Consider the following 55,319-nt stretch of genomic DNA (forward strand, 5'->3'; position numbering starts at 1 on the left):
CGCGTCGGCCCGCCGGGCGGTCGCGACCACCTCGCCGTCGGCGTACGCGGTGAGGACGCCGACCTCGTCGGTGACCGGCATCGGGACGTCCAGCGGCGGCGGCCGGCGCAGGGACACCTCGATCGCGGGCCACCGGTCGGCGTGGTCCGCGGGGGAGTCGGCGACGTCGAGGGCCGCCAGCGCACCGGCGGTCCAGCCCCCGTTGCCGGAGTCGGGCGGACCGCAGAAGCGGCGCGGGACGATGAGATCGGTCACCGGCGTCACTGTGCCATGGGTCGCGCGGTCGGCGGCAGTTGCCGGATGGGACAGAATGAGCCCGTGAGTGACCTCATCGACACCACCGAGATGTACCTCCGCACGATCTACGAGCTCGTGGAGGAGGGGATCGTGCCGCTGCGTGCCCGGATCGCCGAGCGGCTGCACCAGTCGGGCCCCACGGTGTCGCAGACGGTCGCCCGGATGGAGCGCGACGGACTGCTGACCGTGCAGGGCGACCGCCACCTCGAGCTGACCGACGAGGGCCTGCTGCTGGCCACCCGCGTGATGCGCAAGCACCGGCTCGCCGAGCGGCTGCTCACCGACGTCATCGGCCTCGACTGGGAGCTCGTCCACGCCGAGGCGTGCCGCTGGGAGCACGTCATCTCCGAGACCGTGGAGCGGCGGCTGCTCGAGCTGCTCGACCACCCCACGGAGTCGCCCTACGGCAACCCGATCCCGGGCCTCGACGAGCTGGGCGACGAGGTGTCGGAGGCGTTCATGGCCGACGTCGAGCCGCTCTCGGCCGCCGCCCGCCCCGACGAGGCGATGGTGCACGTGCGCCGGATCTCGGAGGAGATGCAGAAGGACGAGGAGCTGATGGGCCTGCTGCGCCGCGTCGGCGCCCTGCCCGGGCGGTCGGTCACCATCGCCCGTACCGACGAGGGGATCCTCATCGGCTCAGGCGGCGAGAGCGCCGAGCTGGTGCCCGACGCGGCCGAGCACATCTTCGTGAGCCGCTGAGGGGCCTCTCTCAGCGATCCCCGGCTGACCGGGGATCGCTGAACATGTCGGCCCGTGCACGGCCTGACAACTTCAGCGAACGCCTGACAAGTCGCCCGAGGAACTCGCTGCACCCGACCTCGAGCTTGTACGTCGCCAGCGGGTCGCCGCGGGTGAGCCCGCGGTTGACGATGACGACCGGTGTGCCCCCGGCCGCCGCCCGCTTCACGAACCGCAGCCCGCTCATCACCGTCAGCGACGACCCGGCGACCAGCATCGCGCCGGAGGTGCCGAGCGCCTCGACGGCGGCGTAGCAGCGGGCGACCCGGTCGGGCGGGACGTTCTCGCCGAAGAAGACCACGTGCGGCTTGAGCGACCCGCCGCAGGTGCACCGCGGCACCACGAAGTCACGGGTGTCGTCGAGGTCGACGTCGCCGTCGGGGCGCGACTCCACCCAGCCGTGCCGCTCGAGCCAGCCGGGGTTGAGGGCGTCGAGCTCGCGCTCGAGGTCGGCGCGCGAGGACGTGGCGCGGCACGCGAGGCAGGTGACCTCCGAGACCCGGCCGTGCAGGGCGACGAGGCGGCGCGAACCGGCGGCCTCGTGCAGGCCGTCGACGTTCTGCGTGATCAGCAGGTCGGGGTCGAGCGCCGCGAGCGCGCGGTGGCCGTCGTTGGGCAGCGCGCGTCCCATCCGCTGCCAGCCGAGGTGGCTGCGCGCCCAGTAGCGCTGCTGCGCCTCGGGCGTCGCCACGAACTCCTGGTAGGTCATCGGCGCACGCGTCGGCGCGCCGGGGCCGCGGTAGTCGGGGATGCCCGAGTCGGTCGAGAGGCCGGCGCCGGTCAGCACGACCAGCGGCCGGTCGGCCAGCAGGTCGAGGGCCTCGTCCTCCAGTGCGGCCAGGGTCACGCGCCGTACCGCACCCGCGCGCGGGCGCGCGCCTTCTCGGCCTCGACCTCGCGGTTCTTGGGCGGCGCCGTCGTGACGAGGTCGTCGAGCAGGTGCTGGGTGATGTGGGCGATCTCCCGCACCGCGGCGTGGAACGCCTCCTCGTTGGCCTGCGAGGGCTTGGTCGTGCCGGCGACCTTGCGGACGTACTGCAGCGCGGCGGCGGTGACCTCGTCGCGCGTGGCCGGCGGCTCGAAGTTGTTGAGCGGGCGGATGTTGCGGCACATACGTCGAGCCTACGTCGGGCGAGGCGGAGGTTTCGAGGCTCGCTGCGCTCGCACCTCAACCACCGAGGGGTGCGCTCGCACCTCAACCACCGAGGTCCTCGGCCAGCGACCCCTCTCGGTGGTCGAGGTGCGAGGAGCGCCAGCGACGAGCCTCGAGACCTCAGAGGTCGAAGGAGGTCACGTCCTCGCCGGTCACCACCGCGACCTCGCCCGAGGCGAGCGGCACGAGGCGTACGTCGGCCACGTCGGTGCCGTGCTCGACCTCGACCATCCGGTTGGACATCGACCCGTCGTCGAGCGACAGCACCGAGACCCAGCCGGTGGTGCCGGTCCACCCGCGCGACACGACGGTGAGGACCATTCGCCGGTCGGGGAGCCAGGTGAACTGGCGCGGGTCCGTGCCGGCGCCGGCCACGGTCCGCGGGCCGTAGCGCACGATGTCGAGCTGGCGCGGGCGGGTCAGGTCGGTGACGTCGAAGAGCGCGGCCTGGGCGCCCCTCAGCACCCCGCGCGCGGACGCGTCCTGGCCCATCCCGACGAGGCGGTGCGCGCCGAGCGGGTGGAGGTAGTCGGAGAAGCCCGGCACCTTGAGCACGCCGAGCAGGAGCGGGTCGGAGGGCTCGGTGAGGTCGACGGCGTAGAGCGGGTCGACCTGGCGGAACGTGACCACGATGGCGAGGTCGTCGAACCAGCGCACCGACTGGATCTGCTCGCCCACGCCGAGGTCGTCGACCCGACCGTCCTCGACGAGCGTGGCGCCCTCCTCGCGGAAGGTGACGACCGCGTTCCAGTCGCCGGTCTCGCTGCTCGGCCCCACCGCGACCCGCAGCGAGCCGTCGACGGCGTCCATCGACCAGCGGTCGGCGATCGTGCCCTCCACCTCGCCGGAGGCGACGTAGGTCGTCTGCGCGCCGTCGAGGGCGAACGCGAAGATCGGCGTCGTGCCGTCCGGAGCGCGCGTCGGGAACCCGCAGTCGAGGCACTCGCTCCAGCCCCACCACGGTGGCGGGCTCGCCGCGAGGTAGAACCGGTCGGCGGAGAAGTACGACACCTGGGTGTCGGTGGCGACGGCCGTGGCCGTCCAGTCCGTCGGCGCTGCGGGGTCGAGCGCGACGACGGTCGTGGTGCCGAGGGTGAGCTCGTCGTCCTGCGGCACGGCGACGTCGGCGCAGTCGACCACCGGCTCGCCGTCGACGGTGGGCAGCCAGTCGGCGAGGGTCGTGTCACGCACCAGCGCGCGGTTGCGCAGCCGCGCCGTCACCTCGCCCAGCGTCCCGTCGGGCTGGACGAAGTCGAGCTGCGGCAGTCCGTCCTGCAGCACCACCCGGACGACGTCGCCGTGCACCCGGACCGCCGAGGCGCGGCCGCGGACGGTCGTCGCGTCGACGACCGACGGGGAGGTCGGGTCGGACAGGTTGACGGTCGTGAGGGTCGTCTCGAGGCCGTCGTCGGAGGTCCCGACGACCACGGCCCGGCCGCCCACCAGGACCAGCTCGCCGCCGGGGTCGTCGGGCCCCCCGTTGCCGCGGGCATCGGCGATCGGGGTCGAGGAGATCTCGGTCGGCGCGTCGCCCGACACGTCGTAGGCGACGAGCACGCCATCCCGCAGACGGAGCAGCAGGCTGCCCGACACCTTCACCACGTCGGACTCGTCGACCCCCGCCTCCTGGACGTTGGTGCCTGTGCCGCTCGTGGTGGACCGCGACGTGGTCGGCATCGACCGGGCCGCGCCGGTCGCGCCCGAGGCGGCGTTGCCCTCCTGCGCGGCGTACATCCGCACCGGGCCGCCTCCCCAGCCCCACGGCCCGACGAGGTCGAGGCCCCGCTCGACGTACGAGTCCAGCAGCGCGTCGCAGCTCGCGGGCGTGGTCAGGTCGGCGTTGGCGAGCACGAGCGGCGGCGACGCGTCCGGCCCTCCGCCGGGTCGCGGGTCCTGGCCGAGGACGTAGCCGATCGCGCCGGCGGCCAGCAGGCCGCCGACCGCGACGAACGTCGTCGCCGTCCTGCGCAGAGCGGTGCGAGCCATCGCGCTGTCCCCTCGTCCGGGACCGGTCCTCGCCGGTCGTGCTGTCGGGTGGGACGGGGCGGCCGGGGGCGTGGTTCCGCGTGGCACGATGGCGCGATGAGCGAGCCCCGCACCCCGGACCGCCCCTTCGACGTGGTGCTCTTCGGCGCCACCGGGTTCACCGGGGGCCTCACCGCCGACTACCTCGCCGCCCACGCGCCCGAGGGCCTGCGCTGGGCCATCGCCGGGCGCAACCCCGACAAGCTCGAGGCCGTGCGCGAGCGGCTCGGGGTCGACGTCGAGGTGCTGGTCGCGGACTCCACCGACGACGCCGCGCTGGCCGACGTCGCGCGCCGCGCCCGCGTCGTCGTGAGCACCGTCGGTCCCTACCTCCAGCACGGTGCGCCGCTGGTCGCCGCGTGCGCCGAGGCCGGCACCGACTACCTCGACCTCACCGGCGAGCCGGAGTTCGTCGACCGGATGTACCTCGAGCACCACCGCACCGCCGAGCGCACCGGCGCCCGCCTCGTGCACGCCTGCGGCTTCGACTCCGTGCCGCACGACCTCGGGGCGTACTTCACCGTCCAGCAGCTGCCGTCCGACGAGCCGATCACGCTGCGCGGCGTGGTCCGCTCCGCCGGCACGTTCTCCGGCGGCACGTTCCACTCCGCCCTCGACCAGTTCGCCCGGGCGCGTGACATGAAGCGCACCTACGCCGCCCGTCGCCGCGCCGAGGGGCGCCCGGACGACGGGCGCTCGTCGCGCTCGGTCGGCGGCCGCCCGCACCGCGACCCGGTCCTGGGCTACTGGCTGCTCCCGCTGCCGACCATCGACCCGATCGTGGTCGCCCGCAGCGGCGCCGCGCTCGAGGCGTACGGCCCGCGGTTCCGGTACTCGCACTTCGCCGGCACCAAGACCCTGCGGTACGCCGCCGGCGGGGCCGTGGGCGTCGGCGCGCTGTCGCTCGCGGCGCAGGTGGGCCCGCTGCGTGACTTCCTGAAGGGCAAGGTGCCGCAGGGGTCGGGACCCGACGCGTCCCGCCGGGAGAAGTCGTGGTTCACCGTCGACTTCGTCGGCGAGGCGGGCGACCGCACGGTCCGCACGCGGGTGGCGGGCGGCGACCCGGGCTACACCGAGACGGCCAAGATGCTCGCCGAGGCGGCGATGTGCCTCGCGCTCGACGACACCCCGCAGACCGCCGGCCAGGTGACGCCGGCGGTCGCGATGGGCGACGCGCTGCTCGCCCGCCTGCAGGCGGCGGGGATCACGTTCACCGTCGTCGACTGAGGACGGCGGCGGCCCGACCGGCTCAGGTGGCGGACGCCTCGGGCGGCAGCGGCGGGATCGTGACCTGGAAGCGCGAGCCCGCGCCCGGGGTGCTCTGCGCGGTGATGGTGCCGCCGTGGGCGGCGACGAGCTGCTTGGTGACGGCGAGGCCCATGCCCAGCCCCGGCAGGACCCGCTGGACGGCTGCCTCGGTGCGGTAGAACCGGTCGAAGACCCGGGCCAGCTCGTGCTCGGTCATCCCGATCCCGGTGTCGGTCACCGACACGGTGAAGCCGGGCCCTGCGTCGGCGTCCCCGCCGAACGGCACGGCGCACCGCGCGACGTCGACCCGCACGCCGCCGCTCTCGGTGTAGGTGAGCGCGTTGTCGATGAGGTGGTCGAGCACCTGGCGCACGGCCACGTCGTTGGCGAAGGCCGCCATGGTCGCCGGCCCGTCGAGCGTCAGGTCGAGCCCTGCGGTCCGCGCGCGCTCGGCGGCCGCGTCGACCGCGGACCGGGCGAGCGCAGCCACGTCGACGAGCCCGGTGCTGAGCGCCTCCGGCCGGGCGGTGAGGAGCAGGTCCTCGATGTGGTCGGCGAGCGCGCGCACGTTGCGGCGTACGCCGTCGAGGTAGGTGTGCGCGGCGCCGTCCGACGAGCCGAGGTCGAGCTCGTCGTGCAGGTCGAGGTAGCCGACGATGGCCGTCAGCGGCGTGCGCAGCTCGTGGGTGAGCGTGCCGAGGAACTCGTCGCGCACCCGGGCGGCGTCGAGGCTCTCGGACGCGTCCCAGGCGACGAACACCGTCCCCACGCTCCCCTCCTCGCACGTGCCCTCCAGCCGGATCCGCCGCGAGCTGCAGACCATCGCGCGCCGGGCCTCCCGCGGCCCGGTCCACTGGACCAGCCCCGAGAACTCCTCGCCGCGCTGCGCGCGCAGCACCGCCTGCGCGGCGGGCGCCGTGACCGTGACCCCGTCGGCGTCGACGACCTCGAACTGCGACGCTGTCGCCTGCTGCCGCGCCGTGGCCGGCTGGACCACCAGCCCGTGGCCCAGCCCCGCTGCGGGGGCGTTGACGAGCACGTGGTCACCGGGCAGGAAGACCGCGAGCGCCACGTCGACCGACTCGAAGATCGCGCGGGTGGTCGCGGCCTCGCGCTCGAGGCTGCGCGAGCGCTGGACCAGGTCGGACTGGGCCTGCCGCAGCACACGGCCGACGTACCAGGTCAGGAGGACCATCGCGGTGAGCCCGATGCCCGCGACCACGTCGTCCCAGCGCTGGAGGGTGTCGCGGTCGTGGCCCTGACCGGACACGTACGGCGTGGCGGCAACGGTCCAGATCCCGACGGCACCGGCCGCCGCGCCGCGGGCGCCGCGCTCGAACGCGGTCCACCCGGCCGGCATGCCGGTCAGCAGGAGCGACGAGCCGATGGCGGCGCCGTCGAAGCCGTGCACGCACGCGGCCGCCACGAGAAGGAGCACGAGGACGACCCATCCGGCCCCGTGCCGACCGGTCCGCTCGCCGTGCCCGGCCACCACGGCGGCGGCCAGCGTCGAGGCCAGGGCGGCGGCCACGGCCCACCCCGGCAGGGCGGCTGGCTGGAGCAGGACGCTGCCGACGCAGGTCAGCACGACGTAGAGCGCGCTGGGCAGCAGCCACACCCACGTCGAGATCCGCATCCCGCCCCACTCTCCGCCGTGGGTCCCGAGCCTCGGCGTCCCTCGTGTCGTCAACCTACGGGGGAACAACGCGTGACGTGGCAGAAAGGCACGGTCGAGATCCGGACCACCTGGGTGGGGGATCGCCGTGTGGTGCCCCAGGCAAGAGTCGAACTTGCGACCTTTCGCTTAGGAGGCGGCTGCTCTATCCACTGAGCTACTGGGGCGGGTGCCGTGCGCGCACGGCGGGAGCATCCTGCCACGAGGTGCGCCCGGGTCGTGCGTCAGTGCGCGGGGAGCGAGCCTGAGAGCCGGGCGTGGCGCTCGGCGCTGGCCGGGTCGAGGCCGGTGATCTCCACGTGGGCGCCGCGGCGGGCGTACTTCGTGGTGATCGCGTCGAGCGCCGCGACGGTCGAGGCGTCCCACACGTGGGCGGCGGACAGGTCGATCGCCACGCGGTCGGGGTCGTGGGCGTAGTCGAACTGCGTGTAGAGGTCGTTGCTGGAGGCGAAGAACAGCTCGCCGGTGACGCGGTAGACCGCGGTCACCGAGCCGTCCGCGTCCTCGACCAGCTCGCGCCGCACGTCGGTGACGTGGGCGACGCGGCGGGCGAAGAGGGTCATCGCGGTCAGCACGCCCACGCCGACGCCGATGGCGAGGTTGTGGGTGGCGACCGTGACCACGACCGTGACGAGCATGACGGTCGTCTCGGAGCGCGGCATCCGGCGCAGCGTCGCAGGGCGGACCGAGTGCCAGTCGAAGGTGCCGACCGACACCATCACCATCACCGCGACCAGCGCGGCCATCGGGATCAGCGCCACGACGTCGCCGAAGCCGACCACGAGCACGAGCAGGAAGGTGCCGGCGAGGAAGGTCGAGAGCCGGGTGCGGGCGCCGGACGCCTTCACGTTGATCATCGTCTGGCCGATCATCGCGCAGCCGCCCATGCCGCCGAAGAGACCGGTGACGAGGTTGGCGCCGCCCTGGCCCCACGCCTCGCGCGTCTTGTCGGACGGCGTGTCGGTGATGTCGTCGACCAGCTTGGCGGTGAGCAGCGACTCGAGCAGGCCGACGAGCGCCATCGCGACCGCGTAGGGCGCGATGATCCGCAGCGTCTCGAGCGTCCACGGCACGCCCGGCAGCCCGAGCGTCGGGAGGCTGTCGGGCAGGCGACCCTCGTCCCCGACGTCGGGGACGCCCGTCCCGGTGGCGAGGGCGTACGCCGTGAGCACGACGATCGCGACCAGGGGCGAGGGCACGGCGGTGGTGAGGCGGGGGAGGCCGACGATGACCGCGATCCCGACTGCCACCATCGGGTAGACCGCCCACGGGACGTCCACGAGGTGCGGCAGCTGGGCGAGGAAGATCAGGATCGCCAGCGCGTTGACGAAGCCGACCATCACCTGGCGCGGGACGAATCGCATCAGCCGGGCCACGCCGAGCAGGCCCAGCGCGACCTGGATCGCGCCGCCGAGCAGCACGGTGGCGACCAGGAAGTCCAGGCCGTGCTCGCGCACGACCGGTGCGACGACCAGCGCGACCGCGCCGGTCGCCGCCGAGATCATCGCCGGCCGCCCGCCGAGGAACGCGATCGCGACGGCCATCGTGAACGACGCGAACAGCCCGACCCGCGGGTCCACCCCGGCGATGATCGAGAACGAGATCGCCTCCGGGATCAGGGCGAGCGCGACCACGAGGCCGGCCAGCGCCTCGGTGCGCAGGCGGGCGGGCGAGCGGAGCGCAGCGAGCACCGACGTGTCGTCGGGCGCGGGCGTCAGGGACGATGGGGCAGCAGCAGGCACGTGGCAGAACCCTACCCTTACGTGAGGGTAGGGTTGGAATCGAGGAGCAGCGCATGACCGAGCAGGCGACGATGCACATCGGCGAGGTCGCCGCGCGCACCGATCTCTCCCTGCGCAGCCTGCGCCACTGGGAGGAGGTCGGGCTGCTCCGCCCGTCGGGCCGCACGGACGGCGGCTTCCGGCTCTACACCGAGGACGACGTCGACAAGATCCTCGTCATCCGCCGGATGAAGCCGCTCGGCTTCAGCATCGAGGAGATGAAGGCGGTGATGGCCGACATCGAGCTGCTCGACGCCGCCGAGCCGACGCCGGGGGAGCGCGAGGCTGCCCGCGAGCGGCTCGGGGCGGTCGGCGAGGACGCCGCGGCGCGGCGCGAGCGCCTGGTGTCCCAGCTCGCGATGGCCGACGAGTTCATCGGGTTGCTGGAGGCCCGCCGGGGCTGACCCGCAGCACATCCGCGCGTGATCCGCCACGCCGTGGAGGGGGTCGGAGTTGCCTTCGTGAAGTAGGTTCGGGTGCGGTCAGTCCTGTCACTCGAGCATCAAGGTGAGCCCCGTGTCCGATGAGTCGCGCCCGGAGTCGACCGACTCCGCACCCAAGCGCCGGGGCAAGGCAGCCCGCAAGCACACCGTCGGACGGGTCATCCTGATCAGCGCCGTCGTGCTCGCGCTCGTGACCGGACTCAGCACCATCTACTTCGTGCGCCACCTCAACGGCAACATCGAGAGCATCGACACCAGCGACCTCGGGGACCGCCCCGAGGAGGTCTACACCGGCAACGGCCAGCCGCTCGACATCCTCGTGATGGGCTCCGACTCCCGCGACTGCGACGGCTGCGGCATCGACTCCGAGGGTGGAGGCGGGTCCGACACCAGCATCCTGGTGCACCTCTCCGCCGACCGGTCCCGGGCGTACGCCGTCTCGATCCCGCGCGACTCCATCGTCGACCGCCCCGAGGACGGCTGCGACTCGCCCGCGGAGACCGACGTGATGTGGAACGCCGCCTACAGCATCGGCGGACCCACCTGCACGCTCCGCCAGCTCGAGGAGATGACGGGGATCCACGTCGAGCACTTCATCGTCGTCGACTTCGCCAGCTTCGGCTCGATGGTCGACGCCGTCGGTGGTGTCGACGTGTGCGTGCCCGAGGACATCGTCGACAAGCCGCACCAGATCTTCGTGCCCAAGGGGAACCCGTCGACCCTCACCGGCGACGAGGCGCTCGACTACGTCCGCGCCCGGTACGTCGGGGACCAGCTGCAGCAGAACGACATCTCCCGCATCCGCCGCCAGCAGGAGTTCATCGGGGCGCTCGTGCGCCAGGTGAAGTCCGCGGGCACCCTCACTCGGCTCGACAAGGTCGTGAAGTTCCTCGACGCCGCCACCAAGGGCCTGACCACGGACTCCGAGTTCGACTCGGTCACCCGCCTCGGCAAGGTCGCGATGCAGCTGCAGAGCATCGGGCTCGACAAGGTCCACTTCGTCACGCTGCCGACCGCCTACTTCACGCGCGACTCCGAGTTCTGGGGCAAGGTCTACTGGACGCCCGAGGCCGAGCAGATCTGGAAGCTGATCAACGAGGACAAGGAGCTTCCGGCGCGCCTGCTCAAGGGCACCTCGGTGAGCGCGGCGCCGCCGGCTGGCTCGGAGTCGCCGTCGCCGTCCGCGGGCGGCTCCGAGTCACCGAGCCAGACTCCCTCCGAGACCCCGAGCGAGACCCCGAGCGAGACCCCCTCGGAGACCCCCAGCGAGACCACGTCGGAGACCCCGACGCCCACGACGCCCACCGAGACCACGGCGCCGGAGGACCAGATCTTCGGGGTGTGTGCGTGACCCCTCCCGCTGAGGACGACCGGTCCGCTCCCGACGCGGAGCGACCGGCGCCCGAGCCGGAGTGGAAGCGTCGGCGCCGCCTCGCGGCCGTCTTCGGCGAGAGCCTGCCTGAGCAGACCAGCGACGACCGCGGGCCGTCGGGGTCGTCGGGCTCTGGCAAGGGCGACGACTGGTACCGCGACCAGGTCCCCCCGCACCACGGCTGACGGCCCGCCCCATCTTCGGGGCATCTGAGGACGTGGTGCAGCGCTGCAGGGTCCCCGGGGCTGCAGGGCGTCCTCAGACAGCGGGGGCGTGCGCGAACGGCCCGCACCCCGACGGGCGCGGGCCGCTGCGTGCGTACGTCGTGTGGCCGGGTCAGGCGGTGGGGGTGGTGCCGCCCTGCGCCTTGAGCAGGTCGCGGATCTCCTCGAGCAGCGCGACGTCGGCGGGGGTGCCGGCGGGCTCGGCGGGGAAGAAGCGGTCCTTGGCCTTGGTGTAGGGCACGACCACGAAGAAGTAGACGACCGCGGCCAGGATGAGGAACGCGACCAGCGCGGTGAGGAACGGGCCGACGAGGACGCCGCCTGGCTTGAGGGTGTCGAAGTTGACCTCGGAGCCGTTCGTCACACGCCCGATGGCGGACAGCAGCATCTCGGTGAAGGCCGTGACGACCGCGGCGAACGACGTGCCGATGATGACCGCGACGGCCAGCTCGACCAGGTTGCCGCGGAGGATGAAGTTCTTGAAGCCGGTCATGCGGTGTCTCCCTCTCGTGTCAGCGCACCGGGGCCCGAGGCGAGCCCGACGCGCTCACGCTAGCGGCTCCACGACACCGTCAGGAACTGTGCCAGCGACGCGGACGTCACGCTGACGGCCTCGGCCGCGGACAGCCCGACCACCACGAGCGCGCCGCCCTGGCCGGTCGGCGCCTCGGGGACGTCCGCGGTGCCGGTCAGGACGCGGACGTCGCGGGCGACCACGCGCGACTCCCCGGTGCCGGGATCGGTGGCGACCAGGTCGACCTCGTCGCCGGGGCGCAGCAGTGCGGCCATGCCGGGGTCGGGCAGCCGCACCGGCAGCACCGTCTCGCCGGGCTGGGCCTCGGCGAGGCCGGGGCCGACCACCCGCGCGTCCGTGAGCACCTCGCCCGACGACAGGGGAGCGGCGAGCACCCGCCCGGCGCCCGCGCGCACAGCGCCCGACGGGACGAGCGCCTCCGGGAACTCGCGCGCCACCAGGTCGTCGGTCGCGAGCGTCGTCCCTGCGGGCAGGTCGCGCGCGGCGACGAGCACCGCGACGCTGGGGGACGGGGGCGGTGCGAGCGCATGGAGGCCCGAGGCGACGGCCGTGGCGGCCAGGGCAGCGGCGATCAGCCGTCGGCGCCGACGGAGCTGGTGGCGTACGGCGCGCAGCCGGCGGCGGGCCGGCGGGAGTCCCGGGAGCATCCGGCGACGGTAGGCCGGATCGCCCGTGGCGCGCGGGCGCTCTCCACAGGGGTCAGCTGGAGGCCGCCGAGGACGAGGACGAGGAGGACGACGTGCTCGACGACGAGGAGCTCGACGAGGACGAGGACGACGAGCTCGACGAGGAGGAGCTGTCCGACGACCCGCTCGACGAGGCCGGGGTCGAGGACGAGGAGGCGGAGCGGCTGTCGGTGCGGTAGAAGCCCGAGCCCTTGAAGACCACGCCGACCGCGTTGAACAGCTTGCGGAGCTTGCCGTCGCACTCCGGGCAGACGGTGAGCGCGTCCTCGCTGAAGCTCTGGAACTGCTCGAAGGAGTGGCCGCACTCGGTGCAGGCGTACTGGTAGGTCGGCATCGTGGTCCTCAGGTCAGTCCGGCGGGAGGCCCGCCGTGGGTGCTTCGGCGATCGGGCAGGGCCGGCGCGACGCGCTGGCACTCTGGCCCTTCGACTGCCAATGGTACGGCACAATGGGTCGGACGATGAGCGAGCAGGCACCCACCCCCGCCCCCGACCCGACTCCCGCCGCCGACGACCCGGGCCGGCGGTCGCGGTGGCAGGCGTTCCGTCGCGCGCCGCGGGCGGTGCGCTGGACCGCGTGGACCGCCCTCGGGCTCGCCGTCGTGCTGCTGGCCCTCGCCGCCACCGCGCTCGTGGTGGTCCGTCGCCCGCTGCCGCAGGCCAGCGGCGAGGCCGAGCTGCCGGGCCTCGGTGCCCAGGTCGAGGTGCTCCGCGACGCCAACGGCATCCCGCAGGTCTACGCCGACACCGACGCGGACCTCATGCGCGCCCAGGGCTACGTCCACGCCCAGGAGCGGTTCTTCGAGATGGACTTCCGGCGCCACGTCACCGCCGGCCGACTCTCCGAGCTGTTCGGCGAGGACACCCTCGAGACCGACCGGTTCATCCGCACGATGGGCTGGCGCCGCGTCGCCGAGCGGGAGTGGGCGCTGCTCGCCCCGGCGACCCGCGACGCGCTCACCGCCTACGCCGAGGGCGTCAACGCCTACCTCGCCGAGCGCAGCCCCTCCGAGCTGTCCGCGGAGTACGCCGTCCTCGGCCTCACCGGCCTCGACTACACGCCCGAGGAGTGGCAGCCGGTCGACTCGCTGGCCTGGCTCAAGGCGATGGCGTGGGACCTGCGCGGCAACATGGACGCCGAGGTCGACCGGGTGCTGCTCTCCCTCGACCACACCCAGGCCGAGATCGACTCGCTCTGGCCCTCCTACCCGTTCGACGAGCACCCGCCGATCGTGTCCGGCGGTGGTGTGGTCGACGGCGTCTTCGAGCAGAACGCCAGCGGCAACGCGACCCGCAACCCCCGCCGTCCGGCGTACCCGCCGCGCGTCGTGGAGGCGCTCGAGCGCGTGCAGGAGCGCGTCGACGCGATGCCGGCCCTGCTCGGCTCCGGGCGCGGCATCGGCAGCAACTCCTGGGTCGTCGACGGCGACCACAGCGCCACCGGGATGCCGCTGCTCGCCAACGACCCGCACCTCGGCATCAGCCAGCCGGGCATCTGGATGCAGATGGGGCTGCACTGCCGCGAGCGCAGCGCGGACTGCACCCTCGACACCTCCGGCTTCACCTTCTCCGGCGTCCCCGGCGTGATCATCGGCCACAACGCCGACATCGCCTGGGGCTTCACCAACCTCGGCCCCGACGTGACCGACCTGTTCCTCGAGCAGACCGACGGTGACGACGCCTACGTCCGCGACGGCGCGTCGGAGCCGATGCAGGTCCGCACCGAGACCATCGAGGTCCGCGGCGCCGACGACGTCGAGCTCCGGGTCCGCGAGACCGTGCACGGGCCGCTGATCAGCGACGTGTCGTCGGAGTTCGCCACGGTCGGTGCCAACGCCCCCACCGACGAGCCCGGCGACCGCGGCAGCGGCTACGCCGTCGCGCTCGCGTGGACCGCGCTCCAACCGGCGCCCACGGCCGACGCGATCCTCGAGCTCAACCGGGCGTCGGACTGGGACGAGTTCCGCGCCGCCGCCGCCGACTTCTCTGTGCCGGCGCAGAACCTGGTCTACGCCGACCGCGAGGGCCACATCGGCTACCAGGCGCCCGGTCGGGTCCCGATCCGGCCGGCCGGCAACGACGGCACGATGCCGGTCGAGGGCTGGGTCAGCGCCAACGACTGGACGGGGGAGTACGTCCCGTTCGACGGCCTGCCGAGCGTGCTCGACCCGGAGGAGGGCTTCATCGCCACCGCCAACCAGGCGGTCATCGGCGAGGACTACCCCTACCTCCTCACCGAGGACTGGGACTACGGCTACCGCTCGACCCGGATCCGCGACGAGCTGGTCGCGGAGGGCGAGCTGTCGGTGTCGGAGATGTCCGCGCTCCAGCTCGACACCGCCAACCCGATGGCCGAGACGCTCGTGCCCTACCTGCTCGACGTCGAGCTGCCCTTCGGCTACTACCGCAACGCGCAGGACCTGCTGCGCGACTGGGACCTCACCTCACCCGCCGACAGCGCGCCCGCGGCGTACTTCAACGTCGTGTGGCGCAACCTGCTCGAGCTGACGTTCCACGACGACCTGCGCCAGCGCACCTGGCCCGACGGCGGCGACCGGTGGTTCCTCGTGGTCAGCCGGATGCTCCAGGACCCGGCCGGGCCGTGGTGGGACGACACGGACACCGACGAGGTCGAGACCCGCGACGACATCCTGCGGCAGGCGATGCTCGACGCGCGCGACGAGCTCACCCGGCGCCAGTCGCGCGACGTACGGCTGTGGGAGTGGGGCCGGCTGCACCACATGGACCTGCACAACGCGACCCTCGGCGAGTCGGGCGTCGGGCTCGTCGAGCGGCTGTTCAACCGCGACGGCTGGGAGGTCGGCGGCGGGTCGTCGATCGTCGACGCCACCTCGTGGAACGCCGTCGACGGCTACGACGTCACCGCAGCCCCGTCGATGCGGATGGTCGTGTCGCTCGCCGACTTCGACGACTCGCGCTGGATCAACCTCACCGGCGTCTCCGGCCACCCCGCCTCGTCGCACTACTCCGACCAGACCGAGCTCTACGTCGCCGGCCGCACCCTGCCGTGGGCGTTCTCCCGCGACGCCGTCGACGCGGCGACCGAGGACCGGCTGGTGCTGAAGCCCGCGGCCTCGGACTGACGGGGGTGTGGTTTCGAGGCTCGCTGCGCTCGCACCTCAACCACCGAGGGTCTGAGCGGTCGGTGGCGTGGCACTCGTCGGTCGAGGTGCGAGGAGCGCCAGCGACGAGCCTCGAGACCTCGCGGGGTGTGGTTTCGAGGCTCGCTGCGCTCGCACCTCAACCACCGAGGGTGACGACCCCCGCCGACGTCAGCGCGAACCCCACCCGCACGTCGTGGTCGTCGGCGGGCACGTCGAGGCCGACCTCGTCGTCGAAGAGGACGACGGCGACGGGGGTGCCGGGCAGGACGCGGGGGAGCGCGCGGTCGTAGCAGCCGCCGCCCTGGCCGAGCCGGGCGCCGGTGGACGACACCGCGGTGCCGGGGACGAGGACCACGTCGGCGCCCGCGATCGCGTCGCGACCGAGCCGGGGGCCGGTCGGCTCGAGCAGCCCGCGCACCGCGGGCGCGAGCGAGTCGCGACCGGCGTACGCCGCCCAGTCGAGGTCGAGGCCCGGCAGCACCACCGGCAGCAGGACCCGCTTGCCGGCGGCCTCGAGCGCGTCGAGCAGCAGGCCGGTGCCGGGCTCGCTGCCCACCGAGACGTAGGCCGCGACGGTGGCCGCGCGACGGACCGGCTCCCACGCCAGCGCGCCCCGGGTGAGGGCCTCCACGTGCAGCGCTGCGGCCTCCAACGGACGACGCCGGCGCGCGGCCTGCAACTGGTCGCGCAGCGCCGTCTTCGCGATCGACCTGTCCCCGCCCGCTGACGTGCCCACCCGAGCAGCCTACGATCGAAGCATGGCAAGCAAGGGCACCGCACACGGCCTGGACCTCGCGCGCGAGAAGATGCGCCAGGCCGGGGTCGACGAGGTCGCGATCGACACGTTCGCGCACTACTACCGGCTCCTCGAGCACGGCGAGACCGGCATGATCGCCGAGGACACCATCGACCCGCTCGACATGGAGGCGCTCGCCGACGTCGAGGTGCCCGACGACGTCGCCGCGGAGGCGATCCGGCACACGGCGGTGATCAAGCTCAACGGCGGGCTCGGCACGTCGATGGGCATGGAGCGCGCCAAGTCGCTGCTGTGCGTGCGCCGCGGCCTGAGCTTCCTCGACATCATCGCCCGCCAGGTGCTCCATCTCCGCAAGGAGTACGACGCCACGTTGCCGCTGCTGTTCATGAACTCCTTCCGCACCTCCGCCGACACCATGGAGGCGCTGGCCCGCTACGACGACCTCGCCGTCGACGGCCTGCCGCTGGAGTTCCTGCAGAACAAGGAGCCCAAGCTGCTCGCCGCCGACCTGGTGCCGGCGGCGTACCCGAAGAACCCCGACCTCGAGTGGTGCCCGCCCGGGCACGGCGACATCTACACCGCGCTGCGCGGCACCGGGCTGCTCGCCCGGCTGCTCGACGCCGGCTACCGCTACGTCTTCGTCTCCAACTCCGACAACCTCGGCGCGGTGCCCGACGCCAAGGTCGCCGGCTGGTTCGCCCAGAGCGGCGCGCCGTTCGCGATCGAGGCGGTCCGCCGCACGCCGTCGGACCGCAAGGGCGGCCACTTCGCCCGCCGCAAGGCCGACGGCCGGATCGTGCTGCGCGAGTCCGCGCAGACCCTCGACGCCGACAAGGAGGCGCTGGCCGACCTCGACCGCCACGTCTTCACCTCGACCAACAACCTGTGGTTCGACGTGCAGGCGATGGTCGACGCGCTCGACGCGCGCGGCGGCATCCTCGGCCTGCCGCTGATCCGCAACGTCAAGCACCTCGACCCGAGCGACCCCTCGACCCCCGAGGTGATCCAGGTCGAGACCGCGATGGGCGCGGCGATCGAGGTCTTCGAGGGAGCCCGCACCATCGAGGTCGGCCGTGACCGGTTCGTCCCGGTGAAGACCACCGACGACCTGCTGGTGCTGCGCTCCGACGTCTACGACCTCGGCAAGGACTTCGTCCTCGACCAGGCGGCCGACGACGTGCCGTACGTCGCGCTCGACGGCGACTTCTACAAGCTGGTCGGCGACTTCGACAAGCGCTTCCCCGAGGGCGCGCCCTCGCTGCGGGAGGCCGACGCGCTGACCGTGAAGGGCGACTGGACCTTCGGCAAGGGCGTACGCGTCGTGGGCGAGGTCGCACTGAGCTCCTCCTCGGCCCGGCGGATCGAGGGCGGCACCGTCCTCGACGACCAGGACGCCGATGCCTGACCTGCTGCCGGTCGCCGACTACGTCGAGCGCATCCTCGCCACCGTCTCGCCCCTGCCCGCCTTCCCCCAGCCACTGATGGAGGCGATGGGCCTCGCGCTGGCCGAGGACGTCGTCGCGCCGATCTCCTTGCCCAGCTTCGACAACTCGTCGATGGACGGCTACGCCGTGGTCGCCGAGGACGTCGCCTCCGCCTCGCCCGAGGAGCCGGTCGTGCTGCCGGTCGTCGGCGAGATCGGCGCCGGGCAGTCCTCGATCCTGGCGCTGTCACCCGGCACGGCCGTGAAGATCATGACCGGCGCGCCGATCCCGACCGGCGCCACCACCGTCGTGCCCTACGAGTGGACGGACCGCGGCGTCGCGTCGGTGCGGATCGAGCGGGCCGCGGCGCCGGGCCAGCACATCCGGCCCACCGGCGACGACATCACCGAGGGCGACATGCTGCTCGAGGAGGGCACCGTCCTCGGCCCGCGCCACCTCGGGATGCTGGCCGCCGTCGGCCGCTCGACCGTCGTCACCCGGCCCCGTCCGCGGGTCGTGGTGATCTCCACCGGCTCCGAGCTCCGCGATCCCGGCACGCCGCTGGGCCGCGACTCGATCTACGACGGCAACTCCTACCTCCTCGCGGCGGCCGCACGCGCGGCCGGCGCGATCGCCTACCGCGTCGGCATCGTGCCCGACGAGACGCACGCCTTCACCGAGGCGCTCAGCGACCAGCTGGTCCGGGCCGACCTCGTCGTCACCAGCGGCGGCGTCAGCGAGGGCGACTTCGACGTGGTGAAGGAGTCGCTGTCGCACCACGGCTCGATGTGGTTCGGCGGGGTCGGGATGCAACCCGGCAAGCCGCAGGGCTTCGGCACGATCGGCGAGGACGACACCCCGGTGTTCACCCTCCCGGGCAACCCGGTCTCCTCCTACGTCTCGTTCGAGATGTTCGTGCTCCCCGCGATCCGCCGGATGATGGGCAAGCTGCCCTACACCCGCCCGACGGCCCGCGCCCGCCTCACCCACGGCATCTCCTCGCCCGACGGCAAGGTGCAGCTGGTGCGCGGGCTCTACGACACCGACCGCGGTGGCGCGTTCGTCTCGCCGGTCGGCGGCCACGGGTCGCACCTGATCGGTGACCTCGCCACCGCCAACTGCCTGATCGAGGTCGCGGCGGACGTGACGTCGGTGGCGGCCGGTGAGATGGTGCAGGTCCGCCGCCTCGACCAGGAGTTCTGATGACCGCCCACGTCCCGGCCGGGCCGGACCGGCTCACCCACGTCGACGAGTCCGGGGCCGCCCGGATGGTCGACGTGTCCGACAAGGCCGTCACCGCGCGTACGGCCTCCGCGTCCGGTCGCGTGCTGGTCAGCGAGGCCGTGGTCGGGCTGCTGCGCGGCGAGGGCGTGCCGAAGGGCGACGCGCTCGCGGTGGCGCGGATCGCCGGGATCATGGGCGCCAAGCAGACGCCGTCGCTGATCCCGCTGTGCCACCCGCTCGCGGTGTCCGGGGTCGAGGTCGACCTCGCGGTCACCGACACGTCCGTGGACATCACCGCCACTGTCCGCACCACCGACCGCACCGGGGTCGAGATGGAGGCGCTGACGGCCGTCACCGTGGCAGCGCTCACGGTCGTCGACATGGTCAAGGCGGTCGACAAGGCCGCGGTCATCACCGACGTACGGGTCGAGACCAAGACCGGCGGGAAGTCGGGGCCATGGAGCCGGTGAGCGAGCCGGCGAGCGAGTCGGTGAGCCTGCCCGCCGCCGTCGTCGTGGCGTCCAACCGCGCCGCGTCCGGCGTCTACGCCGACGAGACCGGCCCGCTGATCGTCGCCTGGCTGCGCGAGCGCGGCTTCGCGTGCGACGAACCGGCGGTCGTCCCCGACGGCGACCCGGTGCGCGAGGCGGTCGCCGCGGCCGTCGCCGCAGGCGCGCGGCTCGTGCTCACCACGGGTGGCACCGGACTGACCCCCACCGACCGTACGCCCGAGGCGACCCGACCGCTCCTGGACCGTGAGGTCCCCGGGATCGCCGAGGCGATCCGCGCGGCGGGTGTCGCGAAGGGCGTCCCGACCGCGATGCTGTCGCGGGGCACCGCCGGCATCGTCGGCGACTGCCTCGTGGTCAACCTGCCCGGCTCGCGCGGCGGCGTGAAGGACGGCCTCGGCGTGCTCGACCCGGTGGTGCGCCACGCGGTCGAGCAGGTCGTCGGCAGCGACCACTGACCTGCCACTCACCGACTCGAGGCGACTGAGAGCACATGACCGCACCCGGCTGGCCCGCTCGTCTGGAGTCCCACGGCGTCGTGGTGCGCGCGCTGCGCCGCGGCGACGCCCGCACGTGGCAGGAGGTCCGCACCCGCAACCACGAGTGGCTGAGCCCCTGGGACGCGACGGTGCCGCCGGGCGCCGAGCCGCGCCCGTCGTCGTACCGCGTGGTGGTGCGGTCCCTGCTCCACCAGGCCGCGCAGGGGCGCTGCCTGCCGTTCGTGATCGAGGTCGGCGGCCGCTTCGTCGGCCAGGTCACGGTCAGCAACGTCGCCCGCGGATCGGCGCAGTGGGCGTCCATCGGCTACTGGGTGAGCGCCGACGTCGCCGGGCGCGGGATCGCGCCGCGCGCGGTCGCGATGGTGATCGACCACTGCCTCGGCCCGGTCGGGCTGCACCGCGTGGAGATCTGCATCCGCCCGGAGAACACCAGCTCGCTGCGGGTGGTGGAGAAGCTCGGCCTGATGGAGGTGGGGTTCGCGCCGCTCTTCCTGCACATCGACGGAGCCTGGCGCGACCACCGGATCTTCGCGGTGACCCGCGAGGAGGCGCCGGCAGGCGTCGAGGTGCGGCTGGGGGCGCACCAGTCACACCAGTAGTCACACCAGTAGTTCTGCGACACACCACTTGACATCCGCCCCGCTCGTGCTCCGCGCTCCTAGGCTTCGTGCGTGGACCTGAGCGCGCTGATCTTCGTGGCCCTCGCCGTCGCGTGGGCCGTCTACCTGATCCCCAAGGCCCTCAAGCACCACGACGAGGTCGTCCGCAGCCGCTCGGTCGAGAAGTTCTCCCACACGATGCGCGTGCTCGCGCGCCGGGAGCCCGTCGACCGCCGCAACGCCCGCCTCGTCGTCGCGCCGATCCGGGCCGCCCTCCGTCCGCCGGTCGAGACCAAGGCCCGCGTGGCCCCCGAGCCGGTCGAGGTCGCGGCGTCGCCCGCCGCCCCCGCCGTGCGTCGTACGCCGTCGCCGCAGGCCGAGCGCGCAGCCGCGCGCCGCGCCGCGAAGCGTCGCCGCAACGTCCTCGCCGTGCTGCTGCTCGCCAACGCCGTCGTCGTCGGCCTCGCGGTCGGCGCGGTCGTCGCCTGGCCATGGACCGCGGTGCCCGCCGGGCTCCTGGTGGCCTGGCTGGTCGCCTGCCGGGTGTCGGTGCGCCGCGAGCGCGCCCACCGCGCCGCCCACCCGACCCGCTCCGCGATCGAGGTCGGCGTCCCGGCCGAGGCCGCCCCGGCCGCCCCGGTCGAGCAGGGCGCCGAGGAGACGGAGTCGACCGGCGAGCACGTGGTCGCCGTGGCCGAGGTCCCGGCCGCGGCCGTCGCCGAGGCGCCCGCCGTCACCACCGGCGAGATCCCGGTCGTCGGCGGCTGGGAGATGGTGCCCACGACCCTCCCGACCTACGTCTCCAAGCCGGCCGCCCAGCGCCGCACGGTCTCCACCATCGACCTCGACTCCACCGGCGTGTGGTCGAGCGGTCGCAGCGACGAGGACTCCGCCCTGGCCCGCTCGGCCGAGGAGTCCGCGCGCTCGGCGCGGGAGTCCGAGGAGCGCCGCCGGGCCTCCGGCGCCTGACCCACGGGTCGATTGGGCCGGCCTCGGGCGGCTCGTGTATCTTTCATCCCGCGTCCTCGGACGCGATGGGGCTGTGGCGCAGTTGGTAGCGCGTCTCGTTCGCAATGAGAAGGTCAGGGGTTCGAATCCCCTCAGCTCCACCACCCTCGAGCGCCCGTCGCCTGGATCCCAGGCGACGGGCGCTCGTGCGTCCGGCGCCGGGCCGAGCGGCTGGTCCGGCGTGCTCGGGCGAAGGGGCCGGCACACGTGTCCGACCTGTCGCCCGGCATCCACCAGCTCGGGGGCGAGAACTCGGACACGTGTACGACGCGGGCGTCGCCACCCCGGACACGTGAGGACAGGTCGACAGGAAGTCACCGGGACCACCCCGCCTAGTCCGTCCGGACTATGCCGACGCCCGGAGGTCCCATCTTTGCCCCGACCGCCTCCCTGGAGGTGTCGCAGGGCCTAGCCTCGACACCGATCTCGGGTGTCCCGTCACCGCGGGACGGGGCAGGCGTTCGACCGAGCGAGAGCAGGTGCACAGTGGCAGAGATCCTGGTGGTCGACGACGAGGACGACATCCGTGAGCTCGTGGCCATGTGCGTCCGCCGCGCCGGCCACACCGCCTGGACCTTCGACGACCCGCACGCCGCCCTGGACTTCGCCACGCGCCGCCCGGAGATCGAGCTCGCGCTGCTCGACTGGAGCATGCCGTCGATGGACGGCGGCGAGCTGTGCGTCGAGCTGCGCGCCGTGCCCCACCTCGCCGAGATCCCGATCCTCGTGGTGACCGCCTACACCGACGAGGAGACCCGCTCGCGCGCCTTCGCGTCGGGCGCCTCCGGCTTCATCGCCAAGCCGTTCAGCATCCAGGTGCTGCAGCAGTACGTCGCCACCGCGATGGCCGGTCCGGAGCAGGACCTGCACGCGCCGGACGAGCTGCCGACGACGCCCGCCTGACCCTCGCGCAGCACACACCCGTCGCCGACCGGCGACGGGTGTTGACACGGCGGCGACGCTGCTGGTTTCTTCGGCAGCGTGCGCGCTCCCGCTCGCGCGCCGCTGCGAGGAGACCGTCCGATGTCGCTGCGCCCGCGTCTGACCGGTCGCGCGGGCACGCCGCTGTGGCGGGCGGCCCCGGGGCGGCTGCTGCGCGACCCGGCCGGGCTGTCGCTGATGGTCGTGATCCTCGCTGTCGTGGGCCTGACGGCCGCCGCGGGACCCCTGCACGACGAGGCCGTGGGCGACGGTGCGCTGCGCACCGTCCTCGCGGCCGTGCCCGACAGGGCGCCGGCCAACCAGCGGGCGGTGGTGCGGCTCAACGCCGCCGTCGGCCCCGGCGTGCCGGTGTGGGACGCGGCGGTGGCAGACCTGGACGCGATCCCGGGCCTGGGGCCGCCCCGGGTGACGGCCCAGTCGATCTCCCCCGAGCTGCACCCCCGGCTGCTCTACGGCCCGGTCGGGCCCCAGCTGCGGACCGCGCGGGGGCGCGCGGCCGTACGCCTCTTCGCCGTGGCCGACCCGGCGTCCGCGGTGGTGCCGACGGGAGGTGCCGCCCCCACGGGCGACGGCCTGTGGTTGCCCGCGCCGGTGGCGGCCGAGCTCGGGGTCGCCGCCGGGGACGAGGTCCGGGTGCGCGTGGCCGGCATCGACGACGCTCCGAAGGCAGTCGCGGTGCCCGTGGCCGGGACCTACGAGGTCGCCGGGGACGGACGTACGCCCGTCTCGCCGGCCGGCTCCCGGCTCTGGCGGGAGCTGGCCGACGAGGGGTTCCCCACCGACAGCGACCTCGAGACGCTGCGGGCCCACCTCGCCGTGGCCGACCTCGACACGGTCGGCGCGCTGGCGACCGCCATCGGCGACGACCTGCTCTGGTCGGCCCAGCTCGCGCCGGTCGCCGACCGTCCGCGCCTCGCCCCCATGAGAACCACCGCGCAGGAGGTGCGTGACGTCCGCCAGGTGCTGGCCGGTCGCCGTGACCTCGACGACCTCCCGGCCTCCGTCCGGCCGGGGCTGGCGTCCGGGATCGAGCAGGTCGTGGGCGACGCCGACGAGCTGGCCGCGGCCACGCGCAGGGGCACGGCCGTCACGACGCGCGCCGGGCTCGCCCTCGCCCTCGTGCTGGTGCTGGCGGCGACCGGCCTCGCGCTGGCGCGGCGGCGGCGGGAGGTGGCGCTCGCGGCCGGGACCGGCCGGCACCCCGCCTCGACCGGCCTGCTCCACGCCGTCGAGCTGCTGCCGGCCGCGGTCGTCGGTGGGCTCGCCGGGTGGTGGCTCGCCCGGCGCCTCGTGGGGCTGGCGGTGCCGGGGATCGTCCCGTCCGCCGCGGCGATCCGGGAATCCGCCGTGTGGGCCGTCGGCGCCGTCGCGGCGGGACTGGTGGTCGCGGCGGGAGGGGCCGCCGTCGTCGCGTGGAGCGGCGCGCGGCGCCTGTCCGGCCACCCGCCCGCCCGGGCCCCGTGGCGGGTCGTGCTGGTGGTGGCCGCAGCAGCCGCCACCACCGGCCTGCTGACCCGACCGGCCGCGACGTCCGACCCGCTCGGGCCGCTCGACCTGCTGGTCCCGTCGCTCGTCGTCGCGGCGGTCGTCGCCGTCGGCACACGCGTCGCGTACGCCCTGCTCCGCACCCGTGCGGGCCGAGGACGCCGGCCGGGCAGAACCGGCCTGGCGCCGTGGCTGGCCCGGCGTCGGCTGGGCGCTCCGGACGCCGCCCGGGAGCTGACGACGACCGTGGCCGCCACCGGGCTCGGGCTGCTCGTCTTCTCGGTGGCCGCGCTCGCCTCGCTCGACGACACCCTGGCCGACCGGGCGGCGGTGGCCGTCGGAGCCGACACGGTGCACCGGGTCCCCGCGTCCTGGGTCCTCGACCCCGACGCCCCGGTGCAGGCCGAGCCGGGCGAGCTCGGTCGGCCCCCGGATCCCGACGACGTCCCCGACGCACGCGTCCCACCGCTGCCCGACGGGCTCAGCACGGTCTGGCGCACCCGCCCGGTGGTGGGCACGACCGGGCTGCGCCTCGAGGTGATGGCGATCGACCCGGACAGCCTCGTCGACGCGGCCGACTGGGGCGCTCCGGGCGGGCCCGTCGACGACAGCAGGGCGCTGCTCCCCGACCTCGCGAGCGACGGCGGTCCGGTGCCGGCGCTGCTGGTCGGGGACGTGGGGTCCCTGGACGTCGAGGTCGGCTCGGTGCTCACCCTCGACACCCGGTTCTTCCCCGTCATCGTCCAGGTCGTCGCCGCGCCCGACGCGTTCCCCGGGGTGGGCGCCGGTCCGGCGACCCTCGTGGTCGACGCGGGGGCGTTCCTCGGCGAGGGCGGCAACGACGACCCGCGCCTCCGGCCGTCGCCCCAGGCCCAGTTCGTCGACACCCGGGAGTTCCGCACCGACCTCTGGGCCGCTCCGGGCACCGACCCGCTCGCGGTCCTCAGCGCGGCCGAGGTCGAGCCCGACCTCGTGGGTTCGGTCGACCAGGCACGCGCCGCTCCTGCGTGGGTCGCCGCCACCGAGTCGCGTCGCTACCAGGTCGGGCTCGGGGCCCTGCTGGGCCTGCTCGGGGTGGCCGCGGTCGCGCTCGGCGCCGTGCGCGCCGCGCGGCGGGCGCCTGCCGCCGACCGGGTGCTGGCCCTCGTCGGTGCGCGGGCGGGCGCGCCGGCACGTGCCCGCGTCCTGGAGGTCGTGGTCGTCGTGGCGGTCTGCCTCGCCGTCGCGGTCGTCGCGGTGCTGGCCGTGCGGCCCCTCGGCCCGGTGCTGCTCGAGCCGGGCGACGGCGGACTGCCCGACGCGGCGCTCGAGCTGCCGGCGGTCGCCTGGTGGACCGCAGCGGGCTGGCTGGCGACGTCGCTGGCCGTGGCGGTGGGGTCCTCGCTCCTCGTCGCGTCGGACCGCAGCGGGGCGGAGGTGCTGCGCGGTGAGGACTGACACGAGCCCGCCCGACCCGGTCGAGGTCGCTCGCTGCCTCGGGCTGGTGCGCCTCTACCCGGGCTCGACCGGCGAGGTGGCCGCGCTGCGCGGGGTGGACGCGTCGTTCTCCTCGCACAGCGTGACCGCGCTGACCGGTCCGTCCGGCAGCGGGAAGTCCACCCTGCTCGCGCTGCTGGCCATGCGCGACCGTCCCGACGGCGGCACGGTCACGGTCCTCGGCCACGACGTCGCCTCGCTGTCGGGCCGCGACCGGCGGCGGCTGGCCCGCACGGGCGTCACGTGGGCGCCCCAGCGCCCCACCGACGGGCTCTTCCCGCACCTGAGCGCCGCGCAGAACCTCGAGCAGGCCGCCCGCTGGCGCGGGGCGCCGCGCGCGGAGGTGGGCACCCTCCTGCGCCGGCTCGGGCTCGAGGAGGTCGCGGACGTACGCGCCTCGCGGCTGTCCGGCGGCGAGCAGCAGCGGGTCGCGGTGGGCTGCGCCTGCATCGGGTCGCCGCCGCTGGTCCTCTGCGACGAGCCGACCGCCGAGCTCGACGAGGACACCGCCGCGCTCGCGCTCGCCGCGCTGCGCGACGCGGCGCGCTCCGGCAGCGCCGTGGTGGTCGCCACCCACGACCCCGACGCCGTCGCCGCCAGCGACCGCGTGGTCGGGCTCCGCCACGGCGTGCTCGGCACCGAGCAGGCGGTCGGCGCGACCGTGCATGCGGCGATCGACCGGGCCGGGCGGCTCCAGCTCCCCCCGGCGGCACTCACGCTGTTCCCGGACCAGCGCGCCGTGGTCCGGGTGGAGGGGGACCGCGTGGTGCTCGAGCCCCCGGACCGGACCGGCCCTGCCGACACGGGTGGTGAGCGGTCGTGAGCGCCCAGGCGGTGGTGGAGGCGCGCGACGTCACCCACGCCCACCGGGCCGGCGGCCGCCCGGTGCTCGACGGGGTGTCGTTCTCGGCCGCGCACGGTGAGGTCGTGGTCGTGGAGGGCCGCTCGGGATCGGGGAAGTCGACCCTCTGCCAGCTCCTCGCCGGCCTCGAGGCGCCCGACGGCGGCACGGTGCTGGTCGACGGGCAGGAGGCCCACCGCCTCCACGACTGGGCGCGGATCGGGCTGATGCCGCAGCGCCTCGGGCTCGCCGAGGAGCTCACCGTCGCCGAGAACGTCTGGCTGCCCTGCTGGGTGCGGGGGCTGCCCGAGCCGATGGACCTGCTCGAGTCGCTCGACGTGGCCCACCTCGCCGGACGGCTCGGCGGTCAGGTCTCGCGGGGCGAGCAGCAGCGCGTCGCCCTGGCCCGCGCCGCCGTGCTGGGTCCCGTGCTGGCGGTGCTGGACGAGCCCACCAGCCACCAGGACGAGGAGCACGCCGCGGTCGTGGTCGACCGGGTCGTGTCGCTGGCGCGGGAGGGGACGACGGTGGTCGTGGCCAGCCACGACCCGCAGCTGCGCGACGTCGCCGACCAGGTCGTACGCCTCCGCGCGGGGGTCAGGCGGGAGTGACCGGGCCGGCCCCGAGCAGGTGCCACTCGCCCTCCGAGACGACCTCCACGCGGTCGCCGTCGACGACGACCGCCGACTGCTCGTCGAGGACGTAGCCCGGGTTGCCGAGCCCGGCGGCCCACTCCCGGGCGGCCTCGAGGGTGTTGCCGGGGAAGAGGCCGAGGTGCGGGAAGACCGAGAAGTCGACCAGCCCCAGCGCGGTGTCCGGCTCATCGGGCCGCCACTCCACGAAGAGCTCGCCGATGCGCGGTGTCATCACCATGCTGCCGGCGCTGACGCCCACCCACACCGTGTCCTCCAGCCGCGGGAGGACGTCGAGCAGGCCCGACTCGCGGACCCAGTGGGCGAGGTAGACCGCCTCCCCGCCGTCGACGAGCAGCACGTCGGCCGCCTCCACCCACGGCACCCACCGCGCCGGGTCGATCGTCGGCAGGGCGGTCAGCTCCAGCACCCCCACCGACGCCCACCCGAGGCCGGTCATCGTGGGAGGCGTCCGGTCGGTCACGAACGCGCGCAGGGACTCCGGGCCGCACATCGGGTGGCCCCACTGCGCGGACGGGATCGCCAGCGCTGTGGCCTCCTCGACGGGCTTGCCCAGCAGGTCGACGAGCGCGGAGCGGATGCTGGCGTTGGTGACGCCCCCCGAGGTCAGCAGCAGCTTCATCGCGTCATCGTGGCACGGCCACCGCCCCGCACGGCCCGGCCGAGTACCTGAAATCGGTGGTGGTCGGGAAGCATGGCTCGTCCGGGGCGGGGGCGCGCCTACGGTCACCCGGCGAGCCGTACGCGCCGGACTCGCACCGACCCCCCCACGGCGCGGGAACCCGGAGCACGGCATGGGCACCACCCGGACCACCTTCTGCGCGGGGCTCGCAGCCTCGTCGCTCGCCCTCGCCGCAGTCGCCGCGGCGCCGGCGCTCGCGGTCAACGCCGACCACGGAGACCGGATCGTCGCCGCGCGCCCGGTGACGACCACCCCGCACGTCATGAACGGCGCCGTCACCGGGATCACGCAGGTCGGCAACACGGTCGTGGTGGTCGGCACCTTCACCCGTGTCAGCCCGGCCAGCACCTTCTCCAGCACCGCCGACGACCTGGTCCGCAACCGGGTCTTCGCCTTCGACGCGACGACCGGCGTGATCGACCCGGCCTTCAACCCCAACCTCGGTGGCGCGGCCAACTCGGTGACGACCGACGGCACCAGCGTGTGGGTCGGCGGCGCGTTCACGTCCGTGGGCGGCAACACCGCGATCAAGCGGGTGGTCAAGCTGACCGCCTCGGGCGCCGTCGTCAGCGGCTTCCGGTCGGTGCCCAACAAGCCGGTCAACGAGGTCGTCTACAGCAACGGCCGGGTCTACCTCGGCGGCTCCTTCACCTCCGTGGCGTCCGGGACGACGTCGGCACGCGCGGCGCTGGCGGCCGTCGACCCGACCACGGGCGCCACGCTCGCCGGGGTCAACGTGCCGTTCACCGGTGTCTACGACCCCGCGAACGGAGGCGGCGGGACCACCAACATCACCCGCTTCGACGTCTCGCCGGACGGCTCGCGCCTGGCCGCCGTCGGCAACTTCGCGACCGTGGGCGGGCTGCCGCGCGTGCAGGTGGCCCTGCTCGACACCAGCGGCTCGACGGCCTCCGTCGCGTCGTGGGCCACCAACCGCTACGACCGCGCCCACAACAGCTGCGCGAGCGTCTTCGACACCTTCACCCGCGACGTCGACTTCTCGCCCGGCGGCGACTTCTTCGTGGTGTCGGCCACCGGCGCCTTCGCCGGCGGTGCCGCCAGCGGCACCATGTGCGACACCGTCACCCGGTGGGACACCGCCAGCACCGGCAACGACCCGGCGTGGTCGGACTACACCGGCGGCGACACGACCTACGGCGTCGCCGTGACCGGCAGCGCGGTCTACGTCGGCGGCCACATGCGCTGGCAGAACAACCCCTTCCAGGGCGACCAGGCCGGCCCGGGTGCGGTGCCGCGGGAGGGCATCGCCGCCCTCGACCCGGTCAACGGCCTGCCGCTGTCGTGGAACCCGGGCCGCGCGCGTGGCGTCGGCGCCCAGGCGCTGTTCGCCACCGCCCAGGGGCTGTGGGTCGGCAGCGACACCACCCGCATCGGCGGCGTCCAGCGGGGCCGCCTGGCGTTCATGCCGCTCGCCGGTGGCACGCAGGTCCCGAGCGTGGCTCCCGCCGCCCTCCCCAACGACCTGTTCCTGGCCCAGCGCACGTCCGGCGCGGCCGGCAACGTGCTCTACCGGGTCGACGCGGCCGGGCCGGCGGTCCAGGCCGGCGACGGCGGCCCCGACTGGACGACCGCCGACGGCTTCGTCAGCGGCGGCAACGTCGCCGACTGGGGCGCCACCGTCCCGCGTGACGCGACGGTCCCGGCCGGGACGCCCGCCGACCTCTTCGCCGCCGAGCGGTGGGCGCCGCAGGACTGGAACTTCCCGGTCGCGGCCGGCCGGCACCTGACCGTGCGGCTCTACTTCGCCAACCAGTACGACGGCACCGCGCAGGTCGGCCAGCGGGTCTTCGACGTGCTCGTCGACGGCGTGACCCGCCTCGACGACTTCGACATCGTCGCGGCGGCCGGCAACAAGACCGGCACGATGCGCTCGCTCGCGGTCACCAGCGACGGCGACGGGCTCGACATCGACCTGCGCGCCGTCGTCGAGAACCCGCTCATCAACGCCATCGAGGTCCTCGACGCCGACGTGCCCGCGGGCACCGGCACCGCCGGCGTGCTGCTGCGCCGCGGCGTCGACGCCTCCGCCGCCCCGACCGGACCCGCGACGACCGCCAACACGTCGCTCGACTGGTCGACCGTGCGCGGGGCCTTCGTCGTCAACGGCTCGGTCTTCTACGGCCTCCCGGACGGCCGGCTCTACCGCCGCACGTTCAACGCCACCACCGGCGCGACGGGCGCCCAGCAGGTCGTCAACCTCTACGACGACCCCGACACCGGCGAGCGGATCCCCTTCGCGATCTCCAACCTCACCGGGATGGCCTACGACACCGGCACCCACCGGATCTACTACACCGTCTTCGGCGACAGCCGCCTGCACTACCGGTACTTCACGCCGGAGAGCTCGGTGGTGGGGGCCCAGGACTTCATCGGCGACAACGGCGGGGTCGACCTCTCCCGGGTCGCCGGGATGACCCTGGCCGGCGGGCGTCTCCTCTACGGCTCCTCGGCCGACGGTGCGCTCCGCTCGGCGCCCTTCGCCGGCGGCCGGGTCACCGGGGCGCCGGTGGTCACCAGCAACGACGGCAGCTGGCGCTACCGCGCCATCTTCACCGCTCGCTGAGCCGGACTCGTCGGTGCGCCCACCACGACGGCGGGCGCACCGCTACGGTCGGCACGTGAGCGACCACCAGCCGATCCACGTGGTGAGCACGTCCGCGGCAGCGGCGGACGTCGACCGGCTGCGCGCCCGCCTGGGCCGCGACGTGCTCGTCCTGACCGCGCCGACCGCGGAGGCGCGGCGCGTGGTGGAGCCGCTGGTGCGGGGTCGCGGCGGCACGACGACACGGCCCGACGTCGCGCTGGCCCCGGTGCGGTTCCCCGACGTCGACCGCGGCCACCGCCTCGACGACCTGGTCCGCGCCCACGCCGTGCACGACCGGTTCCGCGACGTGGTGGTCGTCGCCGACCCCGCCACGGTGACGCTGCTGCTGCGGGTCCTCGCCCCTGACCAGCTCCCCGAGGAGGGCCCGGTCACGCGGGTCGGCCTGCCGCGCGGCGAACGGCCGGTGCCGTTCGTCCCGACCCTCGTCGCGGGCGCCGGGCTCGCGGCCGTGTTCGGCCTGCTCGGCACCGTCCTGGCGTGGTGGGTCGCGCCGCTGCTGGTCGTCCTGGCCGGGCTGGTGCTGCTGGTGGTCCCGGGTCAGCGCACCTGGGGGCTCACCGTGCTGGCGGCGTCGGGGATCGCCGCCGTCGTGGACTTCCTGGCCATCGCCGGGTCGTCCCGCTTCCCCGGTACGTGGTGAGCCGGGACTGGACTGCGGAGCGCGCCTGGCGGCTACGTGCGGGCGCCCGTGAGTCCCGCCCGGGCTGGATCGGGCGGGACGCGCGGGTGCACGGGTCCGGGGGCCTCAGCCCTTGCGCGGACCGAACAGCAGCGAGCTCACCGAGCGGCGGGGCCGGGGGAGCGGCGGGGCGGGGAACCACGCGTCGACCTTGCGGCCGGTGGCGTTGAAGCCCTCGTGGAAGACGTAGTTGAGCCCGCACTCGCAGACCCAGCGCTCGCCGGTCTCGAACGTCGCGTCCGCGCGCGGCGCGGCGTCGGTCTCCAGGCAGATGTGCAGCAAGGTGGAGCCCATCGCAAACCCTCCCCGGGGGTCGTGTGACGACCAGTGTTCGAACGCCACCGGTGGTGGCTCGGACCATCGTGGGGCCGAAAACGTCCCCCCGGACGCGACGAGAGCAAAGATTCCGTCGATCTTGACGATTTCTGGGACTTTCGCGTCCGGGTGGGCTAGCGACGTGCGTCAGATCCAGCGCCGGAACCAGATCCGGGCGTCCCACTCGGACTTGGTGAGCAGCGTGTCGGTCCAGATCGGCCAGAACCACGCGAACGCCACGATGGCCAGGACGGTCACGGTGCCGGCGGCGACGACCCCGAGCGTACGGCGGGGTCCGGGCGCCGCCGACGGCCCCACGAGGTGTCCCATCGCGAGCGCGAGGGACAGCACGAGGAACGGCAGGCAGGCGATGGCGTAGAAGACGAAGATCGGGCGGTCGTCGTAGAGGAACCACGGCAGCCAGGTCGTGGCCAGACCGACCACCGCGACCCCGTGACGCCAGTCGCGCGCGCCGATCCACAGCACCAGCGACGCCACCATCGCCAGGCAGCCGGCCCACCACACGACCGGGTTGCCGAGCAGCAGGACCTGCCGGATGCAGCTCGAGCCGCTGGGCGCGTCGCACCCCTGCGAGCCCGGCTGGATGTCGGTCTGCGCGTCGACGCCGACCGGGCGCCCCATCACCAGCCAGGTCGAGGGCTTGGAGGCGTAGACGTGGGTCGAGTCGTTGAGGAAGTGGCTGTGGAAGGTGTAGACGTCGTGGTGGTAGTACCAGAGCGAGCGCAGCGACTGCGTCACCTCGCCGAAGCCGCTCGCGTCCGGCTCGGTCGCGGTCGGCCACTGCTCGCCGCCGGCGTACGTCGTGTACTGCGTGTTGCTGAGCGCCTGCTCGTAGGCGTCGGCGTGCATCAGCCACCCCGTCCACGACGCGACGTAGGTGGCGAGGGCGACGCCGACGAGCGCGAGGAACGCCGGCACGCCGTCGAGCACCACCGAGCGCACCAGCGGACGGCGCTCGCCGAAGGCGCGACGGGCGCCCGCGCTCCAGATCCACGCCAGCAGGCCGAAGGCCGCGAGCGGGTAGATCGCCGACCACTTGGTGCCGCACGCGAGGCCGAAGGAGAGCCCGCCGAGCAGCAGCCAGGGCCGCCACCACGACTGCCACCAGCGCCCCGTGCGCCCGGCGGCGAGCCGGTCGCGGAGCCACTGCCGGTCCGCGACCACGCAGTGCACGCCGCACAGGATGAAGAAGGCGAGGAAGATGTCGAGCAGCGCCAGCCGCGACAGCACCAGCTGGAGGCCGTCGAGGGACAGCAGCAGCCCGGCGACCAGTCCGACCGTGGTGGAGCCGCTCACCCGGCGCACGAAGCGGCACATCACCAGCACCATCAGCGAGCCCACGACGGCCGAGGCGGTGCGCCAGCCGGTCGGGTCCATCCCGACGACCTTCTCGCCGAGGGCGATCAGCCACTTGCCGACCTCGGGGTGGACGACCATCGAGGGCCCGTCCTGCCAGAGCCCCGTCACCTGGCCGTTGAGGATCGTCTTGTCGGCGTCCTCGACGTAGGTGCGGACGTAGCCGAAGTGCAGCAGCGACCACGCGTCCTTGGCGTAGTAGGTCTCGTCGAAGGAGAACTGGTGCGGCGTGCCGAGGTGCCAGCGGCGCAGGAAGAAGGCGAGCGCGGCGAGGCAGATCGCCCCGACCCAGCCGATCGCCGGGTCCTCCGACCGCCAGCGTGGGCGGTTGCGCTCCGCTGCGGTCGGCATCACGCGGGAACTCTAACCACGGACCCCACCCGCGGGCGGGCGCCGCGGGCCGGACACGGCCTGCGATGATCGGCCCATGGCTGGCGTCCTGGTCCTCGCGGGCACCCCGATCGGGCAGGCGGGCGACGCTCCGCCGCGTCTCGCGGCCGAGCTCTCCGGCGCCGACGTGGTCGCCGCCGAGGACACCCGGCGGCTCAAGCGGCTGTGCGCCGACCTCGACATCACGCTCGGCGGTCGCGTGGTGTCCTACTTCGAGGGCAACGAGCAGGCCCGCACCCCGGTGCTGCTCGAGGCGCTGCTGGCCGGCGAGCGGGTCGTGCTGGTCACCGACGCGGGCATGCCGAGCGTCTCCGACCCCGGCTACCGGCTCGTCGCCGCCGCGGTCGAGCACGACGTGCGCGTGACGGCGGTGCCCGGCCCGAGCGCCGTCCTGACCGCCCTCGCGGTCAGCGGGCTCCCGGTCGACCGGTTCTGCTTCGAGGGCTTCCTGCCGCGCAAGGCGGGGGAGCGGGCGCGCCGGCTGGCCGCGCTGGCGGCCGAGGAGCGCACGATGGTGTTCTTCGAGGCGCCGCACCGCACCGAGGCGGCGCTCGCCGCGATGGCCGAGGCGCTCGGTGACGACCGGCCGGCCGCGGTGTGCCGTGAGCTCACCAAGACCCACGAGGAGGTCCGTCGCGGCCAGCTCGGGGAGCTGGTCGCCTGGGCCGGCGAGGGCGTACGCGGCGAGGTGACGGTCGTCGTCCAGGGCTCCAGCGGTGCCGGCCCGGCGGTCGGCACCGACCCGGGCTCGCTGCGCGCCGCCGTCGCCGACCTCGAGGCCGCCGGCTCCACCCGCAAGGAGGCGATCGCGGAGGTCGCCCGGCGCGCCGGGCTGCCGAAGAGGGAGGTCTACGACGTTGTCCACCGCTGAGCCCACCCGCTCGCGCGCGGCCACCGAGGAGAAGTCCGGGGCGCGCCGCGACCGCGAGCGTCCGCCGGCGCCCGAGCCGCTGCCCCACCCGGTGGTCGACAACCACTGCCACCTCGACATCGCCGACGGCGACTGGCTCGCCACCGAGGACGCGATCGCCGCCGCCGCAGCCGTCGGGGTGCCGCGGATCGTGCAGATCGGCTGCGACCTGCCGGGCGCCCGCTGGGCGGTGCAGGCCGCTGCCGACCACGCGGCGCTCGTCGCCGGCGTCGCGCTGCACCCCAACGAGGCCCCGCGGCTCGCCGCGAGCGGACAGCTCGACGCCGCGCTCGCCGAGATCGAGGAGCTCGCGCGCTCGCACGACAAGGTGCGCGCGATCGGCGAGACCGGCCTCGACACGTTCCGCACCGGCGAGGAGGGCCGCGCGGCGCAGGAGGAGAGCTTCCGGCGCCACGTCGACCTGGCCAAGCGGCTGGACAAGACGCTCGTCATCCACGACCGCGACGCCCACGACGACGTGCTGCGCATCATCGACTCCGAGGGCGCGCCCGAGCGCTGGGTGATGCACTGCTTCTCCGGCGACGCCGCGTTCGCGCGGGCCTGCCTCGACCGCGGCGCCCACCTCAGCTTCGCGGGGACGGTCACCTTCAAGAACGCCGCGGCGGTGCGCGAGGCGCTGGCGGTCACGCCCCTCGACCGGGTGCTGGTCGAGACCGACGCGCCCTACCTCACGCCCACGCCGTGGCGCGGGCGGCCCAACGCCTCCTACCTCGTCCCGGTGACGGTCCGCGCGATGGCCGAGGTGCTCGGGGCCGACCTCGAGGACCTCTGCCGGGCCATCGACGCCACCACCGAGACCGCCTTCGGGGGCGCCTGGTAGGGCGGCCGGCAGGCCGGGTGACAGGAAGATCCGTGACCCGGATCTCGCACCAATTTCGGCGTTCGAGTTTGCGGACCCGCCTCTCGTCGTTATCGTCTTGTGATTGTTGGCCGGGATCGGGAGCGTTTCCGGCAGCACGAGGACCGGATCGGGCCGGTCCTGCGAGACCCCCGCTCGCACCGTCGTACGGCCTCACCCCCGCACCACCGTGGCCGCACGCTCGTGGCTGGGGTGTGCTGCCACCCGAGGCCCGGGGAGTACGACGTTCGGAGAATCGTGCGCTCTCGTCTCGCGCAGCTCAGCAGGTCCAGGACCGCCCTCGTCCCGGCGTCCGCCGTGGTCGTGGCAGCCGTCGCCGGCACCACCGTCGGCTACGCCGCCCTCAGCAAGGACGTGACCCTCACCCTCGACGGCCGGACCACCCAGGTGAGCGCCCTCGGTGACACCGTCGGCGACGTCCTCGCGGCCGAGGGCATCGAGGTCACCGACAAGGACCTGGTCGCCCCCGCGATGGACGAGTCGGTCACCGACGGGTCCGCCATCGCCGTCCAGTTCGGCCGCCCGCTCGAGCTGTCCGTCGACGGCGACGAGGCGACCTACTGGGTCAACTCGACCAACGTGGCCAGCGCCCTCGGCGAGATCGGCCGCCGCTTCGACGGCGCCGAGCTGTCGGCCAGCCGCAGCGCGTCGATCGGTCGCGGCGGGCTCGAGCTCGAGGTCGTCACACCCAAGGTCGTGCGGATCAAGATCGGCGCGAAGGACCTGCGCAAGAAGCAGGTCGCCGCGCTGACCGTCGCCGACGTGCTGGACTCGATGGGCGTCGAGGTGGGCAAGCACGACAAGGTGAAGCCCTCCCTCGGCACCGAGATCGCCGACGGCGACGACATCGTCGTCACGGACATCCGCATCGCCACGAAGAAGGTGGCGCGCGAGGTCGTCGACGCACCGGTCATCGAGCGCGAGGACCCGTCGATGTACGAGGGCGACGAGGAGGTCGTGCAGGCCGGCAAGGACGGCGTCCGCGACGTCACCTACCGGCTGCGCTTCGTCAACGGCGAGCTGGTCGCCCGCAAGGTGGTCAGCGCGGACGTCCGGGTCAAGGCCGTCCCGCAGATCGTGAAGGTCGGCACCAAGGAGCAGCCCACCTCGAACTTCGCCGACGGCAACACCGTCTGGGACGCCCTCGCCAAGTGCGAGTCCGGCGGCAACTGGGCCATCAACACCGGCAACGGCTACTACGGCGGCCTGCAGTTCAGCCTCGGCACCTGGCGCGCCTACGGCGGCACCGGCCTGCCGAGCCAGGCCTCCCGCGAGACCCAGATCGCGATCGCGACCAAGCTCCGTGACGCCTCCGGCGGCTACGGCGCCTGGCCGGGCTGCGCGGCCAAGCTCGGCCTGCCCCGCTGACGCGAAGCACTCCGTTGGTCGAGGAGGGCGCGCAGCGCCCGCGGCGCCCGTTGGTCGAGGAGGGCGCGCAGCGCCCGTCACGAGACCTCAGCCCTGACGACTAGGGTTGTCACATGACCACTGACCCGGCCGGCCCGAGGCTCCTCGGGCCGGCCGAGGTGCGCCAGCTCGCCGCCGAGCTCGACCTGCGGCCCACCAAGCAGCGCGGGCAGAACTTCGTCATCGACGCCAACACCGTGCGCCGGATCGTGCGCGAGTCGGCGATCACCGCCGACGACGTGGTCGTCGAGGTCGGGCCCGGCCTCGGGTCGCTCACGCTCGCGCTGCTCGAGGTCGCCGGGCGGGTGCTGGCGATCGAGGTCGACCCGCTGCTCGCCGAGCGGCTGCCCGCCACCATCGCGGCGTACGCCCCCGGGCAGGCCGACCGCTTCGAGGTGGTGCTCGCCGACGCGATGCGGGTGGAGGAGCTGCCCGGCCCGGCCCCGACCGCGCTCGTCGCGAACCTGCCCTACAACGTCTCGGTGCCGGTCCTGATCCACCTGCTGACGCTGCTGCCCTCGCTGGAGCGGGGCCTGGTGATGGTGCAGGCCGAGGTGGCCGACCGGCTCGCGGCGCCCCCCGGCTCGAAGACGTACGGCGTGCCCAGCGTCAAGGCGGCGTGGTTCGCCGACGTGCGCCGGGCGGGCGCGATCGGCCGCAACGTGTTCTGGCCGGCCCCCAACGTCGACTCCGGCCTGGTCGCGTGGACCCGCCGCGAGCCGCCCGTCACCACGGCGACCCGCGAGCAGGTCTTCGCGGTCGTCGACGCCGCGTTCGCCCAGCGCCGCAAGCAGGTGCGCGCCGCGCTGCGCGGCCTGGCCGGCTCGGCCGACGTCGCCACGGCCGCGCTGGAGTCCGCCGGCGTCGACCCGACCGCACGCGGCGAGGTGCTGACGGTCGAGGACTTCGCCCGGATCGCGGAGGGACTGGCCGCCCATGGTGGTTGAGGTGCGAGCGCAGCGAGCCTCGAAACCCCTCACCGTGCGCGCCGCCGCCAAGATCAACCTCCACCTCGGGGTCGGCCGGGTCCGCGAGGACGGGTTCCACCCGCTCGACACCGTCTACCAGGCGATCTCGCTGCACGACGACCTCACGCTCTCCGAGACCCCTGAGGGGGACTCCCTGACGGTGCTCGGCTCGCCCTACGTCGACCTCCGCGACGTCCCGACCGACGCCTCCAACATCGCGCTGAAGGCCCTCGCCGAGGTCTCCTGCGGCGTCGGGCACGACGTCGCGATCAGCAAGCAGATCCCGGTGGCGGGCGGCATGGCCGGCGGGTCGGCCGACGCCGCCGCGGCGCTGCTCGCGCACGACCGGCTGCACGACCTCCGCCAGCCCGACGAGGTGCTCCTCTCGCAGGCGGCCCGGCTCGGCAGCGACGTCCCGTTCTCGCTCGTCGGCGGCACGGCGCGCGGTCGCGGCCGCGGCGAGGTCGTCGAGCCGGTCGAGGACCACGGCGGCTGGTGGTGGGTGGTCGTGCCCGCCGCGGTCGGCCTGTCGACCCCCGACGTCTACCGCCACTTCGACCGGCTCCACCCAGACGCCCCCGAGACCCCGGCGTCGGCCGAGCCCCTGCTCGCGGCGCTCGCCACCGCCGAGCCGGTCCGGCTCGCCCGCGTGCTGCACAACGACCTGCAGGAGCCCGCGATCGACCTGCGTCCCGAGCTCGGCACCCTCATCGAGCGCGGCGAGGCCGAGGGCGCGCTGCGCGGCATGGTCAGCGGCTCCGGCCCGACGTGCGTGTTCCTCTGCGACTCCCACGAGGGCTCGATGGCGGTCTTCGCGGGCCTGTCGGCGACCTACGACGTGGTGCTCCCCGCGCTGGGCCCGGTCGCCGGCGCCCACGTCGTCGTCAGCTGACCGGGCGCTTCCTCGCGCTGGATCGCGTCGACCGGGCATGAACGTCGCCGGACGGGGAAGCATCCCGCTATGTTGTGCGCGACATCCGCGCGTTGCGGGTGACCGGGGGAGGATCGTGACCGCGTTCTTGGTGGTCGGCGCGCTGGGCGTCGTCCTGCTCGTCGTGGCGCTCATCGTGGGCGACGTGCTCGACGGTGCGTTCGAGGGCCTCAGTGCCGGGTTCTTCTCGACCGAGGCGCTCGCCGGCTTCCTCGGCGCGCTCGGCTTCGGCGGCGCCATCGCGCTGGACGCCACCGGCTCGACGTCCCTCGCGGTCGTCATCGGCCTGGTCCTCGGCGTGCTCCTCGGCGCGCTCGCGGCGAAGGCGTCGCGCTTCCTGCACGGCGACGGCGAGGGCGACACCGTGCGTACGTCCGACGTGCTCGAGCAGCTCGGCTCGGTCGTCAGCGACATCCCCGCCGACGGCTTCGGCGTGGTGTCGCTCAGCGTCGGCGGCCACCTCACCCGCCTCAACGCCCGCTCCAGCCAGCCCGTCCCCGCCGGCACCCGCGTCAGCGTCACCCGCGTGATCTCGCCGACCGCGGTCGAGGTCGAGCCGCTCTTCCTCCCCTGAACCCCCACGTCCGAGTCCCGCCGCCCCACCGCTAGGAGCACCGTCCATGTTCGGTCTGTCCCCGGTCGTCACCTCCGTGATCGGCCTCGTCGTCCTCCTCGTGCTGATCGCGCTGCTGATCACCACGCGCTACAAGGTGGCCGGCCCCAACGAGTCGTTCATCGTCACCGGCCGCAAGGGCAAGGGCGAGGTGCGCAACCCGGAGACCGGCGAGATCTCCACCGACCTGTCCGGCCAGAAGGTCGTCATGGGCGGCGGCGTCTTCGTGATCCCGTTCGTCCAGCGCCTCGCGACCCTCGACCTGTCGTCGCGCCGGATCTCGGTGCAGATCCGCGGTGCGGTGTCCGGCCAGGGCATCAAGCTCAACCTCGACGGCGTCGCGCTGGTCAAGGTCGGCGGCAACGAGGACTCGATCCGCGCCGCCGGACAGCGCTTCCTCAGCCAGCAGGCCGAGATCGAGACCTTCACCCAGGAGGTGCTCGCCGGTGCGCTGCGCTCCATCGTGGGCTCGATGTCGGTCGAGCAGATCATCCGCGACCGCGCCGCCTTCGCCCAGCGCGTCGCCGAGGAGTCGGAGTCGTCGCTGACCGGCCAGGGCCTGGTGCTCGACACCTTCCAGATCCAGGACATCACCGACGACGGCTCCTACCTCGCCGACCTCGGTCGTCCCGAGGCCGCCAAGCTCAACCAGCTCGCGTCGATCGCCGAGGCCAACGCCCGCCAGGCCGCCGAGCAGGCCCGCATCGCCGCCGAGCAGGAGATCGCGGTCACGCAGCGCGCGCTCGCGCTCAAGAACGCCGAGATCAAGGCCGAGACCGACGCCGCCAACGCGCAGGCCGCGGCCGCCGGCCCGCTGGCCCAGGCCGACCGCGACCAGGCCGTCCTGCTCGAGCAGGAGAAGGTGGCCGTGCGGCAGGCCGCGCTCAAGGAGCGCCAGCTCGACACCGAGGTCCGCAAGCCCGCCGACGCCGAGCGCTACCGCGTCGAGACCGAGGCCCAGGGTCGCCGCAGCTCGGCCATCCTCGAGGCCGAGGCCCGCAAGGCCGCGTCGATCGCCAACGCCGAGGCGGAGGCCGAGAAGGCCCGCCTGACCGGTGAGGGCGAGAAGTCCCGCCGCTCCGCGCTGGCCGAGGCCGAGGCCATCGAGGGTGCCAAGCGCGGTGAGGCCGAGAAGGCCCGCCGTGTCGCGGAGGCCGACGCCGTACGCGCCGAGGGTGAGGCGCAGGCCGCCGCGATCCTCGCCGCCGGCCAGGCCGAGGCCGAGGCGATGGACAAGAAGGCCGCCGCCTTCGCCGGCTACAACGAGGCCGCGGTCCTGCAGATGCTCATCGAGGTGATGCCGAAGGTGGCCGCCGAGCTGGCCCGCCCGATGGGCGGCATCGACAAGCTCACCGTCATCTCCGCCGACGGCGCCGGCGAGCTGCCCAAGCAGGTCACCAACAACCTGGTGCAGACGATGGAGCTGCTCAAGGCCACCACCGGCCTCGACGTCGAGCAGCTGATCCAGAAGTACTCCGGCACCACCGGTGCGCCCGAGGTCCCTGGGGTCTCCGCCCCGGCGCCCGCCGACGGCGGCCAGCCGGTCAGCTGATCTCCGGAGCGGTGTCCCACCCACGTTCCCAGCAGCGGGACTGTGGGTGGGACACCGCCCGACGGCGTGCCGCGTGCGCCACGCCGTACCAGCGGTGCACCACCCACAGTCGGAGACGGTCGACGGTGGGTGGGACACCGCTCCACCGGACGGCGTACGCCGACGCGTGGGCGCTGGGGCGCACCTGAGAGGATCGGCCGGTCATGGCGAACCTCATCAACCTCGAGCGCGTCTCGAAGTCCTACGGCGTGCGGCCGCTGCTCGACGACGTGTCGCTCGGCATCTCCGTCGGCGAGCGGGTCGGCATCGTCGGCCGCAACGGCGACGGCAAGACCACCCTGCTCGAGGTGATGACCGGGATCGAGGAGCCCGACTCCGGCCGGGTCTCGCGCACCCGCGGCGTGGAGATCGGCTACCTCCACCAGGGCGACGAGCTCGTCGACAGCCACACCGTCCGCGAGGCGGTGCTCGGTGGCCGCCAGGACCACGAGTGGGCCGCCGACCAGACGACCCGCCAGGTCGTCGAGGAGCTGCTCGCGGGCGTCACCCTCGACCGCGCCGTCGTCGGGCTCTCCGGTGGTGAGCGCCGCCGGTGCGCGCTCGCGGCGCTCCTGCTCTCGCGCCACGACCTGATCGTGCTCGACGAGCCCACCAACCACCTCGACGTCGAGGCCGTCGCCTGGCTCGCCTCCCACCTCGTCGGGCTGCCGAGCGCGCTCATCGTCGTGACCCACGACCGCTGGTTCCTCGACGCGGTCTGCCAGACGACGTGGGAGGTCCACGACGGCGCCGTCGACTCCTACGAGGGCGGCTACGCGGCGTACGTCCTCGCGAAGGCCGAGCGGCAGCGCCAGGCCGCCGCCACCGAGACCCGCCGGCAGAACCTCGCGCGCAAGGAGCTGGCGTGGCTGCGCCGTGGCGCACCGGCGCGGACGTCGAAGCCGAAGTTCCGCATCGAGGCCGCCAACGCGCTCATCGACGACGTCCCGCCGCCGCGCGACCGGATGGAGCTGCAGCGCTTCGCCAGCCAGCGCCTCGGCAAGGACGTGATCGACGTGGAGGACGTCGACCTCCGCCGCGGCGAGCGGCAGCTGCTCGACCACGCGACGTGGCGGATCGGGCCGGGCGACCGGGTCGGCATCGTCGGGGTCAACGGCGCCGGCAAGACGTCGCTGCTCTCGCTGCTCTCGGGCGCGCTGGCGCCCGACGTCGGCCGCGTCAGGCAGGGTCGCACCGTCGAGCTGCGCCACCTCACCCAGGCGCTCGACGAGATCGACCCCGAGGGACGGGTGCTGCCGACCGTCGAGTCGATCCGCCGGGTGACCCGGACCATCGACGGCCAGGAGCTCACGGCGACCTCGCTGCTCGAGCGCTTCGGCTTCACCGGCGACCGGCTCACGGCGCGCCTCGGCGACCTGTCCGGCGGCGAACGGCGGCGCTTCCAGCTGCTCAAGCTCCTGCTCAGCGAGCCCAACGTGCTGCTCCTCGACGAGCCCACCAACGACCTCGACATCGACACCCTCAACGTCCTCGAGGACTTCCTCGACACCTGGCCCGGCACGTTGGTCGTGGTCTCGCACGACCGGTACTTCCTGGAGCGCGTCACCGACTCGGTGTGGGCGCTGCTCGGCGACGGCCAGGTGTCGATGCTGCCGCGCGGCGTCGACGAGTACCTCGAGCGCCGCGCCGCGCTGCAGGCGAGCGAGGCGGCAGCCGCCGCCACCGCCGTCCCGGCACCGGCGGCTCCGCAGGAGTCCGCGAAGGCCCGGCCGGGCAGCGCCGAGGACCGCGCCGCCCGCAAGGTCCTCGCACGGGTGGAGAAGCAGCTGGAGCGGATCGCGGCCCGCGAGGCCGAGCTGCACGCCGAGATGGAGGCACACCTCACCGACTACGCGCTGCTCGCGCGCGTCGGCGACCAGCTCGGCGAGCTGGCCGCGGAGAAGGAGGAGCTGGAGCTGGAGTGGCTCGAGGCCTCCGAGTCGGTGGAGTAGCGCCCGTCAGCTGAACGGCGCGAGCAGCGAGCGGAGCAGCCCGGCGAGCTGGGCCCGCTCGGCCTCGGGGAGGTCGGCCAGGAGGTCGGCCTCGGCGCGCAGCAGCGCCTCGAACGCGCCGTCGACCGCCGACTTGCCCTCGATCGTCAGCCGCACCAGCACGCCGCGCCGGTCCTTCGGGTCCGGGAGCCGCTCGACCAGGTTGCGCGCGGCCAGCCGGTCGACCCGGTTGGTCATGGTGCCGCTGGTCACCAGCGTCTCGCGCAGCAGCTTGCCGGGCGAGAGCTCGTACGGCGTCCCGGCCCGGCGCAGCGCGGCCAGCACGTCGAACTCCCACGACTCGATGCCGTGCGCGGTGAACGCGTCGCGCCGCGCGAGGTCGAGGTGCCGGGCGAGCCGGCTGATCCGGGAGAACACCTCGACGGGGGCGAGGTCGAGGTCGCCGCGCTCGCGTCCCCAGGCCTCGACCAGGTCGTCCACCTCGTCTCGCATGACGACATCCTGCCAGATCGGTCGAGAATCTTGACATCGAGAGGTTTTCGAGCGAGGGTCGAACTCTCTCGACATCAAGACACTTGTCCGGGTAGTCCAGTGACAATCGGTCGTCGGACGACCGGTGCGACGACCGTTCGGCACTGGACTACCCCGCCGCCCGAGGAGGAGCAGGAGACATGAGCCACAGCTGGGACCCGGACCGCTACCTCGCGTACGCCGACGAGCGGGGGAGGCCGTTCGTCGACCTGCTGGCGCGGGTGCACGCCGAGCGGCCGCACGTCGTCGTCGACCTCGGCTGCGGGCCGGGCAACCTCACCGCGCTCCTCGCCGACCGGTGGGCCGGCGCGCAGGTCACCGGGATCGACAGCAGCCCGGAGATGATCGCCGCCGCGCGCGAGATCGACGGCATCGCGTGGGAGGTGGCCGACCTGCGCGACTGGGCGCGCCCCGACCCGCTCGCGCTGCGCGCCCCGGTCGACGTCCTGGTCTCCAACGCCACCCTCCAGTGGCTGCCCGACCACCTCGCCCTGCTGCCGTCCCTCGTCGACCGGGTCGCCCCCGGCGGCTGGTTCGCGTTCCAGGTCCCGGGCAACTTCGGCGAGCCGAGCCACACCATCCGCACCGACATCGCCGAGCGCGCGCCCTTCGCCGAGCACGTGCGCGACGTCGCGGTCCCGGCCAGCCACGAGCCGGCCGACTACCTCCGCCTCCTGCTCGACCTCGGCTGCGAGGTCGACGCCTGGGAGACGACGTACCTCCACGTCCTCGCCGGTCCCGACCCCGTCTTCGACTGGGTCTCCGGCACGGGCGCTCGCCCGACCCTCCAGGCGCTGCCCGACGACCTGCGGCCGCTGTTCGAGGAGGAGTTCCGCGCGCTGCTGCGCGACGCCTACCCCGCCGACGCCGCCGGGCGGGTCGTGATGCCGTTCCGCCGGATCTTCGTGGTCGCGCGCAAGGGCGCGGACGTCGGGGTGACGGCGTGATGCGGCTCCACCACGTCCAGGTCGCGTGCCCGCCCGGCGGCGAGGACGTCGCCCGCCGGTTCTACGGCGACGGCCTCGGGATGACCGAGGTCGACAAGCCGGCTGACCTCGTCGCACGCGGCGGTTGCTGGTTCCGGGCGTACGACCGCTCCGGCGCGGTCACCGCAGAGGTCCACGTCGGGGTCGAGGACCCGTTCGCACCGGCCCGCAAGGCCCACCCGGCCCTCGTCGTCGACGACCTCGACGAGGTCGCCGAACGGCTGCGCGCCGTCGGCGCGGAGGTCGACGACAGCCAGCGCACCTCCTTTCCGGGGCACCTGCGGTTCCACACCTTCGACGGCCACGGCAACCGGGTCGAGGTCCTCTCGCCCCTCAGCCCCGGTATCTAGGGACGTCCTGGTGGGTCAGGGAGCCGGATCGCCCACCATGTCGTCCCCAGATATCGGGTGCGGGGGAGGGGGCCCTCGGGGAGGATCCGGCCATGCTGCTGCTGATCCTCGGGCCTCCGGCCGTGGGCAAGATGACCGTCGGGCGCGCGATCGCCGACCGGTCGGGCTTCCGGCTGTTCCACAACCACCACAGCATCGAGATGCTGCTCGACGTCTTCGACTACGGCACGCCGCCCTTCCGGACCCTCAACACCGAGATCCGCAGCAGGGTCATCGAGGAGGCCGCGGCCGACGGCACCGACCTGGTGTTCACCTTCGTGATGGGCATGGACGAGCAGGGCGAGGCCGACTACCTCGAGCGGCTGGCCGCGCCGTACGGCGACAGCGTGGCGGTCGTCGAGCTGGTCGCCGACCTCGACACCCGACTGGTCCGCAACCGCACCGAGCACCGGCTCGCCGAGAAGAAGTCCAAGCGCGACGTGGAGTGGTCCGACGGCAACGTCCGCCAGCTCGAGGCCGACTACCGGATGACCGCCGAGCCCGGCCGCGACGCCCCCGGCGAGCGGCTGCTCGCGCGCTGGCCGCACCTCCAGGTCGACAACACCGACCTCGCCGCGGACGAGGTGGCCGACCGGGTGCTCGCCTGGCTCGACATCTGAGGACGCGGTGCAGGCGGAACGGGCCAAGCGGACTGCACCACGTCCTCAGATATCGGTTACTCACTGGTAACCTTGCGGCATGCCTGCCGTCCTCGACCTCTGGAAGAAGACCACCGCGCTGCCGATGGGCGCCCGGCTCTTCTCGCTCGCCTTCAGCCAGAAGGCGCCCTACTTCGCCAGCATCCGCCCGCGCTTCACCGTCGTGGAGCCCAACCGCGCCGAGCTGGTGATCCGCGACCGTCGCGGCGTGCACAACCACATCGGCACGGTCCACGCGATCGCGCTGTGCAACGGCCTCGAGGCGGCGATGGGCGCGCTCGCGGAGGCGACCATCCCGGCCGATCGGCGCTGGATCCCCAAGGGCATGGAGGTCGCCTACACCGCCAAGGCGGGCTCCGACATCACCTGCGTCGCCGAGACCGACCCCGAGCAGTGGACCGCCGAGATCGGCGAGGGCTACGACCTGCCGGTGCGCGTGCGGGGCACGCGCACCGACGGCACGGTCGTCGTCGAGGGGGAGATCCGGCTCTGGGTCTCGGCGAAGCGCTCCTAGAGCGTCGTAGAGCGGGTGTCGGACTGTGCCTGGCCGACCATCGGGACGTCGAGCACCTTCTTCTCGCCGACGAACCTCCTCTGGATCCAGGTCGCCAGCAGCGTGAGCAGCAGGTTGATCACCACGTAGATCGCCGTGATCACGATGATCGTCGGGACGTGGTTACCGAACTGCTGGTAGATCGGCTTGGCGATACGCGTGAGCCCGAGCCCGGCGACGGCGTAGCCGAGGCTGGTGTCCTTCAGCGCGACGACCATCTGGCTGATGATCGCCGGGATCATGATCTTCACCGCCTGGGGCAGCAGCACGATGGTCATGACCTGCGTCTTGCGCATGCCGATGGCGTAGGCCGCCTCGGCCTGGCCGCGCGGCACGGCGTTGATGCCGGCGCGGAAGACCTCCGCCAGCACGGCGCCGTTGTAGAGGGTCAGGGCGAGCACCACCGACCAGTAGGTGCGGCGGCTGAGCTCGTCCATCCCGCCGAAGACGGCGTAGAAGCAGAAGATCATCAGCATGATGACCGGGACGGCGCGGAAGAACTCGACGACCAGCCAGCACGGCCAGCGCACCCACCGGTGGTCCGACAGCTTGCCGACGCCGAACAGGACGCCGAACACGACCGCGCCGATGACGGCGCTGAACGCCATCTGCAAGGTGACCAGCAGGCCGTCGACGAGGATCGCCTCGATGTAGCGGGGCGTCAGGAACGGCTCCCACTTGTCGTACTCGAGCTGGCCCGTGGCCTGCAACCGCCAGAGCACGAACGCGACACCGGCCACGAGGGCGAGCGCGGCGACGACGCTGTAGGCCCGGTGGCGCGCCACCGTGGCGGGTCCGGGGGCGTCGAAGAGGACTCCGGCACTCATGTCAGGCCACCTTCCAGCGACGCTCGATCAGGGTCGAGACGAGCGAGATGATCTCGACGAGGAGGACGTAGCCGATGGCGAAGGCGAGGAAGATGCCCCAGCGCTGGTCGGCGTAGTCGTTGGTGAACCCCTTCATCCGGCCCACCGCCTCGATGACGCCGAAGACGCCGGCGACCGAGGTGTTCTTGAGCAGCGCGATCAGCGTGCTGGCGATCGGCGGGACCGACGCCCGGAACGCCTGCGGCAGGACGACCTGGGACATGACGCCCGAGAACGGGAGGCCGATGGCGCGCGCAGCCTCGGCCTGCCCGAGGGGCACGGCGTTGACGCCTGCGCGGATCGCTTCGCAGACAAACGCCGCGGTGTAGAGGCTGAGCGAGGCGACAGCCGCGCTGAAGAAGGACGTGAAGTCGAACGGGCCGATGTGGATGTCGACCCACGTGAAGCGGAGCGCGTCGAAGATCTTGCCCGCGCCGAGCTGGAAGAACAGGAAGATCATCACCAGCGGGGTGTTGCGCACGAGCGTGACGTAGCCGGTGCCGAACATGCGCAGCACCTTCACCGGTCCCACGCGCATGGCGGCCAGCAGCGTGCCGAGGGCCACTGAGATCACGGCAGACACCAGGAACAGGAAGACCGTGTAGCCGAAGGCCCTCAGGACGAGGTCGAAGTTGTCCAGGACGGCGTTCACGCCACTCCTCTCACAGGGGCTCCCGCCTCGGGCCCGGCGTCAGCGCCGGGCCCGAGGACGGGAGGGGTTGATCAGGACTCGCAGGCGTCCATCTCGGGAAGCTCGGGCACCTCGACGCCCGAGGGGCCGAGCGTGGCGTTGAAGGCCTCCTCGTAGGCGCCGCTGTCGTAGGCGTCGGTGATCGTGTCGACGATCCACTGGCACATCTCCGGGCGGTCGATGGAGTAGCCGACGCCGATGCGCTCCTCGGAGAACTGGTCGCCGACGACCTTGAGCTCGCCCTCGTTCTGCGCGGCGTAGCCGGCGAGGATCGTGCCGTCGGTCGACATGGCCGAGACAGTGCCGTCGAGGACCTTCTCGACGCACTCGGAGTAGGTGTCGAAGCCGACCGGCTTGGCGCCCTCGGCCTCGATGTTGTCGAGCGAGGTCGAGCCCGTGACCGAGCAGACCTCCTCGCCCTTGACGTCGTCGACCGACTCGATGTCGCTGTCGGCGGCGACCAGCAGCTGCTGGCCGGTGACGAGGTACGGGCCGGCCTGACCGACGACCTGGCGACGCTCGTCGGTGATGGAGTACGACGCGAGCACGAGGTCGACGGTGCCGTCCTCGAGGAACGGCTCGCGGTTGTCGGAGATGGTCTCGACCCACTCGATGTCGTCGCCGGTGATGCCGAGGCTGGCCGCGAGCTGCTTGGCCATCTCGACGTCGAAGCCGGTGGGGGTGTCGGAGGCCGCGTCCTTGAAGCCGAGGCCGGGCTGGTCGTACTTGACGCCGATCTTGATGGTGCCGGCGTCGGCCAGCTCCTTCATCCGGGTGCCGTCGTCGAAGTTGTCGGCCGCGTTCTCGGCCGCCTCGACGTCCGGGCCGTCCGTCTCCTCGCCGGCGTTGCCGCAGGCAGCGAGCGACAGGGCCAATCCCGCCGTGGCGATGACCGCCTTGGTCCTGGTGAATCTCATCCTTGCTCTCCTTCGTTGGGCGGCCCGAGGCCGTCTGGGGTTCCTGGGGATGGAGTGTGCTGTTGTGTCCCGAGCTGGTGGGTCCTCAGCGGTCAGTGCTTGAGGATCTTGCCGAGGAAGTCCTTGGCGCGGTCGGAGGTCGGGTTCGTGAAGAACTCCTCCGGAGTGTTCTCCTCGACGATCGCGCCGTCGGCCATGAAGACGACCCGGTGGGCGGCGGTGCGCGCGAAGCCCATCTCGTGGGTGACCACGACCATCGTCATGCCCTGCTCGGCGAGGTCGACCATGACGTCGAGGACCTCCTTGATCATCTCCGGGTCGAGCGCGGAGGTCGGCTCGTCGAAGAGCATCACCTTCGGCTCCATCGCCAGGGCGCGGGCGATCGCCACGCGCTGCTGCTGGCCGCCGGAGAGCTGGGCGGGGTACTTCTCGGCCTGGTGGCCTACGCCGACGCGGTCGAGGAGCTCGCGGGCCTTCTTCTCCGCCTCCTCCTTCTTCATCCCGCGGACCTTGATCGGGCCGAGGGTGACGTTCTCGAGGATCGTCTTGTGGGCGAAGAGGTTGAAGCTCTGGAAGACCATCCCGACCTCGGCGCGGAGCGCGGCGAGCGCCTTGCCCTCCTGCGGCAGCGGCTGCCCGTCGAGGGTGATCGAGCCCTCGTCGATGGTCTCGAGGCGGTTGATCGTGCGGCACAGCGTGGACTTGCCGGAGCCGGACGGGCCGATCACGACGACCACCTCGCCCCGCTTGACGGTGAGCTCGACGTCCTTGAGGGCGTGCAGCTGTCCGAAGTGCTTCTGGACGCCGCTGAGCACGACGAGGGGCTCGCCTCGGCCGGCGCTGACGGGGGCCGTTTCCTGCGCGGTCATGGCGGCAACCTATCGGCACTGGTCTGGACCTGCCATCGCGCACGGGCCCGACGGGGCAGGCGTCACCCGATCGTGATGCGCGGCGGCGGGGCCGTCAGAGGAGGTGTGCGACCCCGGCGTCGGGGTCCCAGCGACGCAGTCCGGCGAGGGTGACGGCCGCGTCCGCGTGCCCCAGCACCTCGAGCACGGCCGGCACGTCGGCGCGCGGCACCCGGCGGGCGAGGGTGACGTGCGGGAGCCAGCCGAGGTGCTGGACGTCGGGCACCTCGGCGCGTACGTCGAGCACCGCCCGGACCAGGTCGTCGTCGACGTCGAGCAGGCGGACGACGGTGACGCGGTGGCCGCCGAGGAGGGCGACGCCCGCGGCCCGCGCCTCGCGGGGGAGCAGCGGGCCCAGCACGCGCGCCGCGGCCCGCTCGTCCTCGGCGCGGAGCGCAGGAGCGGCGAGGACGGTCACGTGCGGGGTGTTGGTGGCGCCGCGGTGGTCGAGCTGGGAGGGGAGCCCGGCGTCGCGCAGGGCCTGCCAGTCACGGCGTACGACCTCGGTGCCGGCGTCGTCGGGCAGCAGCTCGATCGCGTGCATCCGGGGCATGCGGCGAGCCTAGGTCCGCCCCGGGCGTGCGGGGTCGGGCTTAGGCGGCCTTGCGGCCGCGGGTGACGCGCGCCGACTGGATCGAGGTGGCGTCGTAGACGCGGACCCAGTCGACCTGGGCGGCGTCGCCGAGCTCGTCGCTGGTCAGGTTGGCGAGCTCGTAGTCGGAGGTGAGGTTCGACAGGACGAGGTACTGGGCGGCCTGGGAGACGGCGGCGGTCTCGCGGTAGTACTCGCGGCCGTCGACGCGGAAGATGTAGGCGGTGGGGGTCCACTCGACCGAGAACACGTGGAACTCGTCCCACCAGCTGCGGTTCTTGCCGAGGACCTGGCGGGTGGCGGGGAAGAGGTCGCCGTGGCTGACCTTCTCCCAGCCCGCCTCGTAGTAGTGGACGTGGGCGCCGACGGCCTCGTTGCCGCGGCCGTTCTCGCCGAAGAACTCCATGATGTCGATCTCGGTGCCGGCGGAGGGGACGCCGTCGGTGTAGGTGGTGCCGGCGGGGAGCATCCAGAAGCCGGTGTGCATGCCCTTGGCGCGCTGCGGCTTGATGCGGGCGGCGACGATGCCGTGCTGGAAGAAGCGGGTGTTCTCGGTGGAGACCTGGCTGTTGACCAGGTACTGCTGGGTGCCGGCGGTGCCGTTGGAGGTGTAGCTGCAGGTCGCGCCGCCCATGGTGGGGTCGACGCCGATGCCGAGGCGGAGCACGCCGCCGCCGACGCTGCGGGCCGACGGGTCGACGCGGGCGCAGGTGCGGGGGGCGTACACGCTCTCGCGCTCGCGCTTCTGGTCGTTCCAGACGGTGGCGTCGAGGGCGGTGCCGGAGAAGGTGTCCTCGAACTCGGGGGTCCAGCGGTTCGCGGTGACGGTGCCGGAGGTCCAGGTCAGGCCGGAGGCGGTGGTGGCGGCGCGGTAGCGGCCGGGGCCGGCGGCGAAGGTGGCGGTGCCCCACGCGTCCTCGGTGGCGGTGTCGACGAGCTTCCAGCCCCTGGCCGTGCGGCGCTCGAGCGTGACCCGCTGGCCGGGGGCGACCGGCGAGAACGTCGCGACGAGCGAGGCCTGGTTGGAGGGGTCGGCGGGCGAGGTGCCGGGCTGGACGATCGGCGGGAGGGCGGCGAGGGTGGCGGTCACCTTGACCTTGGCGGCGCGGGTGCCCTTGCGGCCCTTGTTCGTGGCCTTGCCCGGCTTGTGGGCCTGGGCCTTTGCGGCGACCTGCGAGACGCCGGTGGAGGGATTGGCGTCAGCGGCGGTGGCGGCAAGCGGCAGCAGAGTCAGCAACAGACCGGTAACAGCTGCGGAGAGTGCGGCGGAGCGGGCGACGCGGCGTGCGGTCGTCGTACGATTCGTGGTGTTCCGGCGCATCCTTGCTCCCCGTGGCTGATCGGTGACGCCCTCTCATCCACGTCCGTGTGGCGGGGTGTTACCGATTTGTTGATTTATGTCTCCATGTTGAGGCTCAGGTGGGAGCGGACGTGAGGGATTTGAGGACGAATCCCTACAAGTGGCTAACGGGGTAGTCACATCGGGCTAGCACATTCGGCTGGAGCGGGGTCCGAACCTCGTAGGGCGGCGTCCAGTGCGCGATTGCCGGAGCGTCTGCGGACCGCCGTACTCTGGGGCGGTCATGAGCGCACTTCACGAGACCACCGCGCGCACCTACGAGGTGAAGACCCACGGGTGCCAGATGAACGTCCACGACTCCGAGCGGCTGAGCGGGCTGCTGGAGGACGCCGGCTACGTCCGCGCGGGCTCGGACGAGCAGGCCGACGTCGTCGTGTTCAACACGTGCGCGGTCCGCGAGAACGCCGACAACAAGCTCTACGGCAACCTCGGCCACCTCGCGCCGGTCAAGGCGCAGCGCCCGGGCATGCAGATCGCCGTCGGCGGCTGCCTCGCGCAGAAGGACCGCGACACGATCACCCAGAAGGCGCCGTGGGTCGACGTCGTGTTCGGCACCCACAACATCGGCTCGCTGCCGGTGCTGCTCGAGCGGGCGCGCGTGCAGGAGGAGGCCCAGGTCGAGATCCTGGAGTCGCTCTCGGTCTTCCCCTCGACCCTGCCGACCAAGCGGGAGTCGGCCTACGCCGCCTGGGTGTCGATCTCGGTCGGCTGCAACAACACCTGCACCTTCTGCATCGTCCCGTCGCTGCGCGGCAAGGAGAAGGACCGGCGTCCGGGCGAGATCCTCGCCGAGGTCGAGGCGCTGGTCGCCGAGGGCGTCACCGAGATCACCCTGCTCGGGCAGAACGTCAACGCCTACGGCGTCGAGTTCGGCGACCGGCAGGCGTTCTCCAAGCTGCTGCGCGCGTGCGGGGCGGTCGAGGGTCTCGAGCGGGTGCGCTTCACCTCTCCGCACCCCGCCGAGTTCACCGACGACGTGATCGAGGCGATGGCCGAGACCCCCAACGTGATGCCCTCGCTGCACATGCCGCTGCAGTCCGGCTCCGACAAGGTGCTGCGCGACATGCGCCGGTCCTACCGGCAGTCGAAGTACCTCGGGATCATCGAGCGGGTGCGCGCCGCGATCCCCGAGGCCGCGATCACCACCGACATCATCGTCGGCTTCCCGGGCGAGACCGAGGAGGACTTCCAGGCCACGCTCGACGTGGTCCGGGCCGCCCGGTTCTCCGCCGCCTTCACCTTCCAGTACTCCAAGCGCCCCGGCACCCCCGCAGCGGTCCTCGAGGACCAGGTGCCGGCCGACGTCGTCAAGGACCGCTACCAGCGCCTCGTCGAGGTCGTCGAGGAGGTCGCCTGGGAGGAGAACAAGGCGCTCGTCGGTCGCACCGTCGAGCTGATGGTCGCCGAGGGCGAGGGGCGCAAGGACACCGCGACCAAGCGGCTCTCCGGCCGGGCGCCCGACAACCGGCTGGTGCACTTCGCGGCCGACTTCTCGGCGGTGGACGCCGACTCGGTCCGCCCTGGCGACATGGTGGAGGTCGAGATCACCTACGCGGCGCCCCACCACCTCGTCGCCGACGGCGCGATCCGCTCGGTGCGCCGCACGCGCGCCGGCGACGCCTGGGAGCGGCGTACGTCCGCCCCGTCGGCCCCCGCCTCCGTCGGGCTCGGCATGCCCGCCGTCGGCGTCCCGGCCCCGCTGCCGCCGGCGCCCGCCTGCGGCTGAGGGCGGGCGGCGAGCAGACTGCGGCCCAGGTGGTCCGTCAGGCGGACCACCGGGGCCGCACTCGCAGCGACACGACTCAGCCGGCCATCGGGAGGTCCTCCGGACAGGCGGCGCACCGAATGATGCGCCCGCCCCAGCCACGTGCGGTGAGGAGCTCGCCCACGCGGGCCGCCGTGCGGCACGGCCGCGCGTAGACCTGCCCCCACCCGAGCCGGACCGTCCCGAGGCGGCTGACGGCCGCGTCGAGGTCGCGGTCGAGGTCGGCGTCACGGGCCTCGACGGAGTCGTGCCACAACCGACCGTCGAGCTCGACCACCTGGCCGAGGTCTGTGTAGACGACGTCGCGGTAGAGCGGCCCGCGGAGGGAGTCGCGCACCTGCCGCGCGGCCACCGGCAGACCGTGAGGGCGTTCGACGCGGGTGAGGTAGCCGTGCTCGAGGACCGAGCACGTGCCGTGGTCGAGGTCCGCGAGCACGTCGCGGAGGAAGGCCCGACGGGGGATCCGGCGGCGCTCGGCCAGGCAGGTGCCCAGGCGTTCGGGCGTCGTGCGGCGCGCCGAGATCGCGTCCGCGAGGACCGCGATCGCATCCAGGTCGCCCGGCCGGCGCGCGGCCACGGCGATCAGTGCCTCCTCGATCCGTACACGCGGCGGCGACCTGTTCCACTGCACCAGGTCGTCGAAGCCGGCGAGCCGGTGCAGCCGGTATCCCGCAGGCACCGCCAGGGACCGCTGCCGGTCGACCGCGACGTGGATGGTCCGGTCGTCGCGCCCGGTGCGCCCGGGTCCCTCATCAGCGCGGAGCGCCGACTCGTCGCACAGCGCAGCCGGCCAGGCCAGGAGCACACCGGCCCACGCCCGCTGCAGCCAGGTCGGCGTGCCCGTGTGGTCGATGAAGATCCCGTCGTGGAGCCGGACCAGCTCGCGACGGCGAAGCAGCCGCTTGAGGTCGTGGGGAGCCACGGAGGCGTCGTGGAGCTGCCTGCGCGAGGCCACCCCCGACTGCGACGCCAGCAGTGCGGCGTACGTCCTCTGGTCCATCGAGCCATCGTGCGCGCGGCGGGGGCGGCCCGCCAGCCCGGTCGACCAGGCTGTGGACGACGCAGTGCGGCCCGTGTGGTCCGGGAGATGGACCACACGGGCCGCACTGAGTGAGATCCGTCAGGCGGGAGGCTCCGGCGAGCCGTCCTCGGCCTCCTGGCCCGCGTCCGGACCGTCGCCGTCGTCGGCGGTGGTGCCGGACTCCTGGTCGTCGGCCTCGCCGTCGGGGGCCTGCGACTTGTCGTCGGGCTCGGAGATCTCGTCGGGCGACTCGTCGTCGACCGCCGGGTTGTCGGCGGGGTCGATGTCGCGGCCCAGGCCGTCGTCGGCCGGGTCGCTGTGCAGGGCGTCGGCGTCGACGCCCCCGGCCACCAGCTGGGGCTCTTCTGCGGTCGGCTCCGGGATCGGGCCGAGGTCGTCGTCGGTCATGGGTGCCTCCTGTGGTCGGTCGCTGCGATCGTGCCTCGCCCCCGACGCGCCGGGCCACCCCCGCTAGGGCGACGTGGGCCAGCCGAAGGTCAGGTAGCGCTCGCCGGAGAAGAGGTGCGCCAGCGCGTGCGCCTCGTGCGGCACCATCGGGTCGGGGAGCGCGTCGAGCGGCGCCCAGGCCAGCGCGGACGCCTTCTCCGGCTCGACGATCCGCGGCTCGCCGCTCCACGAGCGCGCGGTGAAGAAGAAGTCGACCCGCTCCTCGACCGCCGGCCCGAACTGGCTGCGCTGCATGGTGAACGCGAAGTCGAGCGCGACGTCGCCGATGCCGAGCTCCTCGAGAGCCTCGCGGCGCGCGGCGTCGTACGCCGTCTCGCCCGGCTCGACGTGCCCGGCGGCGGCCGCCGCCCAGTGCCCGGGCATGTAGGGAACCGGCCCCCGCTGCTGGAGCAGCACCTCGGTCCCGGCGTCGCCGTCGCGCAGCAGGTAGACGTAGGACGCCGGGACGAGGGCGAAGCGGTCGGTCACCCGGCCGACCCTAGAGGGGTCAGCGAGCCGTGGTGGGCGGCGGGATGTCGTCGTCCTTGCCGTCGAGCTTGTCGAGGGCGTCGCGGGCCTTGCCGGTCGCCTGGTCGATCTTGTCGGCGTGCTTGCCGCCGGTCTTCTCGTTGGCGAACTTGCCGGCCTTGTCGATGCCCTCGGCGATCTTGTCGCCGTGCTGGTCGACCGCGTCGGTCAGCTTGGCCTTGGCCTTGTCCAGAAAGCTCATCGGTCCTCCTGCGAGGTGACGCCGCCCCAACCCCCGCCGGGTGGGGACTCCGGCACCGCCGAGCCTAGCCACGCTGCGACAATCGGCCCATGCCTCATGTCCACCCGCGTCCCGTCGTCGCGGTCGTCGGCGCCACGGCCTCGGGCAAGACCGGGCTCAGCCTCGACCTCGCGGAGCGGCTCGGCGGCGAGGTCGTCAACACCGACGCGATGCAGGTCTACCGCGGCATGGACGTCGGCACCGCCAAGCTCCCGGTCGCGGAGCGGCGGGGCATCCCGCACCACCTGCTCGACCTGATGGAGGTCACCGAGCCGGCCAGCGTCGCGGAGTTCCAGGGCTGGGCCCGCGACGTCGTCGCCGACGTCCGCGGCCGCGACCACACGCCGGTGCTGGTCGGCGGGTCCGCGCTCTACACCCGCGCGATCGTCGACCGCTTCGAGTTCCCCGGCACCGACGACTCGCTGCGCCGCGAGCTCGAGGTCGAGCTCGAGCGGGTCGGCAGCCCGGCGCTTCACGCCCGCCTCGCCGGCGTCGACCCCGAGGCGGCGGCGCAGATCCTGCCCGACAACGGGCGCCGCGTGGTGCGCGCGCTCGAGGTGGTCGCGCTCACCGGCCGGCCGTTCAGCGCCAGCCTGCCGCGCCTGGAGTACGCCGACCCGCGCACGCTGCAGGTCGGCGTGGACATCGAACGGACCACCCTCGACGAGCGGATCGCGCGCCGGGTGGAGGAGATGTTCGCGCACGGCCTCGTCGAGGAGGTCGAGGCGCTGCTCGACCGTGGCCTCGCCGAGGGGCGTACGGCGAACCGCGCGATCGGCTACCGCGAGGTGATGGGCTTCCTCGCCGGCGACCGGTCCCTCGC

General features: G+C 73.5%; 56 protein-coding genes and 2 tRNA genes (2 of these 58 running past the window's edge). 33 read left to right on the forward strand and 25 right to left on the reverse strand.

What is annotated here, in order from left to right:
* Window positions 1–255 carry the start of a hypothetical protein gene (locus KDN32_RS01900; protein ID WP_211730430.1) on the reverse strand. It extends 546 nt beyond the left edge of the window, so 255 of the gene's 801 nt are visible here — the first part of the coding sequence; its start codon is at window positions 253–255; its stop codon lies beyond the left edge, outside the window.
* Between the two features lie 63 nt (window positions 256–318).
* Here KDN32_RS01900 and KDN32_RS01905 point away from each other — a divergent pair, with 63 nt between their 5' ends.
* Window positions 319–999: an iron-dependent transcriptional repressor DtxR gene (locus tag KDN32_RS01905; RefSeq protein WP_211730431.1), complete on the forward strand. Its 681-nt coding sequence runs from the start codon at window positions 319–321 to the stop codon at window positions 997–999.
* Between the two features lie 10 nt (window positions 1,000–1,009).
* On the opposite strand, the gene KDN32_RS01910 is transcribed toward KDN32_RS01905, so the two are convergent.
* The 3 genes from KDN32_RS01910 to KDN32_RS01920 all read right to left on the reverse strand — a co-directional run bounded on the left by KDN32_RS01910 (window position 1,010) and on the right by KDN32_RS01920 (window position 4,177).
* Window positions 1,010–1,885 (reverse strand): Sir2 family NAD-dependent protein deacetylase, encoded by an 876-nt coding sequence (locus tag KDN32_RS01910; RefSeq protein ID WP_211730432.1) that lies wholly within the window; start codon window positions 1,883–1,885, stop codon window positions 1,010–1,012.
* A complete protein-coding gene (locus KDN32_RS01915; RefSeq protein ID WP_211730433.1) occupies window positions 1,882–2,151 on the reverse strand; it encodes a DUF2277 domain-containing protein in 270 nt (89 codons plus the stop codon). The genes KDN32_RS01910 and KDN32_RS01915 overlap by 4 nt, the downstream gene beginning before the upstream one ends.
* Before the next feature lie 160 nt (window positions 2,152–2,311).
* Complete coding sequence (locus KDN32_RS01920; protein ID WP_211730434.1) at window positions 2,312–4,177, reverse strand: beta-propeller domain-containing protein; 1,866 nt, start codon at window positions 4,175–4,177, stop codon at window positions 2,312–2,314.
* Between the two features lie 96 nt (window positions 4,178–4,273).
* Between KDN32_RS01920 and KDN32_RS01925 the strand changes: the two genes are divergently transcribed.
* Window positions 4,274–5,443: a saccharopine dehydrogenase family protein gene (locus tag KDN32_RS01925; protein WP_211730435.1), complete on the forward strand. Its 1,170-nt coding sequence runs from the start codon at window positions 4,274–4,276 to the stop codon at window positions 5,441–5,443.
* A gap of 22 nt (window positions 5,444–5,465) precedes the next feature.
* On the opposite strand, the gene KDN32_RS01930 is transcribed toward KDN32_RS01925, so the two are convergent.
* The 3 genes from KDN32_RS01930 to KDN32_RS01940 all read right to left on the reverse strand — a co-directional run bounded on the left by KDN32_RS01930 (window position 5,466) and on the right by KDN32_RS01940 (window position 8,881).
* Complete coding sequence (locus KDN32_RS01930) at window positions 5,466–7,100, reverse strand: sensor histidine kinase (protein WP_211730436.1); 1,635 nt, start codon at window positions 7,098–7,100, stop codon at window positions 5,466–5,468.
* 130 nt (window positions 7,101–7,230) lie between these two features.
* A tRNA-Arg gene (locus KDN32_RS01935) sits at window positions 7,231–7,306 on the reverse strand.
* Window positions 7,307–7,363: 57 nt separating this feature from the next.
* On the reverse strand, window positions 7,364–8,881 hold the full coding sequence (locus KDN32_RS01940) for a SulP family inorganic anion transporter (RefSeq protein WP_211730437.1): 1,518 nt from the start codon (window positions 8,879–8,881) through the stop codon (window positions 7,364–7,366).
* Window positions 8,882–8,934: 53 nt separating this feature from the next.
* On the opposite strand from KDN32_RS01940, the gene KDN32_RS01945 reads away from it, so the two are divergent.
* The 3 genes from KDN32_RS01945 (at window position 8,935) to KDN32_RS01955 (ending at window position 10,920) form a co-directional block, all read left to right on the forward strand.
* On the forward strand, window positions 8,935–9,324 hold the full coding sequence (locus KDN32_RS01945) for a MerR family transcriptional regulator (protein WP_211730438.1): 390 nt from the start codon (window positions 8,935–8,937) through the stop codon (window positions 9,322–9,324).
* Between the two features lie 112 nt (window positions 9,325–9,436).
* Window positions 9,437–10,714, forward strand: a complete 1,278-nt coding sequence (locus KDN32_RS01950) for an LCP family protein (RefSeq protein WP_307853615.1) — start codon at window positions 9,437–9,439, stop codon at window positions 10,712–10,714.
* The gene (locus KDN32_RS01955) at window positions 10,711–10,920 is read left to right on the forward strand and encodes a hypothetical protein (RefSeq protein ID WP_211730440.1); all 210 of its coding nucleotides are present in this window, start codon (window positions 10,711–10,713) and stop codon (window positions 10,918–10,920) included. The genes KDN32_RS01950 and KDN32_RS01955 overlap by 4 nt, the downstream gene beginning before the upstream one ends.
* Before the next feature lie 151 nt (window positions 10,921–11,071).
* Here the strand turns inward: KDN32_RS01955 and KDN32_RS01960 are convergent, their stop codons facing one another.
* The 3 genes from KDN32_RS01960 to KDN32_RS01970 are packed head-to-tail and all read right to left on the reverse strand — an operon-like array spanning window position 11,072 to window position 12,514.
* Window positions 11,072–11,452 (reverse strand): MscL family protein, encoded by a 381-nt coding sequence (locus KDN32_RS01960; protein WP_211730441.1) that lies wholly within the window; start codon window positions 11,450–11,452, stop codon window positions 11,072–11,074.
* A 59-nt stretch (window positions 11,453–11,511) separates the two neighbouring features.
* Window positions 11,512–12,141: an SAF domain-containing protein gene (locus tag KDN32_RS01965; protein WP_211730442.1), complete on the reverse strand. Its 630-nt coding sequence runs from the start codon at window positions 12,139–12,141 to the stop codon at window positions 11,512–11,514.
* Between the two features lie 52 nt (window positions 12,142–12,193).
* On the reverse strand, window positions 12,194–12,514 hold the full coding sequence (locus tag KDN32_RS01970) for an FmdB family zinc ribbon protein (protein ID WP_211730443.1): 321 nt from the start codon (window positions 12,512–12,514) through the stop codon (window positions 12,194–12,196).
* Window positions 12,515–12,639: 125 nt separating this feature from the next.
* On the opposite strand from KDN32_RS01970, the gene KDN32_RS01975 reads away from it, so the two are divergent.
* Window positions 12,640–15,282 (forward strand): penicillin acylase family protein, encoded by a 2,643-nt coding sequence (locus tag KDN32_RS01975; protein WP_211730444.1) that lies wholly within the window; start codon window positions 12,640–12,642, stop codon window positions 15,280–15,282.
* Window positions 15,283–15,439: 157 nt separating this feature from the next.
* Here the strand turns inward: KDN32_RS01975 and KDN32_RS01980 are convergent, their stop codons facing one another.
* Window positions 15,440–16,039 (reverse strand): 5-formyltetrahydrofolate cyclo-ligase, encoded by a 600-nt coding sequence (locus KDN32_RS01980; RefSeq protein ID WP_307853616.1) that lies wholly within the window; start codon window positions 16,037–16,039, stop codon window positions 15,440–15,442.
* A gap of 22 nt (window positions 16,040–16,061) precedes the next feature.
* On the opposite strand from KDN32_RS01980, the gene KDN32_RS01985 reads away from it, so the two are divergent.
* From KDN32_RS01985 to KDN32_RS02035, 11 genes are all read left to right on the forward strand, one after another.
* Window positions 16,062–17,465: a UTP--glucose-1-phosphate uridylyltransferase gene (locus tag KDN32_RS01985; protein WP_211730445.1), complete on the forward strand. Its 1,404-nt coding sequence runs from the start codon at window positions 16,062–16,064 to the stop codon at window positions 17,463–17,465.
* Window positions 17,458–18,687 (forward strand): molybdotransferase-like divisome protein Glp, encoded by a 1,230-nt coding sequence (glp, locus tag KDN32_RS01990; protein WP_211730446.1) that lies wholly within the window; start codon window positions 17,458–17,460, stop codon window positions 18,685–18,687. The genes KDN32_RS01985 and glp overlap by 8 nt, the downstream gene beginning before the upstream one ends.
* On the forward strand, window positions 18,687–19,178 hold the full coding sequence (gene moaC / locus KDN32_RS01995) for a cyclic pyranopterin monophosphate synthase MoaC (RefSeq protein ID WP_211730447.1): 492 nt from the start codon (window positions 18,687–18,689) through the stop codon (window positions 19,176–19,178). The genes glp and moaC overlap by 1 nt, the downstream gene beginning before the upstream one ends.
* Entirely contained in the window at window positions 19,166–19,675 is a 510-nt protein-coding gene (locus tag KDN32_RS02000) for a MogA/MoaB family molybdenum cofactor biosynthesis protein (RefSeq protein ID WP_211730448.1), read from the forward strand. Before moaC ends, KDN32_RS02000 begins: the two co-directional genes overlap by 13 nt.
* A gap of 35 nt (window positions 19,676–19,710) precedes the next feature.
* On the forward strand, window positions 19,711–20,316 hold the full coding sequence (locus tag KDN32_RS02005; RefSeq protein WP_211730449.1) for a GNAT family N-acetyltransferase: 606 nt from the start codon (window positions 19,711–19,713) through the stop codon (window positions 20,314–20,316).
* A gap of 72 nt (window positions 20,317–20,388) precedes the next feature.
* A complete protein-coding gene (gene sepX / locus KDN32_RS02010; protein WP_211730450.1) occupies window positions 20,389–21,285 on the forward strand; it encodes a divisome protein SepX/GlpR in 897 nt (298 codons plus the stop codon).
* 67 nt (window positions 21,286–21,352) lie between these two features.
* Window positions 21,353–21,428, forward strand: a tRNA-Ala gene (locus KDN32_RS02015).
* A 382-nt stretch (window positions 21,429–21,810) separates the two neighbouring features.
* Window positions 21,811–22,227: a response regulator gene (locus tag KDN32_RS02020; RefSeq protein ID WP_211730451.1), complete on the forward strand. Its 417-nt coding sequence runs from the start codon at window positions 21,811–21,813 to the stop codon at window positions 22,225–22,227.
* A gap of 120 nt (window positions 22,228–22,347) precedes the next feature.
* Window positions 22,348–25,188 carry an amino acid adenylation domain-containing protein gene (locus KDN32_RS02025; protein ID WP_211730452.1) on the forward strand — a complete coding sequence of 947 codons (2,841 nt, stop codon included), beginning with the start codon at window positions 22,348–22,350 and terminating at the stop codon, window positions 25,186–25,188.
* On the forward strand, window positions 25,178–26,050 hold the full coding sequence (locus tag KDN32_RS02030) for an ABC transporter ATP-binding protein (RefSeq protein ID WP_211730453.1): 873 nt from the start codon (window positions 25,178–25,180) through the stop codon (window positions 26,048–26,050). The genes KDN32_RS02025 and KDN32_RS02030 overlap by 11 nt, the downstream gene beginning before the upstream one ends.
* On the forward strand, window positions 26,047–26,679 hold the full coding sequence (locus KDN32_RS02035; RefSeq protein WP_211730454.1) for an ABC transporter ATP-binding protein: 633 nt from the start codon (window positions 26,047–26,049) through the stop codon (window positions 26,677–26,679). The genes KDN32_RS02030 and KDN32_RS02035 overlap by 4 nt, the downstream gene beginning before the upstream one ends.
* Here the strand turns inward: KDN32_RS02035 and KDN32_RS02040 are convergent.
* Window positions 26,666–27,343, reverse strand: a complete 678-nt coding sequence (locus KDN32_RS02040; protein ID WP_211730455.1) for a Type 1 glutamine amidotransferase-like domain-containing protein — start codon at window positions 27,341–27,343, stop codon at window positions 26,666–26,668. The genes KDN32_RS02035 and KDN32_RS02040 overlap by 14 nt on opposite strands.
* Window positions 27,344–27,515: 172 nt before the next feature.
* On the opposite strand from KDN32_RS02040, the gene KDN32_RS02045 reads away from it, so the two are divergent.
* Both KDN32_RS02045 and KDN32_RS02050 read left to right on the forward strand, forming a co-directional pair.
* Window positions 27,516–29,987, forward strand: coding sequence for a malectin domain-containing carbohydrate-binding protein (locus KDN32_RS02045; protein WP_211730456.1), 2,472 nt, complete (start codon window positions 27,516–27,518; stop codon window positions 29,985–29,987).
* A gap of 55 nt (window positions 29,988–30,042) precedes the next feature.
* Window positions 30,043–30,669, forward strand: a complete 627-nt coding sequence (locus KDN32_RS02050) for a hypothetical protein (RefSeq protein ID WP_211730457.1) — start codon at window positions 30,043–30,045, stop codon at window positions 30,667–30,669.
* Between the two features lie 105 nt (window positions 30,670–30,774).
* Here the strand turns inward: KDN32_RS02050 and KDN32_RS02055 are convergent, their stop codons facing one another.
* Window positions 30,775–31,002 carry a hypothetical protein gene (locus KDN32_RS02055; protein ID WP_211730458.1) on the reverse strand — a complete coding sequence of 76 codons (228 nt, stop codon included), beginning with the start codon at window positions 31,000–31,002 and terminating at the stop codon, window positions 30,775–30,777.
* Window positions 31,003–31,170: 168 nt separating this feature from the next.
* Complete coding sequence (locus tag KDN32_RS02060) at window positions 31,171–32,751, reverse strand: dolichyl-phosphate-mannose--protein mannosyltransferase (RefSeq protein WP_211732326.1); 1,581 nt, start codon at window positions 32,749–32,751, stop codon at window positions 31,171–31,173.
* Window positions 32,752–32,827: 76 nt separating this feature from the next.
* Here KDN32_RS02060 and rsmI point away from each other — a divergent pair, with 76 nt between their 5' ends.
* The 8 genes from rsmI to KDN32_RS02100 all read left to right on the forward strand — a co-directional run bounded on the left by rsmI (window position 32,828) and on the right by KDN32_RS02100 (window position 42,042).
* Entirely contained in the window at window positions 32,828–33,661 is an 834-nt protein-coding gene (gene rsmI / locus KDN32_RS02065; protein WP_211730459.1) for a 16S rRNA (cytidine(1402)-2'-O)-methyltransferase, read from the forward strand.
* Complete coding sequence (locus KDN32_RS02070; RefSeq protein WP_211730460.1) at window positions 33,648–34,541, forward strand: TatD family hydrolase; 894 nt, start codon at window positions 33,648–33,650, stop codon at window positions 34,539–34,541. Before rsmI ends, KDN32_RS02070 begins: the two co-directional genes overlap by 14 nt.
* A gap of 276 nt (window positions 34,542–34,817) precedes the next feature.
* On the forward strand, window positions 34,818–35,948 hold the full coding sequence (locus tag KDN32_RS02075) for a resuscitation-promoting factor (RefSeq protein ID WP_307853618.1): 1,131 nt from the start codon (window positions 34,818–34,820) through the stop codon (window positions 35,946–35,948).
* A gap of 113 nt (window positions 35,949–36,061) precedes the next feature.
* Complete coding sequence (gene rsmA, locus KDN32_RS02080; RefSeq protein ID WP_211730461.1) at window positions 36,062–36,934, forward strand: 16S rRNA (adenine(1518)-N(6)/adenine(1519)-N(6))-dimethyltransferase RsmA; 873 nt, start codon at window positions 36,062–36,064, stop codon at window positions 36,932–36,934.
* A gap of 1 nt (window position 36,935) precedes the next feature.
* A complete protein-coding gene (locus KDN32_RS02085) occupies window positions 36,936–37,847 on the forward strand; it encodes a 4-(cytidine 5'-diphospho)-2-C-methyl-D-erythritol kinase (RefSeq protein ID WP_307853620.1) in 912 nt (303 codons plus the stop codon).
* Between the two features lie 115 nt (window positions 37,848–37,962).
* Window positions 37,963–38,460, forward strand: coding sequence for an NfeD C-terminal domain-containing protein (locus KDN32_RS02090; protein ID WP_211730463.1), 498 nt, complete (start codon window positions 37,963–37,965; stop codon window positions 38,458–38,460).
* 46 nt (window positions 38,461–38,506) lie between these two features.
* Window positions 38,507–40,051 carry a flotillin family protein gene (locus tag KDN32_RS02095; RefSeq protein WP_211730464.1) on the forward strand — a complete coding sequence of 515 codons (1,545 nt, stop codon included), beginning with the start codon at window positions 38,507–38,509 and terminating at the stop codon, window positions 40,049–40,051.
* Between the two features lie 203 nt (window positions 40,052–40,254).
* Window positions 40,255–42,042, forward strand: coding sequence for an ABC-F family ATP-binding cassette domain-containing protein (locus KDN32_RS02100; RefSeq protein ID WP_211730465.1), 1,788 nt, complete (start codon window positions 40,255–40,257; stop codon window positions 42,040–42,042).
* Between the two features lie 6 nt (window positions 42,043–42,048).
* On the opposite strand, the gene KDN32_RS02105 is transcribed toward KDN32_RS02100, so the two are convergent.
* Window positions 42,049–42,534 carry a MarR family winged helix-turn-helix transcriptional regulator gene (locus KDN32_RS02105; RefSeq protein ID WP_211730466.1) on the reverse strand — a complete coding sequence of 162 codons (486 nt, stop codon included), beginning with the start codon at window positions 42,532–42,534 and terminating at the stop codon, window positions 42,049–42,051.
* A 179-nt stretch (window positions 42,535–42,713) separates the two neighbouring features.
* On the opposite strand from KDN32_RS02105, the gene KDN32_RS02110 reads away from it, so the two are divergent.
* The 4 genes from KDN32_RS02110 (at window position 42,714) to KDN32_RS02125 (ending at window position 45,121) form a co-directional block, all read left to right on the forward strand.
* Entirely contained in the window at window positions 42,714–43,520 is an 807-nt protein-coding gene (locus KDN32_RS02110) for a trans-aconitate 2-methyltransferase (protein WP_211730467.1), read from the forward strand.
* Window positions 43,520–43,909: a VOC family protein gene (locus KDN32_RS02115; RefSeq protein WP_211732328.1), complete on the forward strand. Its 390-nt coding sequence runs from the start codon at window positions 43,520–43,522 to the stop codon at window positions 43,907–43,909. The genes KDN32_RS02110 and KDN32_RS02115 overlap by 1 nt, the downstream gene beginning before the upstream one ends.
* 92 nt (window positions 43,910–44,001) lie before the next feature.
* A complete protein-coding gene (locus KDN32_RS02120; protein ID WP_211730468.1) occupies window positions 44,002–44,568 on the forward strand; it encodes a P-loop nucleotide/nucleoside kinase family protein in 567 nt (188 codons plus the stop codon).
* Between the two features lie 79 nt (window positions 44,569–44,647).
* Window positions 44,648–45,121 (forward strand): hotdog fold domain-containing protein, encoded by a 474-nt coding sequence (locus tag KDN32_RS02125; RefSeq protein ID WP_211730469.1) that lies wholly within the window; start codon window positions 44,648–44,650, stop codon window positions 45,119–45,121.
* On the opposite strand, the gene KDN32_RS02130 is transcribed toward KDN32_RS02125, so the two are convergent.
* From KDN32_RS02130 to KDN32_RS02155, 6 genes are all read right to left on the reverse strand, one after another.
* The gene (locus tag KDN32_RS02130) at window positions 45,118–45,987 is read right to left on the reverse strand and encodes an amino acid ABC transporter permease (RefSeq protein WP_211730470.1); all 870 of its coding nucleotides are present in this window, start codon (window positions 45,985–45,987) and stop codon (window positions 45,118–45,120) included. The genes KDN32_RS02125 and KDN32_RS02130 overlap by 4 nt on opposite strands.
* A 1-nt stretch (window position 45,988) precedes the next feature.
* The gene (locus tag KDN32_RS02135; protein WP_307853624.1) at window positions 45,989–46,678 is read right to left on the reverse strand and encodes an amino acid ABC transporter permease; all 690 of its coding nucleotides are present in this window, start codon (window positions 46,676–46,678) and stop codon (window positions 45,989–45,991) included.
* 71 nt (window positions 46,679–46,749) lie between these two features.
* Complete coding sequence (locus KDN32_RS02140; protein WP_211730471.1) at window positions 46,750–47,634, reverse strand: glutamate ABC transporter substrate-binding protein; 885 nt, start codon at window positions 47,632–47,634, stop codon at window positions 46,750–46,752.
* A 92-nt stretch (window positions 47,635–47,726) separates the two neighbouring features.
* The gene (locus KDN32_RS02145) at window positions 47,727–48,503 is read right to left on the reverse strand and encodes an amino acid ABC transporter ATP-binding protein (protein ID WP_211730472.1); all 777 of its coding nucleotides are present in this window, start codon (window positions 48,501–48,503) and stop codon (window positions 47,727–47,729) included.
* A gap of 94 nt (window positions 48,504–48,597) precedes the next feature.
* Window positions 48,598–49,095 carry a 2'-5' RNA ligase family protein gene (locus tag KDN32_RS02150; RefSeq protein WP_211730473.1) on the reverse strand — a complete coding sequence of 166 codons (498 nt, stop codon included), beginning with the start codon at window positions 49,093–49,095 and terminating at the stop codon, window positions 48,598–48,600.
* A 40-nt stretch (window positions 49,096–49,135) separates the two neighbouring features.
* A complete protein-coding gene (locus KDN32_RS02155) occupies window positions 49,136–50,371 on the reverse strand; it encodes a glycoside hydrolase family 16 protein (protein ID WP_211730474.1) in 1,236 nt (411 codons plus the stop codon).
* 346 nt (window positions 50,372–50,717) lie between these two features.
* Here KDN32_RS02155 and miaB point away from each other — a divergent pair, with 346 nt between their 5' ends.
* Entirely contained in the window at window positions 50,718–52,220 is a 1,503-nt protein-coding gene (gene miaB / locus KDN32_RS02160) for a tRNA (N6-isopentenyl adenosine(37)-C2)-methylthiotransferase MiaB (protein WP_211730475.1), read from the forward strand.
* A 76-nt stretch (window positions 52,221–52,296) separates the two neighbouring features.
* Here the strand turns inward: miaB and KDN32_RS02165 are convergent, their stop codons facing one another.
* From KDN32_RS02165 to KDN32_RS02180, 4 genes are all read right to left on the reverse strand, one after another.
* Window positions 52,297–53,259, reverse strand: a complete 963-nt coding sequence (locus KDN32_RS02165) for a type IV toxin-antitoxin system AbiEi family antitoxin domain-containing protein (protein ID WP_211730476.1) — start codon at window positions 53,257–53,259, stop codon at window positions 52,297–52,299.
* Window positions 53,260–53,379: 120 nt separating this feature from the next.
* Window positions 53,380–53,688 carry a hypothetical protein gene (locus KDN32_RS02170; protein ID WP_211730477.1) on the reverse strand — a complete coding sequence of 103 codons (309 nt, stop codon included), beginning with the start codon at window positions 53,686–53,688 and terminating at the stop codon, window positions 53,380–53,382.
* 63 nt (window positions 53,689–53,751) lie between these two features.
* Window positions 53,752–54,216, reverse strand: coding sequence for an NUDIX domain-containing protein (locus KDN32_RS02175; RefSeq protein WP_211730478.1), 465 nt, complete (start codon window positions 54,214–54,216; stop codon window positions 53,752–53,754).
* Between the two features lie 19 nt (window positions 54,217–54,235).
* Window positions 54,236–54,457, reverse strand: coding sequence for an antitoxin (locus KDN32_RS02180; protein ID WP_211730479.1), 222 nt, complete (start codon window positions 54,455–54,457; stop codon window positions 54,236–54,238).
* A gap of 89 nt (window positions 54,458–54,546) precedes the next feature.
* On the opposite strand from KDN32_RS02180, the gene miaA reads away from it, so the two are divergent.
* On the forward strand, window positions 54,547–55,319 hold the 5' portion of the coding sequence (gene miaA / locus KDN32_RS02185) for a tRNA (adenosine(37)-N6)-dimethylallyltransferase MiaA (protein WP_211730480.1). 178 nt of this gene lie beyond the right edge of the window; only the first 773 of its 951 coding nucleotides appear in the window; it begins with the start codon at window positions 54,547–54,549; the stop codon falls past the right edge of the window.

The organism is Nocardioides palaemonis (assembly GCF_018275325.1).
In the GTDB taxonomy this organism is placed as follows: Bacteria; Actinomycetota; Actinomycetes; order Propionibacteriales; family Nocardioidaceae; genus Nocardioides; species Nocardioides palaemonis.

Excerpts from the sequence above, each read along its gene's own strand:
- KDN32_RS01915 (WP_211730433.1), bottom strand. The coding sequence starts at position 2,151 with ATGTGCCGCAACATCCGCCCGCTCAACAACTTCGAGCCGCCGGCCACG.
- KDN32_RS01920 (WP_211730434.1), bottom strand. The coding sequence starts at position 4,177 with ATGGCTCGCACCGCTCTGCGCAGGACGGCGACGACGTTCGTCGCGGTC.
- KDN32_RS01925 (WP_211730435.1), top strand. The coding sequence starts at position 4,274 with ATGAGCGAGCCCCGCACCCCGGACCGCCCCTTCGACGTGGTGCTCTTC.
- KDN32_RS01930 (WP_211730436.1), bottom strand. The coding sequence starts at position 7,100 with ATGCGGATCTCGACGTGGGTGTGGCTGCTGCCCAGCGCGCTCTACGTC.
- KDN32_RS01945 (WP_211730438.1), top strand. The coding sequence starts at position 8,935 with ATGACCGAGCAGGCGACGATGCACATCGGCGAGGTCGCCGCGCGCACC.
- KDN32_RS01960 (WP_211730441.1), bottom strand. The coding sequence starts at position 11,452 with ATGACCGGCTTCAAGAACTTCATCCTCCGCGGCAACCTGGTCGAGCTG.
- KDN32_RS01965 (WP_211730442.1), bottom strand. The coding sequence starts at position 12,141 with ATGCTCCCGGGACTCCCGCCGGCCCGCCGCCGGCTGCGCGCCGTACGC.
- KDN32_RS01970 (WP_211730443.1), bottom strand. The coding sequence starts at position 12,514 with ATGCCGACCTACCAGTACGCCTGCACCGAGTGCGGCCACTCCTTCGAG.
- KDN32_RS01975 (WP_211730444.1), top strand. The coding sequence starts at position 12,640 with ATGAGCGAGCAGGCACCCACCCCCGCCCCCGACCCGACTCCCGCCGCC.
- KDN32_RS01985 (WP_211730445.1), top strand. The coding sequence starts at position 16,062 with ATGGCAAGCAAGGGCACCGCACACGGCCTGGACCTCGCGCGCGAGAAG.
- glp (WP_211730446.1), top strand. The coding sequence starts at position 17,458 with ATGCCTGACCTGCTGCCGGTCGCCGACTACGTCGAGCGCATCCTCGCC.
- moaC (WP_211730447.1), top strand. The coding sequence starts at position 18,687 with ATGACCGCCCACGTCCCGGCCGGGCCGGACCGGCTCACCCACGTCGAC.
- KDN32_RS02000 (WP_211730448.1), top strand. The coding sequence starts at position 19,166 with ATGGAGCCGGTGAGCGAGCCGGCGAGCGAGTCGGTGAGCCTGCCCGCC.
- KDN32_RS02005 (WP_211730449.1), top strand. The coding sequence starts at position 19,711 with ATGACCGCACCCGGCTGGCCCGCTCGTCTGGAGTCCCACGGCGTCGTG.
- KDN32_RS02025 (WP_211730452.1), top strand. The coding sequence starts at position 22,348 with ATGTCGCTGCGCCCGCGTCTGACCGGTCGCGCGGGCACGCCGCTGTGG.
- KDN32_RS02040 (WP_211730455.1), bottom strand. The coding sequence starts at position 27,343 with ATGAAGCTGCTGCTGACCTCGGGGGGCGTCACCAACGCCAGCATCCGC.
- KDN32_RS02045 (WP_211730456.1), top strand. The coding sequence starts at position 27,516 with ATGGGCACCACCCGGACCACCTTCTGCGCGGGGCTCGCAGCCTCGTCG.
- KDN32_RS02055 (WP_211730458.1), bottom strand. The coding sequence starts at position 31,002 with ATGGGCTCCACCTTGCTGCACATCTGCCTGGAGACCGACGCCGCGCCG.
- KDN32_RS02060 (WP_211732326.1), bottom strand. The coding sequence starts at position 32,751 with ATGCCGACCGCAGCGGAGCGCAACCGCCCACGCTGGCGGTCGGAGGAC.
- rsmI (WP_211730459.1), top strand. The coding sequence starts at position 32,828 with ATGGCTGGCGTCCTGGTCCTCGCGGGCACCCCGATCGGGCAGGCGGGC.
- rsmA (WP_211730461.1), top strand. The coding sequence starts at position 36,062 with ATGACCACTGACCCGGCCGGCCCGAGGCTCCTCGGGCCGGCCGAGGTG.
- KDN32_RS02095 (WP_211730464.1), top strand. The coding sequence starts at position 38,507 with ATGTTCGGTCTGTCCCCGGTCGTCACCTCCGTGATCGGCCTCGTCGTC.
- KDN32_RS02100 (WP_211730465.1), top strand. The coding sequence starts at position 40,255 with ATGGCGAACCTCATCAACCTCGAGCGCGTCTCGAAGTCCTACGGCGTG.
- KDN32_RS02105 (WP_211730466.1), bottom strand. The coding sequence starts at position 42,534 with ATGCGAGACGAGGTGGACGACCTGGTCGAGGCCTGGGGACGCGAGCGC.
- KDN32_RS02110 (WP_211730467.1), top strand. The coding sequence starts at position 42,714 with ATGAGCCACAGCTGGGACCCGGACCGCTACCTCGCGTACGCCGACGAG.
- KDN32_RS02115 (WP_211732328.1), top strand. The coding sequence starts at position 43,520 with ATGCGGCTCCACCACGTCCAGGTCGCGTGCCCGCCCGGCGGCGAGGAC.
- KDN32_RS02120 (WP_211730468.1), top strand. The coding sequence starts at position 44,002 with ATGCTGCTGCTGATCCTCGGGCCTCCGGCCGTGGGCAAGATGACCGTC.
- KDN32_RS02125 (WP_211730469.1), top strand. The coding sequence starts at position 44,648 with ATGCCTGCCGTCCTCGACCTCTGGAAGAAGACCACCGCGCTGCCGATG.
- KDN32_RS02130 (WP_211730470.1), bottom strand. The coding sequence starts at position 45,987 with ATGAGTGCCGGAGTCCTCTTCGACGCCCCCGGACCCGCCACGGTGGCG.
- KDN32_RS02140 (WP_211730471.1), bottom strand. The coding sequence starts at position 47,634 with ATGAGATTCACCAGGACCAAGGCGGTCATCGCCACGGCGGGATTGGCC.
- KDN32_RS02145 (WP_211730472.1), bottom strand. The coding sequence starts at position 48,503 with ATGACCGCGCAGGAAACGGCCCCCGTCAGCGCCGGCCGAGGCGAGCCC.
- KDN32_RS02150 (WP_211730473.1), bottom strand. The coding sequence starts at position 49,095 with ATGCCCCGGATGCACGCGATCGAGCTGCTGCCCGACGACGCCGGCACC.
- miaB (WP_211730475.1), top strand. The coding sequence starts at position 50,718 with ATGAGCGCACTTCACGAGACCACCGCGCGCACCTACGAGGTGAAGACC.
- KDN32_RS02165 (WP_211730476.1), bottom strand. The coding sequence starts at position 53,259 with ATGGACCAGAGGACGTACGCCGCACTGCTGGCGTCGCAGTCGGGGGTG.
- KDN32_RS02170 (WP_211730477.1), bottom strand. The coding sequence starts at position 53,688 with ATGACCGACGACGACCTCGGCCCGATCCCGGAGCCGACCGCAGAAGAG.
- KDN32_RS02180 (WP_211730479.1), bottom strand. The coding sequence starts at position 54,457 with ATGAGCTTTCTGGACAAGGCCAAGGCCAAGCTGACCGACGCGGTCGAC.